51 protein-coding genes and 1 riboswitch (1 of these 52 running past the window's edge) are annotated in these 57,671 nt (G+C 40.4%); of the genes, 17 read left to right on the top strand and 34 right to left on the bottom strand.

Annotation, left to right across the window (positions count from 1 at the left end; all coding sequences use genetic code 11):
* The 9 genes from KQI94_RS03415 to KQI94_RS03375 all read right to left on the bottom strand — a co-directional run.
* Positions 1 to 216, bottom strand: the beginning of a protein-coding gene (locus KQI94_RS03415) for a helix-turn-helix domain-containing protein (protein WP_002368476.1). It extends 1,266 nt beyond the left edge of the window; 216 of the gene's 1,482 nt are visible here — the first part of the coding sequence; it begins with the start codon at positions 214 to 216; its stop codon lies off the left edge, out of view.
* Complete coding sequence (locus KQI94_RS03410; protein ID WP_002354843.1) at positions 191 to 676, bottom strand: hypothetical protein; 486 nt, start codon at positions 674 to 676, stop codon at positions 191 to 193. Before KQI94_RS03410 ends, KQI94_RS03415 begins: the two co-directional genes overlap by 26 nt.
* 101 nt (positions 677 to 777) lie before the next feature.
* Complete coding sequence (locus KQI94_RS03405; protein WP_002358992.1) at positions 778 to 1,860, bottom strand: DUF916 and DUF3324 domain-containing protein; 1,083 nt, start codon at positions 1,858 to 1,860, stop codon at positions 778 to 780.
* A gap of 105 nt (positions 1,861 to 1,965) precedes the next feature.
* Positions 1,966 to 2,724 carry a WxL domain-containing protein gene (locus KQI94_RS03400; protein ID WP_002383195.1) on the bottom strand — a complete coding sequence of 253 codons (759 nt, stop codon included), beginning with the start codon at positions 2,722 to 2,724 and terminating at the stop codon, positions 1,966 to 1,968.
* Positions 2,725 to 3,525, bottom strand: coding sequence for a WxL domain-containing protein (locus KQI94_RS03395; protein WP_002385162.1), 801 nt, complete (start codon positions 3,523 to 3,525; stop codon positions 2,725 to 2,727). It lies immediately after the preceding gene.
* A 4-nt stretch (positions 3,526 to 3,529) separates the two neighbouring features.
* Positions 3,530 to 4,264: a WxL domain-containing protein gene (locus KQI94_RS03390; RefSeq protein WP_002365407.1), complete on the bottom strand. Its 735-nt coding sequence runs from the start codon at positions 4,262 to 4,264 to the stop codon at positions 3,530 to 3,532.
* A complete protein-coding gene (locus KQI94_RS03385) occupies positions 4,221 to 4,610 on the bottom strand; it encodes an LPXTG cell wall anchor domain-containing protein (RefSeq protein ID WP_002368478.1) in 390 nt (129 codons plus the stop codon). Before KQI94_RS03385 ends, KQI94_RS03390 begins: the two co-directional genes overlap by 44 nt.
* A gap of 19 nt (positions 4,611 to 4,629) precedes the next feature.
* Complete coding sequence (locus KQI94_RS03380; protein WP_002390681.1) at positions 4,630 to 9,486, bottom strand: hypothetical protein; 4,857 nt, start codon at positions 9,484 to 9,486, stop codon at positions 4,630 to 4,632.
* 366 nt (positions 9,487 to 9,852) lie between these two features.
* Positions 9,853 to 10,866, bottom strand: a complete 1,014-nt coding sequence (locus KQI94_RS03375; protein ID WP_002368482.1) for an alpha/beta hydrolase — start codon at positions 10,864 to 10,866, stop codon at positions 9,853 to 9,855.
* A gap of 165 nt (positions 10,867 to 11,031) precedes the next feature.
* On the opposite strand from KQI94_RS03375, the gene KQI94_RS03370 reads away from it, so the two are divergent.
* Complete coding sequence (locus KQI94_RS03370) at positions 11,032 to 11,577, top strand: isochorismatase family cysteine hydrolase (RefSeq protein ID WP_002368483.1); 546 nt, start codon at positions 11,032 to 11,034, stop codon at positions 11,575 to 11,577.
* A 196-nt stretch (positions 11,578 to 11,773) separates the two neighbouring features.
* On the opposite strand, the gene lrgB is transcribed toward KQI94_RS03370, so the two are convergent.
* The 8 genes from lrgB to KQI94_RS03330 form a co-directional block, all read right to left on the bottom strand.
* Positions 11,774 to 12,457: an antiholin-like protein LrgB gene (gene lrgB / locus KQI94_RS03365; protein ID WP_002365411.1), complete on the bottom strand. Its 684-nt coding sequence runs from the start codon at positions 12,455 to 12,457 to the stop codon at positions 11,774 to 11,776.
* Positions 12,454 to 12,873 carry an antiholin-like murein hydrolase modulator LrgA gene (lrgA, locus tag KQI94_RS03360; RefSeq protein WP_002354829.1) on the bottom strand — a complete coding sequence of 140 codons (420 nt, stop codon included), beginning with the start codon at positions 12,871 to 12,873 and terminating at the stop codon, positions 12,454 to 12,456. The genes lrgB and lrgA overlap by 4 nt, the downstream gene beginning before the upstream one ends.
* A gap of 151 nt (positions 12,874 to 13,024) precedes the next feature.
* Complete coding sequence (locus KQI94_RS03355; protein ID WP_002354828.1) at positions 13,025 to 13,753, bottom strand: LytTR family transcriptional regulator DNA-binding domain-containing protein; 729 nt, start codon at positions 13,751 to 13,753, stop codon at positions 13,025 to 13,027.
* Entirely contained in the window at positions 13,734 to 15,503 is a 1,770-nt protein-coding gene (locus KQI94_RS03350) for a sensor histidine kinase (RefSeq protein WP_002358984.1), read from the bottom strand. Before KQI94_RS03350 ends, KQI94_RS03355 begins: the two co-directional genes overlap by 20 nt.
* 90 nt (positions 15,504 to 15,593) lie before the next feature.
* Complete coding sequence (locus KQI94_RS03345; RefSeq protein WP_002354826.1) at positions 15,594 to 16,412, bottom strand: MetQ/NlpA family ABC transporter substrate-binding protein; 819 nt, start codon at positions 16,410 to 16,412, stop codon at positions 15,594 to 15,596.
* 12 nt (positions 16,413 to 16,424) lie between these two features.
* Positions 16,425 to 17,096: an ABC transporter permease subunit gene (locus tag KQI94_RS03340; protein ID WP_002368484.1), complete on the bottom strand. Its 672-nt coding sequence runs from the start codon at positions 17,094 to 17,096 to the stop codon at positions 16,425 to 16,427.
* On the bottom strand, positions 17,093 to 17,815 hold the full coding sequence (locus tag KQI94_RS03335) for a methionine ABC transporter ATP-binding protein (RefSeq protein WP_024041660.1): 723 nt from the start codon (positions 17,813 to 17,815) through the stop codon (positions 17,093 to 17,095). The genes KQI94_RS03340 and KQI94_RS03335 overlap by 4 nt, the downstream gene beginning before the upstream one ends.
* Before the next feature lie 361 nt (positions 17,816 to 18,176).
* Positions 18,177 to 18,575 (bottom strand): OsmC family protein, encoded by a 399-nt coding sequence (locus KQI94_RS03330; RefSeq protein ID WP_002386234.1) that lies wholly within the window; start codon positions 18,573 to 18,575, stop codon positions 18,177 to 18,179.
* Between the two features lie 200 nt (positions 18,576 to 18,775).
* Here KQI94_RS03330 and rpsN point away from each other — a divergent pair, with 200 nt between their 5' ends.
* From rpsN to KQI94_RS03305, 5 genes are all read left to right on the top strand, one after another.
* A complete protein-coding gene (rpsN, locus tag KQI94_RS03325) occupies positions 18,776 to 19,045 on the top strand; it encodes a 30S ribosomal protein S14 (protein WP_002354822.1) in 270 nt (89 codons plus the stop codon).
* A gap of 110 nt (positions 19,046 to 19,155) precedes the next feature.
* Complete coding sequence (rpmG, locus tag KQI94_RS03320) at positions 19,156 to 19,305, top strand: 50S ribosomal protein L33 (protein WP_002354818.1); 150 nt, start codon at positions 19,156 to 19,158, stop codon at positions 19,303 to 19,305.
* A 15-nt stretch (positions 19,306 to 19,320) separates the two neighbouring features.
* Positions 19,321 to 20,295 (top strand): GTP-binding protein, encoded by a 975-nt coding sequence (locus KQI94_RS03315; protein WP_002368487.1) that lies wholly within the window; start codon positions 19,321 to 19,323, stop codon positions 20,293 to 20,295.
* A gap of 33 nt (positions 20,296 to 20,328) precedes the next feature.
* The gene (locus KQI94_RS03310; RefSeq protein ID WP_002383181.1) at positions 20,329 to 20,451 is read left to right on the top strand and encodes a putative metal homeostasis protein; all 123 of its coding nucleotides are present in this window, start codon (positions 20,329 to 20,331) and stop codon (positions 20,449 to 20,451) included.
* A gap of 20 nt (positions 20,452 to 20,471) precedes the next feature.
* Positions 20,472 to 22,007: a zinc ABC transporter substrate-binding protein AdcA gene (locus KQI94_RS03305; protein ID WP_002390683.1), complete on the top strand. Its 1,536-nt coding sequence runs from the start codon at positions 20,472 to 20,474 to the stop codon at positions 22,005 to 22,007.
* Between the two features lie 57 nt (positions 22,008 to 22,064).
* Here KQI94_RS03305 and KQI94_RS03300 read toward each other — a convergent pair whose 3' ends face one another.
* From KQI94_RS03300 to KQI94_RS03290, 3 genes are all read right to left on the bottom strand, one after another.
* A complete protein-coding gene (locus KQI94_RS03300; RefSeq protein WP_002413934.1) occupies positions 22,065 to 23,039 on the bottom strand; it encodes a tRNA-dihydrouridine synthase in 975 nt (324 codons plus the stop codon).
* 188 nt (positions 23,040 to 23,227) lie between these two features.
* Positions 23,228 to 23,998 (bottom strand): ABC transporter permease, encoded by a 771-nt coding sequence (locus KQI94_RS03295; RefSeq protein ID WP_002354811.1) that lies wholly within the window; start codon positions 23,996 to 23,998, stop codon positions 23,228 to 23,230.
* A complete protein-coding gene (locus tag KQI94_RS03290) occupies positions 23,991 to 24,926 on the bottom strand; it encodes an ABC transporter ATP-binding protein (protein ID WP_002368489.1) in 936 nt (311 codons plus the stop codon). The genes KQI94_RS03295 and KQI94_RS03290 overlap by 8 nt, the downstream gene beginning before the upstream one ends.
* 257 nt (positions 24,927 to 25,183) lie before the next feature.
* Between KQI94_RS03290 and KQI94_RS03285 the strand changes: the two genes are divergently transcribed.
* The 5 genes from KQI94_RS03285 to KQI94_RS03265 all read left to right on the top strand — a co-directional run bounded on the left by KQI94_RS03285 (position 25,184) and on the right by KQI94_RS03265 (position 30,430).
* On the top strand, positions 25,184 to 25,603 hold the full coding sequence (locus tag KQI94_RS03285) for a PTS mannose transporter subunit IIA (RefSeq protein ID WP_216454318.1): 420 nt from the start codon (positions 25,184 to 25,186) through the stop codon (positions 25,601 to 25,603).
* 12 nt (positions 25,604 to 25,615) lie between these two features.
* Positions 25,616 to 26,107, top strand: a complete 492-nt coding sequence (locus KQI94_RS03280; RefSeq protein WP_002354800.1) for a PTS sugar transporter subunit IIB — start codon at positions 25,616 to 25,618, stop codon at positions 26,105 to 26,107.
* A 16-nt stretch (positions 26,108 to 26,123) separates the two neighbouring features.
* Positions 26,124 to 26,939 (top strand): PTS mannose/fructose/sorbose/N-acetylgalactosamine transporter subunit IIC, encoded by an 816-nt coding sequence (locus KQI94_RS03275; RefSeq protein ID WP_002365419.1) that lies wholly within the window; start codon positions 26,124 to 26,126, stop codon positions 26,937 to 26,939.
* A complete protein-coding gene (locus KQI94_RS03270) occupies positions 26,936 to 27,763 on the top strand; it encodes a PTS system mannose/fructose/sorbose family transporter subunit IID (RefSeq protein WP_002354796.1) in 828 nt (275 codons plus the stop codon). Before KQI94_RS03275 ends, KQI94_RS03270 begins: the two co-directional genes overlap by 4 nt.
* Before the next feature lie 147 nt (positions 27,764 to 27,910).
* Positions 27,911 to 30,430 (top strand): sigma 54-interacting transcriptional regulator, encoded by a 2,520-nt coding sequence (locus KQI94_RS03265; protein WP_002368491.1) that lies wholly within the window; start codon positions 27,911 to 27,913, stop codon positions 30,428 to 30,430.
* 112 nt (positions 30,431 to 30,542) lie between these two features.
* Here the strand turns inward: KQI94_RS03265 and KQI94_RS03260 are convergent, their stop codons facing one another.
* A complete protein-coding gene (locus KQI94_RS03260; protein ID WP_002368492.1) occupies positions 30,543 to 32,009 on the bottom strand; it encodes a family 1 glycosylhydrolase in 1,467 nt (488 codons plus the stop codon).
* A gap of 1 nt (position 32,010) precedes the next feature.
* Positions 32,011 to 33,414, bottom strand: a complete 1,404-nt coding sequence (locus tag KQI94_RS03255; RefSeq protein WP_002390685.1) for a PTS transporter subunit EIIC — start codon at positions 33,412 to 33,414, stop codon at positions 32,011 to 32,013.
* A 130-nt stretch (positions 33,415 to 33,544) separates the two neighbouring features.
* Between KQI94_RS03255 and KQI94_RS03250 the strand changes: the two genes are divergently transcribed.
* The gene (locus KQI94_RS03250; protein WP_002396794.1) at positions 33,545 to 34,543 is read left to right on the top strand and encodes an AraC family transcriptional regulator; all 999 of its coding nucleotides are present in this window, start codon (positions 33,545 to 33,547) and stop codon (positions 34,541 to 34,543) included.
* A gap of 75 nt (positions 34,544 to 34,618) precedes the next feature.
* Here KQI94_RS03250 and KQI94_RS03245 read toward each other — a convergent pair whose 3' ends face one another.
* The 6 genes from KQI94_RS03245 to KQI94_RS03220 form a co-directional block, all read right to left on the bottom strand.
* Positions 34,619 to 35,179 carry a hypothetical protein gene (locus KQI94_RS03245; protein ID WP_024041659.1) on the bottom strand — a complete coding sequence of 187 codons (561 nt, stop codon included), beginning with the start codon at positions 35,177 to 35,179 and terminating at the stop codon, positions 34,619 to 34,621.
* A 183-nt stretch (positions 35,180 to 35,362) separates the two neighbouring features.
* Entirely contained in the window at positions 35,363 to 35,755 is a 393-nt protein-coding gene (rpsI, locus tag KQI94_RS03240; RefSeq protein ID WP_002354786.1) for a 30S ribosomal protein S9, read from the bottom strand.
* A 13-nt stretch (positions 35,756 to 35,768) separates the two neighbouring features.
* A complete protein-coding gene (gene rplM, locus KQI94_RS03235) occupies positions 35,769 to 36,197 on the bottom strand; it encodes a 50S ribosomal protein L13 (RefSeq protein ID WP_048670019.1) in 429 nt (142 codons plus the stop codon).
* 236 nt (positions 36,198 to 36,433) lie between these two features.
* The gene (locus tag KQI94_RS03230) at positions 36,434 to 36,901 is read right to left on the bottom strand and encodes a Dps family protein (protein WP_002354782.1); all 468 of its coding nucleotides are present in this window, start codon (positions 36,899 to 36,901) and stop codon (positions 36,434 to 36,436) included.
* A gap of 128 nt (positions 36,902 to 37,029) precedes the next feature.
* A complete protein-coding gene (locus tag KQI94_RS03225; RefSeq protein WP_002368497.1) occupies positions 37,030 to 37,749 on the bottom strand; it encodes a DUF5105 domain-containing protein in 720 nt (239 codons plus the stop codon).
* Between the two features lie 83 nt (positions 37,750 to 37,832).
* On the bottom strand, positions 37,833 to 39,353 hold the full coding sequence (locus KQI94_RS03220) for a gluconokinase (RefSeq protein ID WP_002368499.1): 1,521 nt from the start codon (positions 39,351 to 39,353) through the stop codon (positions 37,833 to 37,835).
* 108 nt (positions 39,354 to 39,461) lie between these two features.
* Between KQI94_RS03220 and KQI94_RS03215 the strand changes: the two genes are divergently transcribed.
* A complete protein-coding gene (locus tag KQI94_RS03215; RefSeq protein WP_002368500.1) occupies positions 39,462 to 40,154 on the top strand; it encodes an A24 family peptidase in 693 nt (230 codons plus the stop codon).
* 48 nt (positions 40,155 to 40,202) lie between these two features.
* Here KQI94_RS03215 and rpoC read toward each other — a convergent pair whose 3' ends face one another.
* From rpoC to KQI94_RS03200, 3 genes are all read right to left on the bottom strand, one after another.
* The gene (rpoC, locus tag KQI94_RS03210; RefSeq protein ID WP_002354777.1) at positions 40,203 to 43,856 is read right to left on the bottom strand and encodes a DNA-directed RNA polymerase subunit beta'; all 3,654 of its coding nucleotides are present in this window, start codon (positions 43,854 to 43,856) and stop codon (positions 40,203 to 40,205) included.
* Between the two features lie 166 nt (positions 43,857 to 44,022).
* A complete protein-coding gene (gene rpoB, locus KQI94_RS03205) occupies positions 44,023 to 47,637 on the bottom strand; it encodes a DNA-directed RNA polymerase subunit beta (RefSeq protein ID WP_024041657.1) in 3,615 nt (1,204 codons plus the stop codon).
* Between the two features lie 416 nt (positions 47,638 to 48,053).
* Positions 48,054 to 48,269: a zinc ribbon domain-containing protein gene (locus KQI94_RS03200; RefSeq protein WP_002354768.1), complete on the bottom strand. Its 216-nt coding sequence runs from the start codon at positions 48,267 to 48,269 to the stop codon at positions 48,054 to 48,056.
* 138 nt (positions 48,270 to 48,407) lie between these two features.
* Between KQI94_RS03200 and KQI94_RS03195 the strand changes: the two genes are divergently transcribed.
* Positions 48,408 to 49,400, top strand: coding sequence for a biotin--[acetyl-CoA-carboxylase] ligase (locus KQI94_RS03195; protein ID WP_002368503.1), 993 nt, complete (start codon positions 48,408 to 48,410; stop codon positions 49,398 to 49,400).
* 263 nt (positions 49,401 to 49,663) lie between these two features.
* Here KQI94_RS03195 and KQI94_RS03190 read toward each other — a convergent pair whose 3' ends face one another.
* Positions 49,664 to 50,302, bottom strand: coding sequence for a lytic polysaccharide monooxygenase (locus KQI94_RS03190; protein WP_024041656.1), 639 nt, complete (start codon positions 50,300 to 50,302; stop codon positions 49,664 to 49,666).
* A 426-nt stretch (positions 50,303 to 50,728) separates the two neighbouring features.
* A riboswitch (M-box (ykoK) riboswitch) is annotated at positions 50,729 to 50,895 on the top strand.
* Between the two features lie 91 nt (positions 50,896 to 50,986).
* On the opposite strand from KQI94_RS03190, the gene KQI94_RS03185 reads away from it, so the two are divergent.
* From KQI94_RS03185 to pepG1 (KQI94_RS03175), 3 genes are all read left to right on the top strand, one after another.
* Positions 50,987 to 52,603 (top strand): phosphatase PAP2/LCP family protein, encoded by a 1,617-nt coding sequence (locus tag KQI94_RS03185; RefSeq protein WP_002368505.1) that lies wholly within the window; start codon positions 50,987 to 50,989, stop codon positions 52,601 to 52,603.
* Between the two features lie 268 nt (positions 52,604 to 52,871).
* Complete coding sequence (pepG1, locus tag KQI94_RS16490; protein WP_277813275.1) at positions 52,872 to 53,015, top strand: type I toxin-antitoxin system toxin PepG1; 144 nt, start codon at positions 52,872 to 52,874, stop codon at positions 53,013 to 53,015.
* 429 nt (positions 53,016 to 53,444) lie between these two features.
* On the top strand, positions 53,445 to 53,588 hold the full coding sequence (gene pepG1 / locus KQI94_RS03175) for a type I toxin-antitoxin system toxin PepG1 (protein WP_002392696.1): 144 nt from the start codon (positions 53,445 to 53,447) through the stop codon (positions 53,586 to 53,588).
* Between the two features lie 189 nt (positions 53,589 to 53,777).
* On the opposite strand, the gene KQI94_RS03170 is transcribed toward pepG1 (KQI94_RS03175), so the two are convergent.
* Together KQI94_RS03170 and KQI94_RS03165 are read right to left on the bottom strand one after the other, a co-directional pair.
* Complete coding sequence (locus KQI94_RS03170) at positions 53,778 to 56,837, bottom strand: WxL domain-containing protein (protein ID WP_002368508.1); 3,060 nt, start codon at positions 56,835 to 56,837, stop codon at positions 53,778 to 53,780.
* Between the two features lie 211 nt (positions 56,838 to 57,048).
* Positions 57,049 to 57,671: WxL domain-containing protein (locus KQI94_RS03165; RefSeq protein WP_216454317.1), on the bottom strand; the 623-nt coding region annotated here is incomplete at its 5' end.

The following is a 57,671-nucleotide window of genomic DNA, read 5'->3' as shown; positions in this document are numbered from 1 at the left end:
AATACCATCGCTCACAATTTGAAAATCCTCTGATAAACCAAATTCAATAAAATCGGCATTTAATTCAGCGACCGTTTTGTTCACAATAAATTCAGATAATTCTAACTCCTGCATTACGGTTTCTTTTGACTCTGTTAACATCGGTGCATTTTCCAGTAACTGAAATAAGGCGATTTTTCTTTTATCCACTTTATTTAAAAACATCATCAATATCATAGACTTCTCTCACATCCATTTTTTTCCCATACAATCCATTTCCTGAAAGAAAGTACCCAACCGCTGCTAAATAGCTTTCAGATTCTTCATCGCCGCCTGCACCAAGTCCGTTAGGAAAGACAAAATCTTTATTCACTTGTAAGGGATGAGCCGTTGTTTCTTTTGTTTGTTTCTTTTTTTCTTTTGACATTGCCGGTTTCTCCACAGGTTTGTCTTTTTTCTTGGGTGAAGGCTTTTTTTCTTCAGAAGGAACCGTAGTTTTTTGATCTTCCGGAGGGGTTGGCGCAGGTTGTTCCGGTTCTGACTTTTCCTGAGGGGTGATTGATTCTGGTTTTGGTTGAATTTCTTCCGTTGGTTCTAAGGGATTATAAATAGGTGTCGCCAATGTTTGAATTGGTTCTATTTCGACAGCCGTAAAAATTAGCAAAGAACTAAATAAAAAAAGATACTTTTTTCTCATGGCTTCTCACTCTCTCTACCTCTACTTTATGGGAAGCAATTCCTTGTAAAAGTACCTTTACTTTTACAAGGAAAACCCTTTTTGTCAATAGATAGCCCTTTTTATTGCTCAGATTGTTGTTCTTCCTCTTTTTTCTTTTTACGATACAAGAAGAAAATCAATAAGAGCAGCGCTAGAATGATTAATGCAATCAGTAGATACAACCACCAATTGGTTCCTTTAATGGTTACGTCTTTTTCATTTAATTCTTTAGCAACGTCCCCAGAAATAGTAAATTCTTTTGTAAATTCCCATTTGTACAGGTACCGTTCTTCACCATTGGCACCTTTGACTTGATAGGTGCCCTTTTCATCTTTTACACCATAGGCCGTTGATTTCAAGACATATTTCCCTGGCGTTAATCGTTCCCCTTTTAAAGAAATTGGGTAACTAAAGTTAGAGTTTGGCGCCACTTGCATATCCTCAGTATCGGATTGGTAAAGCGTTTCGCCTCCTTTTGAAACAGTGTTGATTAAATGTAATTGGTTTAAATAGGCCGCTTGTGGGTTTTGTAAAGAAACATTGATGACGTTTCGCGCGTTGACTTGGCCTGGTTTAACCCCCAGTAATTTTAAATCTGGTTGAACCTTTGTCTCATTTTGTTGAAGAATAATGGCCACAACATAGGAGTATTCATTATTAATAGCTAACCCTTTTGATTGGTCCGCAGAAGTCGTGGTTTCTTTCTTTTTCTCTTTGAGTGTTATACCGCCAGCCATCACGCCATCAAAAGAATCTTTAGGCATCGTGATGGTTAAAGGTAAGGTCTTTTGGGAATGCTTCGGCAAGATGATTTCTTTCGGTGCCTCCACATAATCTTTTAAATTAAAGCGTAAAGTTTTGTCAGGTTTGATTCCGTTTTGGCCATATTCTACTACGCCATTTAAATTTGTTGTCGCTGAGTTCACCGTATTTTCAATGGTAATGTCTTCATCTGTATCATTGCGTAACTGAATTTCTACGGTTTGTTTGGCACCAGGCGCCATTTTTAAGTCAAAGTAGGTTTTTGATTTGTCCACTTGATTTTCGGGAATTGTTGGTGTGACCGCAAAATTAAATTCAGAAGCGTGCGCCTCCACGCCAATCCAGCCAAATAACATACAAGCGATTACCGTTGCATATACTTTCCATCTGTTCATATTCATTCTCCTATGTCTTTCATTCTTTGTTGTATTATAAGCACCAAAAGACCGAAAGATAAGCCAAAAATTTTTGACTTATATCCCGATCTTGCGTGTATGCTGTCGTTCTTAGTTTCCTGTGTTAGCAGGTGTATCTGTCAAAGTCCAAGTAAAAGTTGTCGTGTATTTTTTCGCATATTTTGTGGTTGAACCAGGTACTTCTAATGAAATACTTGTTTTAGCGGCATCTACACTATCGCCCCAGCTCATTAAGTACGTACCCGCACCTTCTTTATCGCCAGCAGCCATGACCACTGATTCAGCCCCAGTTGGGTTTAATTCAATCGTAGCTGGCGCTGTCGTTGGTTTTGCAGATTGTGAAGCTGAAACCACGCGTCCGTTGCTTAAAGTTACTTTGGCCGCTGTTAGTTCTTGGTTGGCTTCAGTTTTGAATTGACCATTTTGTTTTACTTTTAACGTCCAACCTGTTTCAGTCCCACGATTATCTGAGACTTGAACAAAGTTCGGGCCTTCTTGGTCGGCACCAGCATTATCTTTGTATTTTTGTGTTTCTGCATAGTAGGTCATATTTTTTGAGGTAATCGTTTGTTCCCCAAAAGATAAGCTAGATGCATAGTCAATGGATAACGGACCTGCTGTCCCTGGCTTAGGCCCTGTCGGATCAGTTGGATCAACTGGCGTAATTGGTTTATCCGGATCTGGATTCGTCGGATCAACTGGATTCGTTGGGTTCGTATTTGGTGCAAATTGAATCGCTCCGTTTGTTTGGTATTCACCACCGTCGACTGCTAATGCACTCATTGGTACAAGTGCCAGTGCGCCTAAAGTTGTGGTTGCCATCAATGTCATTACTTTTGTCTTTTTCATTTATTTCCCTCCATTATTTACTGGTACATCTGAAAGTAGCCAAGTCAATGTTGTTTTATATTGTACTGCATCCTTAGGGGTTTTCCCGGGAACAGTTAGTGAGATTGCCCGTGTGATCGTGGCATTTACTTGCTGTCCTTGTTGATTTTTTTCGGTCACTTTTTCTGCTTGCCCCCACAGCGTGATCCACGTTCCGGCGCCGGTCTTTTCTGGGGCTTGCATGACAACAGTTTCTGCGCCCGCAGCATCTAATTGAATGTTTGCGGTAGCAGTTGGCGGCAATACGTCCGTCGCATTTGAGCGAACACTGGGCTCAGTAAAGGCGACGGTGGCGCCTGTTAATTCTTTGTGTAATGTTTCTGCATTACGAAATTGACCATTTTGTTTCACTTTTAAAACCCAGCCAGCATTGGTTCCCCGTAAATCACTTACTTGTACATAATTAGCAGTTGCCAATTCACTTGCTGAACCATCTGGATTTTTATAGGTTTGCGCTCTGGCAAAATACGTTTGATCCTTATTCGATATCTCATTACTCCCAAAATCCAAACTTGAGGCATAATCGATGGAAAGTGGCCCAGGGGTACCTGGATTAGGTCCATCAGGATTCGTTGGATCGACTGGTCGAACTGGTTTTTCTGGATCGGGATTTTCTGGATTTACTGGATCCGTCCCATCTGTGCTTGGGGTAAAAACAATCGACTGTTCGCTATCAAAAACGACCGTCGCCGCTTCAGCAGGGACAGTGGCGCCAAGCAACATTGTTCCGAATAACAAGGAGTAGACGACTGTTTTTTTCATTTACTTAGCCTCCAACATTCGTTGGTACAGATTTCAATGTCCATGTTAAGGTCGTACGATATTCTTTTGCTAATTTAATCGCTTTACCTGGGACATTTAATTTCACGGCAGTAGCACCTTCTGTCGCATCTTTCCCAAAACGATAGACCCAAGTCCCCATTCCTTTGCCATCTTCTGCTTTGACTAATTCTACTTCTGTTCCAGGAACAAAGGTATGTGCTGCTGTTGGTGTTGGCGCGTATGCGGCATCAACAATCGATGTCACACCTGCATTGGCAATCGATAAAGCGGCCCCCACTAATTCTTCATTTTGGGCTGTTTTGAATTGCCCATTTTGTACAGCGCTTAACGTCCAGCCTTCTTGTGTCCCACGTTTATCCGTTACCTGAACATAGTTGGGACCTGTTGTTCCATCTTTAAATGTTTGAATTTGTGCGTAATAATCTTTCGTATCGGAAGTGATTTTTTGGGCGCCAAATTGAAAGCTTGAAGCATAGTCAATTGATAAGGGGCCTGCAGTCCCTGGTTTTGGTCCAGTTGGGTCAGTTGGATCTTCTGGTTCAACTTTTTCATCTGGATTGGTTGGATTAACTGGCTTCGTTGGATCTGTATCTGGTTCAAATGTAATGGCGCCATTACTTGTATAGTTCACGTTAATGTCTTCCGCAAATGCTTGTTGTGTCGCTAGGACACCGCTAAATCCTACAATCCCTACTACTGCTAATACTGTTTTTTTCATCTTCTCTTCTCCTTTTAATAAATAATATGCCTATAGTGATAAGGCTGATTCCCAAATAAATAAATGGTGCTTGATTGATGGTACCTGTCGCTGGTAATCTTCCTTGTCGCGACCCATATACGCCAGAAGAAAGGACGGATGAAGCGCCTCCGTCAGCTGGCTTGGTGGGTTCGGTCGTTGTGGAAGAATTACTAGTCGCTGTTGTCGACTCTTCTGTGGGATATTCATACGTTCCATAAAAGGAGACAACACCACTATTTTCATAAGCTGCTTCCCCAAACGCAGTGTCTGAATGACAGAAGCTGAAAAGACCTAAAAAACAACTAAGCAAAAGGTATTTTTTCATCTCACTTCTCTCCTCCTTGTTATGGTGCCATGACTAATGACCATGACAATGTCCCTTTGAATTCGCCAACTTTTTGTTTCTCGACTGGCACAGATAGTTTAAGTCCCCGTTGGTTTGCCGCACCCCAACCTTGGTTAATTGTATAACTACCTGAACCGGAGCCTTCATTTTCTGTAACAACCGTATCTCCTTTATTGAGTAAAAATTCTCCTTTGTCTGTAACCAATGACAAATCTTCCAATTGATTTGTGCCGTTCGTTAAGGGATTCGTTACCTGAACATTCAGTTTCCAAGGCGTACTTTCTGTCCCGCGTGTGTCTTGAACGACTAAATCATCTGAAAGAGTTGGCCAGTAAACTTCTGGCTTGGCAGAAATTTTTTGTTTGCCAAAATCAATTGTTTTAGGTACTTTTTCTAACGTTAATTCACCTGAAATAGACACATTGACTTTTTTATTTAACGTTTCACCAGCTTCTGTAAATTGATAATTGGCTGGCACCGTTTTGGCTAATTCTTCTGGTTTCGCTTGCTGAATGGCTTGGAAGGTTGCGGCATCAAGACTTGGTGTTTGATTGGCCCGACCATCTGCGAAAATCACCGTTGCTTGTGTCCATTGTGCCAACTCGTCTGAATTCGTTAAGCCATTTGCTTCTTTTAATTTCAAATGCGCACTTGTCGCATACAAAGCAAACGAACGATCTTTGGCAAGGACACTTTCATTTTTCACAACAACTAAATGAACCGTTTTGTTTTGCAAATTATCTCCTGACGTCCCTGCTTCTAATTGAATATCATGTGTCCGCGATACAGTTTTTTCTGCTAACGGTGCTTGAATTTGTGGTAAATCCGTCTCTTTTAATGAGGTCTTGAAAAACGGCCGACCTTTTGCACCGAGCATTTCTATTACTTTATCGACAGTCGTTAGTTGCGCTGCCTCATCTTCTGTGACAATCACCGATTGCCCCGAAAGTTCCACTTTATTTGAAAATTGAACTTTCACCTGATAACTGTAGTTCATATTCGTCGCTTTCCATGAAAGCGGGGTGGTATCTTTTTGCTCTGGAATTTGCTCTATCGCGCTCCCAACTTCACTAGACTTAACCGTTCCTTGGTGCAACCAAGAACCTGTTACTTCGTCAGGAAGGAAGCTTAGGGTTGGTGTTAAAGCACTTGAGGTCGGAATCATCAAACGTCCTTTTTGAACTTTTTGTCCAGCTACTTCGGTGCCCCACGCTTGTAAGGTTAACGGCGCATTGCCAGCTTTGACCTCTTTTACATCATGAGAAATAGTACCTGCACCTGCCACAATTCCAGGCGTTTCCACTTCGTAATCGATGATGGAGCCAGGAATTGCTATTCCATAGCCATTGGCGCCCTTGGTCACATCGTTATCGCCAATAAATGTTTTTCCAGTCGCTTTTTCAATCCCATGAAACGTTGTTGGCGTAAGTTTTGTAGCATTATTGACCGTTGGATTAATCGTCAAGACCTGATAGGCTTTGACATTTCCAAACCAAGTCCCTGTGCTATCCACCAAAGCAGTTGTATCTGTCGTTGGTTTAATCCATAAAAGTTCATCTTTTGTTGGATCGACAGCTTCAAAATCCGCAATGTTTACTTTACCTGTACCAGGAATTGTTTCTAATGTTGCATGATCCTGAACCGTTAGTTTGCTAGCTGAGATTAAATTGGCTGTGTTGGTGATCCCAATTCCAGCGTTTTTAGATAGATGAATTGATCCGAATTCATTGTAAGTCGTACTGTGGTTCGCGGCAGTAGCAGAAACGCCATTTTTGATGTTCCCACCATTAGCCATTAATTTAATGCCATTGGTGACATTTAATTCCGTAAAGTTGACAACGCCTAAGCCTGTCGCATTTAGTGGTTCTGTTTGATAGTTATTGGTGCCGTCAACGTTCTCGCCAATGTTAATGACAACTTTCTGAGCATTTTTAGAAACAATGGTATTGGTGAAACTATCTGTTGCATTTCCACCAGATAATCCATTGATTGTTTTGGCACCTTGTAAATTTATCTCGACATCACGTAACAGCCCTGTCGTAGGGGCATTACCATAATTTGTTGCATATAAGTTACCAATACTTGAACCTGTTGCTTGAATATTCATAATAATTTTGCCACTTTTTGTATATGAGGACGTCCGCGCGCCATCTCCGTATATCGCTGCACCATTCAAAACATCTGAACCTGGTTTTGTATAGATATTTAGCGTGATTGTATTAGAAGCATCTGTTCCTAAATTAGTTGTTCCGTTATAAGGAACACCTCCTGAAATAAACGTTCCCGAAGGCAATTTAAACTCGCGATTGTAGTTTCTTAAATCAATGGTCAAATTTGCGTTTCCTAACAAAGAGCCAACATTTGTTATTCCGCCAGAAAAACCATTCGTTCCTTCACGAGGAGTACCAGAAAAGTCGCCACCGTAAACAATGTTATTAGAATTTCCAGTAACAGTATGATCACTTGAAGCACCATAAGATGCTCCCATTGAGGCATTAATGACACCATCATAAACGGTTACTCCAACATTCCCGACAATTTTTTTATCATTCCAGCCACCACCAGATAAGAACCAGTCAACTTGACCATTCCTCACAGTTGCTTGGGCATTTCCATAAACTCGACCGCCTTCATAACCACTTCCTTCTAAGGTATCGACAATACCTCCATTCAATGTATTAGAGGTGTTCCCTTCAACAACGCCAGAAAATAAACCACCGTATGTTCGTCGAGCTACAGCATTATTAATTACTGTATTTGACTCACCGCGAATGTAGATAGTCCAAGCATCTCGGCCAATGACAAGACCACCGCCAGCAATATCAAAATCTTTCGCATTCGCTAAATTATTTCTACTAGAAGAATAATTCGTGTCAGTTGGACGACTTCCTTTATAAACCAAGCCATCGCCGCCAGCTGTGCCATCGCCTGTTTGTGTTCCAACTTCTATAGTTGCCTTACCTTCTACGTAACCACCTACACCAGCTGCGGTTGTTCGCCACAGATCCGCATTACCAAATGAACCTTTAACAAGATGTGAGTGAATATTTCCTAAAATTTTATAAGTTGCACTATCAAAAGCTAATTTTGCTCGTTGCTCTGATGTATAAGCATCATAGGTGCCTTCATTGGAAGCTCCTAGTGCTGCTTTTGATAATCGATCAGCTTCCGTTCCACTACCACCATCAAAATTACCTATACCGCCTTGAGCATCTGTTGTTCCACCAATAACCGTATTTTCAATATTTCCTGTTATTGTGCCGTTATAACGATTGGCTCCAATAATACTTGGTCCATAGGTTGTATAATTACTTGCATCGAGGGTTGTGGAAATTGCATTTGTTCCACGATTTGTTCCAATATTCCCACGACCTGAACCACCAACATACGGCCCTCTTGAACTCCAACCGCCATATCCAGATAATGAATTTTTAATAGTACCATTAATGTTTCCATAAAGTGCGCCACCATAGTAAGTGGACATCCTAAAAGAACTATTTGCTTCTACTGCAATGTCTAACTCATTGGAAACACTCCCGGTCACAGAAATTGGGTTTGCTGCTGTACCAATTCCTGCACCATAATAATTAGAAAGAGCACCATTGATTCGTTTAACAGAAACGGTTACATTCCCATCGACTGTACCTAGATTTGCACCGCCTGATAGCGTATTGATTCCGGAGACCGTGTTATTAATGAGCAACGTTGGGTTTCCTTTTAAAGTTCCACCATTATTATTTCCGCCATAAAAATACCACGTACCTGAACCAGTACTATTTACTGTAATCACAGGATTTCCTGTAACATCGCCTGAATCCGTTCCGCCAAACACAGAGAAACCATTCCCGATAGAACCACCATTCAATGACAAACTATGACCGTTTAAATACATTTGTGATCCTGTATAAGAAATATTTCTTAAAGTAATATCTGTACCGAAGTGAACAATTCCTAGTGCCAATGTTTTGGAACCTGTAGGTAAAGTTGTATCCATACTAATCGGATCCGCACTGTTTCCAGTAATCACTAAATGATTGACCTTGCCTTGCAAGGCGTAAAAGGTCATATTACTTGCCGTAACGGTGTCAGGAATCACTTTAGCGGTGGTTGCCGTACCCGTTGTAATATTAGTTCCTATATAAAGAGTGAAATCGCCATTGTTCCCCTGTTGATACAAATCAAACAAGGCTTCTTTCAAACCAGCCTCTGTCGATGCATATTCTTTGTACGCTGCTCCATCTCCTGCTGGACTTGGCACAACAATCACTTTTGTTTTATCCGCAGGAGCAATTGTGTCCGCAATGGACTGATCAACTGAAACAGCTCTGGCCATGCGTGTCCGTTTCTGTTTAAAGACAGCTGTAAGTTGTGTATCTTCTGAAAACTCTAATTGAAGAAGTTCTTCATTTGTATATGTTTTTCCTTGGTAAGACCAGCCAACGAAAGTCGTATTTTCCTCACTATTCGCCCATTTTGGTAATTCTTCTGTCCGAAGTGGCTGATTTTTTTCTTTTACCACTTGATAACTTTTTGCATCATTTAGAAACAAAGCTTGATCCGTTGTTTCAAAGGTCAAGGTGATTTGCTTCTGCTCTTCGCTTGGTTTTGTTTCTGTGGAAGAGGTGGTTACTTTTTCTGTGATAGCACTAGATTCCGTCATTGATGACTGTTCTATAGAATGTGCGCTGCTTTCTTTTGTTGCTTCACTTGTACTGGTTTCTGCTGTTTTTGGCTGTGTCTGCGTACGTTCTGTTTGTTGCTCCCCTTCAATCGCCCACGCTGAAACAGATAAAAATGGTTGTACAAGTAAACAAGTTGCCAATAAAACAGCGATTTTCTTTTTCATTAACTTCATCACTCCTCCCTCGAAGTAAACTTTCCACAACCAACCTATGGCTCAAGTATACGAAGTTTTCTTCTGATTTTTTTAAAGATATTTTCTTAATTTCAAAAAAAAAATTTATTTTTTAATTTTCTTTTTGTTAACTAAACGAATTTTTTGCTGTTTTTGTAAGATAAAAATGTTAATTTGTTCACAAAAATAACAAAAACGTTGTTTTTAACATTAAAATTAACAAACGAGTTCGTAGTATAGCACGGATTTTTTCTCATGTAAACATCATTAAATAAACATTTTTGTTTAATTTATACATATTTCTCAGCTAAAAAAATGACAAAAACAAATAAACAGAGGCCTTAGAAATATTTCTAAGGCCTCTGTTTATTTATACGTATTCACAAACTGGACTGTTTCTTGGTAACATTGTTTAGCTTCTTTTGTTTGATAGTCGAATTGATATTCGTGGGTGATCGTTGCTTTCTTATCTTTGAAAAAGAGAGCTGTAACTGGAACATTTAAAGTTTTTAACCGCTGAACCAAGGCTAGTCCTTGCTCTTGGAATGAAAAGCTATTGCCATCTGTTAGATACGTCGGGGGAAATTCTTTGGTGACTTTATCCACTAAACTCACTTCTTGCAGTTCTGCACTCGTCTGCCAGTCTTTAGTGCCGAGCAAGGACCAAGCCACTGTTTTAACGAAAAATTTCATAAAACGATTATCACTTTGTTGGTTGGCCATTTGTTTCAAATCCACCGGACCACAATACGAGAGCGTGCCTTTTAAATGGCTAGCCGGCAACGCTGCAGTCATCCCTAGTTCTTTGGCATAGTTGGCATTGGTTTGAACTGTTGCATATTGTAGAGCAATCTGTGCACCCGCACTGTCCCCGCCAATAAAAAGCTTAGATAAATCTAACATGGGATACGCTTGTTTCTTTTCTAATAAAAATTGAACAAGTTCATTGACCTGCTGGAGCTGGCTTGGATAAGGTGCATCTGGTGCTAATTCATAATTCATTGAAATAAAGGCAACTGAGGAATCAGCCACTAAACGTGTCGCAAACTCTTTCATCCCAGACTTATCTCCTCCCACATAGCCACCACCATGGACCCATAAAACGACTGGTACCGCTTGTTTTGACGTTTGGGGATAATACAAATCAAAGGTATTCTTTTTTCTTGAAGAAGGGTATGTTTGATTTTCTTGCAATTGGACATTGGGCAATGCTTTATCATAGGAAGCTGAATCTTTTATTTCAACTTCGCCTGCGAATAACTGGTTGATGACCCAAGCGCCTGGCTTAGGGGATAATTGAAAGGCGAGAAACACACCTAAGCAAATAACCACAAGGATTCCTAACAACCAAAGGATAAAACGTACGATTTTTCTTTTCACTCTATTCACCTGCTTTAATTTGTAGCAAAATTATAGCATGTTTTTTAGCCAAAGCGTTTATTTTGAAACAGCTTTTTTAGAATTTGATGTACTTTTATCATTTGAAATGCCCTCTTAAAAGCTGTAAAATGAACAAAATGACTTTAACCTTTAGGAGGTTGCCAAATGAAAGCTCTGATTTCCATTGATTATACGAATGATTTTGTCGCCACAGACGGAAAACTAACCACTGGTGCCGCTGGACAAGCTATTGAAACGGCCCTTGTTCAACAAACAAAGCACTATTTTTACAATGGCGATTTTGTGGTTTTTGCCATTGATGGGCATGACCCCCTAGATCACTATCATCCTGAAAATAAACTTTTCCCGCCCCACAATGTCTTAGGAACTGACGGGCGTAATCTGTTTGGCTCGCTAGCTGATTTTTATCAAGCTCACAAAAATGAGGCGACCGTTTATTGGATGGACAAACGGCACTATTCTGCTTTTAGTGGTACAGAATTGGACATTCGATTACGAGAACGAGGAATTACAGAGCTTTGTTTAACTGGTGTTTGTACAGATATTTGCGTGTTGCATACGGCTGTCGATGCCTATAATTTAGGCTATCAATTAATGATTCCTGAACGCGCCGTTGCTAGTTTTGATGAACAAGGACACGAATGGGCGTTACGCCACTTTAAACAAACTTTAGGAGCAACCATTCTATAAAAAGACTGGTCAATCCTTCCACGCGCCCTATCTATACTCAAAAAATCGTGTAAACAACACAAAAGAGCCTGGGACAAAAATCACTTTGGATTTTTGTCCCAGGCTTAAAAATTGATAAACGGCGGGAACAGAATAAGCAGAGACTGCTAGCTGATAGAAATTAGCTACTCATAAAAGAGTGGGGAAGCCCACTTTTTTATAGACCAATGACCGTTGCAAAGAAAGGAACTACTAAAACAGTAACTACACCAACCACTACGACAGAAATACTAGCCATAGCAGCCTCTGTTTCGCCCATTTCTATGCCAACTGCCACACCTAGGGCATGTCCGGCCGCACCTAAAGCTAAACCTTTGGCGATTGGATTGTTAATTTTAAACCATTTCAATGCAATTCGGCCCAAGGCATAGGTTAGTACACCATTGAAGATTACAGTAAACGCCGTAATGGAAGCAATGCCGCCAACAGTTTGAGAAATAGGTACGGCAATCGCTGTTGTAGCTGCTTGTGGTAAGATTGAGGCCACTAAATGATTATCCATGCCAATCACTTTTCCTGCAAAATAAACAGCCACTAGCGAACCAAAAGAACCAATTGTTAACGCCGTTAAAATTTCTAACCAATATTTTTTCAACACGTCTCTCTTTTTATATAAAGGAATCGCAAACGCTACTGTCGCAGGCTCTAGAAAGAAGCTGATATATTTGCCACCTTCATTGTATTGCTCGTAACTAATTCCTGTTACTTTTAAAACGACAACGCCTAAAATCATCGCAACGAATAATGGCGTAAATAAGAAGAAACCTTTACTTTTTTTAAACAACCAAGTACCTATGCCAAATACAGCTAATGAAATAATAATGCCAACATACGGATTCATGCGCGAACCTCTCCTTTCGCTTTCTTCGTTGCTGCGGGTTCTTTTTCTTTTCGAGCATCTTTCATATGCAATAAAAAGGCGCCCGTCCAACCAGTCGTTGCTAGTAACGCTAGTGTCGCTACTAAAATAACAAAAACAATTTGAACGCCAAATTGTTGCATAATCCCTAAAGAATTAACTAAGGAAATCCCTGAAGGAACAAATAAAAATGTAATAACTGTTGATAAGCTATTTCCTAGCCCTTCCACTTGCTCCAATTTAACAACTTTTGTACATAAACCAATGAACAATAACACCATGCCAATTACTGAAGCAGGCATTGGTATTGGGGAAATGAACGCCAAGCCGTTGGCGATTAACATAATAATGGCAAAAACTGCTGCTTGTTGTAAAAATGAATATACTTTCTTTTCCATGCTTCTTCGCTCCCTTTTGTCTGTTTTCTATGGGTTAAGTATATAAAGAAAACGTTTTTTTAAGGGCTTTTTTTCATGAAATGCCAGAATTTCTTCACCAAATGCAAAAATCACCACTTGAAATGCATTCGACATTTCAAGTGGTGATTTTTTAACTTAAGCCAAGTTTTTCTTTAAATTCTTTGACGTATGAACGGCTAACAGGTACTTTTGAGCCGTTGGTTAAAATCACTTGCAACGTGTTATTAAACCACGGCTGAATTTCTTGAATTTTTGTTCGATTCAAGATGAAACTTCGATGCGTTTTAATAAAGAGCGTGGCAGGTAATTTTTGTTCGATACTGTTGAGGGTCCCTGTCATCTTGTAGACCTGTTGATCCACAAAAATGCTCAGTTGCCGTTCTTCGACAGAAACGAGGTAAATATCTTCTGGCGCCACAAGATAAATGCGGTCTTCCCCTTGAATAGGTATTGCTTCAGATTTTGGTCCTTTTTCGGCAGTGTTTTCTGGGACAGCTTGAGCCATTTCTTTCGATGCTTTTTCAATGACTTGTGTTATTTTTTCTTCTTCAAAAGGTTTCAAAATATAATCTTTTGCATTCACTTGAAAGGCCTTTAACGCATATTGATCATAGGCGGTTGCAAAGACCAAGTAGGGCGCTTTTTTAAGATGGGTTAATTTTTCCGCTAAATCAAACCCGCTTTCATCGGTCAAATGAATATCTAAAAATAACAAATCTGGCTTTTGATCCATCATCTCTTCCATTGCCTCCGCCACAGAATCCGCTTCTGCAACGCTCGTCACTTGCGGATGTTGGGAAACAAGATAGCTCAATTCTTCTCGTGCTAAGGGCTCATCATCAACGATTAATACGTGCATCTAATTCCTCCTGTTCCATCGGGATTTCTAAATGAACATGGCTCCCGCCTGTTTCTAAATTTTCAATTAAAAAACAACCTTCTGATCCATAAAGGTTCGCCATTCTGCGGGACAAGTTTTCCAGTGCCGTGCCGGTGCCTTTTTCCGAAGTCACTGTTGTCTTTCCTAATAGCAAGCGGCGTTCTTCAGGAATCCCTTGCCCATTGTCATACACATCCACATGTAATTTGTGTTGTTTTGCTTTGACCACTACCCGGACTTGATTGTTCTCTTTACGGCTGCCAAATGCATGCTTGATGGTATTTTCCACTAACACCTGAATCGCATACGGCGGTACTTTTTCTGAAGCAACCGCTTCTTCTACGTCAAATGTTACTTGATAACGATTCGGAAACCGTGCTTGTTCTAATGACAAATAGGCTTTTACTTGTTCTAGTTCTTGTGAAACTGGGATCGTAGTTTGCACGGCTCCCTGCAAGTTGCCTCGAAAGTATTTACTTAATTGGAGCAATAGTTTCCGCGCTTTTTCACTGTCTTTCCGCATTAATGCGGAAATAGTATTGATGGCATTAAAGAAGAAATGCGGGTTCACTTGCGCTTGCAAGGATTTAATTTCAGCTTCTTTAAGTAATTTTGATTGTACTTCCGCTTCCCCTAATTCAATTTGTGAAGAAAAAATTGTCCCAAGACCTTCTGCTAACTGTTCCTCGACATGCGTTAACTGCGCTGGATCCGTAAAATACATTTTTAAGGTGCCAACAATTTGCTGATGGGAAAATAATGGAATCACAATCGCCGCTTGCAACGGACAATTAGGGTCCGAACAACCGACTTCTTCTTTGGCATGCGCGATGGTCATTCGGCCCGTCCGTAACACTTCCCGAGAAAGCTCTGTAATGACTTCTAGCTCTGGAATATGATGATCGCTTCCTGCACCAACATGAGCTAAAATTTGATGACTGTTTGTCATGCTAATCGCACTGACTTTTGTATAATGCTTAATAATCTCCGCAACTTTTTTGCTGGAATTTTTATTGAGTCCTTCTCGAAAATAAGGCAGTGTTTCCGCTGCTAATTCCAAAACATCGTGCGTCTGAACCGCTTTGGCCTGCTCTTCTTGTTTCAATGTCGTCGTTAGAATCGACATAAAAATAAACGTTCCTACGCTATTTAACAAAATCATCGGCAGCGCAATAAAACGAACCAACGTGGCTCCATCCGATAGATCACCGCTGAAAAAGAAAATAAAAATCATCTGAATCATTTCCATGCACGCTCCGACAATGGCAGAAAAGCCGGCAGACGGAAAAACGGTTTGCTTTGCCATGCGGCTCCCTAAAAAACCGGCAATTAAGCCAACAATTAAAGAAGCAGGCACATAAAAGAAACTATGCCCCCCGCCTTGAATAACCCGATGAAAGCCAGCAATTAAACCAACCGTACTGCCGACAATCGGACCACCCACTAATCCAGAAACGCCAATTACTAACGTACGCGTATTCGCAATGGAAGCATTGCTGCTTAAATAGGTTAGTAAATTATTGGGAACAATCTGATTCTTAGCGATTTCGATACCTGTAAAATTAGAAATAATAGCAAATAAACCAAAAATCAAAATCAACTGAACTTTTGAAGACATTTTTTCACGACTTAATAAAACACGCTTAAAATAAGGCACATTCACTAAAAGAAAGGCCAGTAAAATAATTAAGCCCACCCGTTCCATCATTAAAATAAATAATTCGACCACACCGGCACCTCCTTCCTATTAACTATACTATAAATCAAGGAAAAGAAAAAAATGAAGCTTCTCAAAAAGAGGCTTCATTTTTTCTATTCATTAAAACGCAGGAATATTGGCGCCTTTAGAATTTTTCTTGATGTATTCAGCAACTTCTTTTGTTGTCATCGCTTCTTTTAAAACCTTGATTTTTTCACTATCTTTTTCGCCTTTACGTGTCACAACTTGCAATGCGTAATGTTTACTTGCTTCTTCATCTTCTAACAAAATCGCATCTTTCGTTGTTAAACCAGCAGGTTCTAAGTAGGCTGGGTAGCAGAACACCATAGCGATGTCTTTTTCATCATAGGCTTTAGCTAAATTCAGTAAATCAATGCTTTCAAAAGTGATGTTTTTAGGATTTTCCACGACATCTGCCACCGTGCCGTTAAAGCCGACACCTTCTTTTAATTTAATCACGCCGTTTGCATTTAAAATTGCTAAAGCACGACCTTCATTGGTTGGATCGCTAGGAATCCCCACTTTGGCATTTTCAGGTAAATCTTTCGCATCTTGATATTCTTTTGAATAGAAACCACCAGCAAAATAATAAATCGGTTGCACAGCCACTAAATCAGCTTTTTTCTCTTTGTTAAACATTTCCATGAAGGGTTGATGTTGCGCAAAATTAGCATCCGCTTCGTCATGTTGCACGGCATCGTTGTAGGCAACATTGTCGCTCACTTCCATAATGTTAATTTTGTACCCTTTTTTCTCAGCTTCTTTCTTAGCAATCTCCAAGATATCTTTTGAAGATTCCAATTGCACGGCAACGGTAATCTCCTTGTCTTCTTTCTGGTCTGCTTGTTTATTTCCCCCACAGGCAGCTAAAATAACTGTTGCAATAACAGCGAATGTTGCTAAATAAAACTTCTTCATTCTTTTGTCCTCCTACTTTCTTTTGTCTAGTTTTTGGGCAATGAAGTTCCCAAGCATTTGTAAAATGAAGACCAGTGCAATCATAATCACAATGGCAACATACATAATACCGTATTCATACCGTTGATACCCGACACGAACTGCAAAATCGCCAATCCCGCCGCCACCAACAACACCCATCACCGTGGAATATGAAACCATACTCACTGTCGTGGTTGTGTAAGCAAGGACTAATCCGCTACGCGCTTCCACCAATAAAAAGTGCCAAATGTATTGGACTTTCGAGGTACCTAACGAATTAGCTAAAAAATAAATTTCTTCTGGAACATCCAACAGCACTTGTTCAACCAAGCGAGCAAAAATCGCGATCGCAACAATACTCAATGGCACAGATGAAGGAATTGGGCCAAACGCCTTTCCTAAAACAGAACGAGTGACTGGAATCAACGCAATCACAAATAATAAATAAGGAAACGAACGAATAACAGTTACAATGAAATTTAAAACCCAGTATAGCCAAGGTTGATGCCCTTTGACTTTCGGATTAGCCAAAAATAGTCCTAAGCCTAAAGGCAAGCCAACAAGCAAACAGATAGCCATCGAAATCGACATCATAATCCCTGTTTCTTTTAAACCGACCAGCATAGATGGCCAATATTCGGCAAAGGTTTCTGAAAAAGTCATGGGCGCAAACTCCTTTCCACTTTTTCTAAATAGGAAAGCGGTTCTTCCTCATATTGCTGAGGATTATTCAGAAATTCGCCAATTAGCTGACCTTTTTCCATCACTAAGATACGATTACATAAGCGCTTCACGGTTTCTAATTCGTGACTGACAAAGAAAATAGTCGGCCGGAATTCCTGATGCGTCTTATGTAATAGTCGAACGACACTTTCTGTATTTTCTTCATCTAATGAACTCGTTGCCTCGTCACATAATAACCATTTTGGATTACGGCTCAACGCTCGAGCAATAGAGACACGCTGTTTTTCCCCACCAGAAAGCTGAGCAGGATACGCTTCTGCCTTATGGGCCATATCAACAAACGTTAATAAACGCTCAATTTTTTCAGGCTGTTTCTCTTTTAAAAGTTTCAAAGGCAACGCAACATTATCATAAATTTTCAAATTTTCTAACAAATTGTAATGCTGAAACACCATCCCCATTTGTTGTTGCTGCTGGCGAACTTCTTTTTTAGAGAAGGTTTGAACATTTCTGCCATCAATAAGAATCTCCCCTTCACTCGGTTGTTCCATTAAATTCAACAAACGTAACAACGTGGACTTGCCAGAGCCACTTTTCCCAACAATCCCAACGATTTCTCCTGGTTGGACAGAAAAGTGAATATTTTTTAACGCGTGTGTCTCTTGATAGACTTTCGACACATTCACTAACTCAATCATGATTACCTCCTAAAGGCCGACAAACAAACTATAACAACTAAAAAAACTGTATAACAATTAAAGTAATTCTGTGAAACGATTTAAAAAAACTATTACGAATTAAAAAATAACACACGTTTCAAAAAACAGCGTTATATCAGAGATGTAACTATTTACATCATCTACTAAAACAGAAAAAAAAGCAACCTTTTTATTTGTGAAAAAAGCACTATCTGTTTTTTGTCTGTATTATTTTGTACAAATGAATTAAAAATTTCCTGTTTCTACAGCTATTTCCCCACGGTCCTCTAAAAAAAGACATTCTCAGAAACGAGGCATCCAAAAAGGGAAAAGCGCTCGTAACGATAATGTCTCTAATGGTTTACTTTTTAAATACAACTGTTTCTTCGACAGTAATTCTTTCAGCCAATGATTGAATCACTGGACAGTTTGGGGAGACAAGCTTCAAACACCGTGTCGCCCGTTCTTGAAAGGCTTCTGGAACAGTCACATAAAAGAGAATCGTCACCTGTTTTAATGGTTGTGCGCGTCTCTCTACTTCTCTTGAATACGTGACTTCTATTTTTTCAAACTCAAAGGGAATGTGCGAATTTTCCAAAACGGATTGATACACGTATCCCCCACAAGCGCCAATTGCCGAAACGAGCATTTGAACTGGCGAATATCCCTCTTCTTTTGCTAACACCCAGCGCGCTGTTTTCGTTTGTAATTCAAATTTTTCCACACCACGAATAATCGTCAAACGTTCTACCATTGCCATCTTCACTCCTTTTTACTCTTTCTTAAAAGATACTACAAAACAGCGCTAAAACAAACATTTCTAACTTCTCAACTTAGCAAGTCCTAAAAAAAACGAAATTCTCACTTGACAAACAACGCAACACCTGATAATATACTTCCGTTCAAATCGTAACCATTACGATTTATATTTTATAAATCCAAAAAGAAAGGAAGTGCCTTATGGCTAAAAAATCAAAAATTGCTAAAGCAAAAAAACAACAAGCAATGATTGCAAAATATGCGCCTATTCGCCAAGCCTTAAAAGAAGCTGGCGATTATGAAGGTCTTAGCAAATTGCCCAAAGATGCTCATCCAAGTCGCTTAAAACTCCGCGATCAAACAGATGGGCGCCCACGTGGCTACATGCGTAAATTTGGCATGTCTCGGATTCGTTTCCGTGAATTGGCTCACCAAGGCTTGATTCCTGGCGTCAAAAAAGCAAGCTGGTAACTCATTATTTCGATAAAGACAACTAGCGAGGACAGTCGCATTTGGGCTGACCTCGCAGCCCCCTTTATCTTTTATACGCAATTAAAAAAATCAAATTGGAGGACGGCACTATGCGCCAAACCATTACGTTAGCTTGCGCTGAAACTGGCGAGCGCCTTTACTTAACAAGTAAAAACAAACGAAATACACCAGAAAAATTACAGCTGAAAAAATATTCACCAAAACTACGGCGCCGCGCACTTTTCACTGAAGTCAAATAACAGGAGGAAAACTTGATGGGCATTCCAATCACCATTGTTTCTGGCTTTTTAGGCGCAGGAAAAACAACCTTAATTAACCATGCGCTTGCGCAGTCACCGTTTCCTAAAGAAGAAATTATTATTATTGAAAATGAATTTGGTCAAACAGGCGTTGACCACGCATTACTTTTACAAACCACGGAACGAATTATTCAATTAAATAACGGTTGCATGTGTTGCAGCTTACGAGGAGATCTTCTTGCCTCTTTATCAGCAATCTTAGAAGTGTACCAAGAAGAACAACAAACCGTTGCCCAAGTCATTTTAGAAACAACGGGCATTGCTGATCCGCAACCAATCATTCAAACAATTTTAACGACCCCGCACATCAAAAATCATTTCTATATAGACAGTCTCTTAACGGTCGTTGATGGGCATCATTGGCAACAGCAACTTCAAGAAGCCGAAGCCATCAAACAACTGGCCTTAGCAGATCGCCTCTTTTTTTCTGTCAAGGAACCAGCAGACAGCACTCAGCTACCAACGTTCCAAGAAACCCTTCGTACCATTAATCCTTTTGCTGATATTTTATCCTTTCAAGCCAACGAGCCTCTTTTGGCTAGTGACTTTTTTCAATTAAATAAGTTTACGGCAACACTTACAGAACACGAAATGACTCATTCCCCGCATGAGCACGCCCACGAGCATCATCACCATACCTTTCACTCCCTTACGTTAACGGCGTCCTCAGCCCTCAACGAACCTCTTTTCACTCGTTGGCTTGATTGGTTAATGTATACACATCAGGAAAAGTTATACCGTTTCAAAGGGATTCTCGCCTTACAGGAGCATGACTTGGCCATTGCCATGCAAGGCGTCAACCAGCAAGTGGCCTTTCAAATGACGAATCAACCCCCTCAAGAAACGACAATTGTTCTGATTGGCAAAGAATTAGAGACAAAAAAAATTCAAGAAACCTTTCAAACCCTCAACAAAATAGCTACTCCGTAAATTATTTTTTACGAAATGGAGGTCCTATATATAATGGAAAAAACTGACTTATCTAGCGCTTATCGTCGACTGAAAAGTCCCAACATCAAAACACGAAAACGCGCACTTAAAATCATTAAAGAACATAAGCGCAATAAACAAAAGAAAATTGCGTAATTCACTAAAGGAGCACACCTATGAAAAAATTTACTCTTCCCCTGTTAGCCGCCTTATCGCTAATCCTTTTCGGCGCTTGCGGCAAAACAAACACCTCTGATAAAACCGCTGACGGTAAAGAAAAACTATCCATTGTCACGACTTTTTATCCTATGTACGATTTCACTAAAAATATTGTAGGCGATGAAGGAGACGTCAAATTGTTAATCCCTGCTGGTTCTGAACCACACGATTATGAACCATCCGCCAAAGATATGGCTACCATCCATGATGCGGATGTTTTCGTTTACCACAATGAAAATATGGAATCTTGGGTACCAAAAGCTGCTAAAGGCTGGAAAAAAGGAGCCCCAAACGTCATTAAAGGTACCGAAAACATGGTCTTACTTCCTGGCAGTGACGAAGACGGACACGACCATGACCACGAACATGGCGAAGAAGGCCACCACCATGAATTAGATCCGCATACTTGGGTTTCGCCCCATCGTGCCATCCAAGAAGTCACAAACATCAAAGAACAATTAGTCAAACTTTACCCTAAAAAAGCCAAAACATTTGAAACAAACGCAGAAAAATACTTAACAAAATTAACAGCATTAGACAAAGAGTTCCAAACAGCTTTGAAAGACGCTAAGCAAAAAAGTTTTGTTACCCAACATGCTGCATTTGGTTATCTTGCCTTAGATTACGGCTTAAAACAAGTGCCAATAGCTGGTTTAACACCTGAACAAGAGCCAACTGCAGGGCGTTTGGCAGAGTTGAAAAAATATGTCACAGACAATCAAATTCGCTATATTTATTTTGAAAAAAATGCCAACGATAAAATTGCTAAAACGTTAGCTGACGAAGCAAATGTTCAATTGGAGGTCCTAAACCCGCTAGAAAGTTTGACACAAAAACAAATGGACAATGGCGAAGATTATCTTTCTGTAATGAAAGAAAACTTAACTGCTTTGAAAAAAACAACAGATACAGCCGGGAAAGAGGCTCAGCCAGAAACCTCTGAAAAAACAGAAAAAACCGTGGCTAACGGATATTTCAAAGACAGTGAGGTGGCTGAGAGAACACTGACAGATTACGCTGGAAATTGGCAATCCGTCTATCCTTTATTAAAAGATGGCACATTAGACCAAGTCTTCGATTACAAAGCGAAACTGAAAAAAGATAAAACACCAGCCGAATACAAAACCTACTATGATGCCGGCTATCAAACCGATGTCGACCACATCAACATCACTGATTCCACCATTGAATTTCTGGTCAATGGCAAACCACAAAAATTCACCTATAAAGCAGCCGGTTATAAAATTTTAAACTATGCAAAAGGCAACCGTGGCGTCCGTTTCCTTTTTGAAACAGACGATGCCAATGCTGGGCGGTTTAAATACGTCCAATTTAGCGACCACAACATTGCACCAACGAAAGCCACTCATTTCCACATCTTCTTCGGCGGCGATAGCCAAGAAAGTCTGTTCAATGAAATGGACAACTGGCCAACGTATTATCCAAGCGACTTAAGCAAACAAGAAATTGCCCAAGAAATGATTGCGCATTAAGCATTCAAAAGAGAGGAGATAGCATTAGCTAAAATGCTACCTCCTCTCTTTTTTTATTTAGTCAAGCACACCATGTTCTGCTTCAAACGTCGCTAACAACTGGCGCACTTCATCCGTTGATTTTGTATTCATTAATTGTGCTCTTAAATCACTGGCACCTGGAAAGCCTTTGACATAAATTTTAAAGAAGCGATGCAGCCCAACGATGGAACGAGGCACCAATTCCGCATATTTGTCTTGCAAATCCAATTGTAAACGTAGCAAGCCCAGCAATTCTTGTGGCGTATGCGTTTTGGGTTCTTTTTCAAAGGCATAAGGATTTTTAAAAATCCCCCGGCCAATCATGATGCCATCTACACCATATTGTTCTGCTAATTCTAGGCCCTTTTGACGATCGGGAATATCCCCATTAATCGTAATTGTCGTTTGCGGTGCGACACGGTCCCGAATAGCCATAATTTGCGGAATGACCTCCCAATGAGCATCCACTTTACTCATCTCTTTTCGTGTTCGCAAATGAATGGATAGATTCGCAATGTCTTGCTCTAATAAATGCGTGATCCATGCCTCCATTTCCGCCATTTCAGTAAACCCAATGCGTGTTTTGACACTAACAGGTAAGCCACCTGCTTTGGCGGCGTCAATCAATTCAGCCGCGACTTCTGGGCGCAAAATTAGCCCGCTGCCTTTTCCACGCTCAGCCACGTTGGGCACAGGACAGCCCATATTTATATCTAATCCTTGAAAGCCCATCTCCGCTACGCCGATACTCATTTCACGGAAAAATTCCGGTTTATCCCCCCAAATATGTGCCACCATCGGCTGTTCATCTTCTGTAAAAACGAGGCGCCCGCGCACACTGTCTTTCCCTTCAGGATGACAATAACTATCTGAATTAGTAAATTCTGTAAAAAACACATCTGGCGCCCCAGCTTCTTTCACGACATGACGAAAGACCACATCAGTGACGTCTTCCATCGGTGCTAAAACAAAAAAGGGCTTTGGCAATGTTGCCCAAAAATTCTTGCTCATCTTCATATACTCCGTTTCTGATTTTTTCTTTATTTTCAACGACAACTTGTCGACATATTCTGGTGCGAAACATTGCTATTATACAGGGAAATGCACGAAGAATCAAAAAAGGCATACTTAGAAACAAGAAAACTGTCTGAATCTGCTCGCTAGAATGAGTGATTCAGACAGTTTAATCTTTTTACGGCTTAACTACGTAAACCACGCCCTGTTTCTACAAGGTACCAACAAATGCCATATAAAACGACAATAAATAAGATTAAAATGGTCATAGAAATACCAATTGGCACATCTTGAACCCCTAGGAAACCGTAGCGGAACCCAGAAATCATGTAAACAATCGGATTAACTTTTGAGACAGCTTGCCAAAATGGCGGCAACATGGAAATGGCATAGAAAACCCCACCCAAATAGGTTAAAGGCTGTAACACAAAAGTCGGCACAATCGATACATCATCATAGGATTGCGCAAAAATACCATTTAACAAACCAGCTAAAGAAAAGAGAATCGCTGTCATCAATAAAGTCATGATGACCATCAGCCAAGAAACAACGTGCAATGGCACAAAAAATAGAGAAATGATGGTGACTAACGCGCCGACCAAAATACTACGACCAACGCCACCAATCACAAATCCCCAAATAATCACATGAGTTGGAACTGGCGCCACGAGAATTTCTTCGATATTTTTCTGGAATTTTTGTGAGAAAAAGGAAGATGAAACATTGGCGTACGAGCTTGTAATGGCTGACATCATAATTAAACCTGGCACGATAAATTCCATATAAGAAAAACCGCCCATGTCGCCAATTCGCCCGCCAATCATTTTCCCAAAAATCACAAAATATAAGGACGTCGTAATCACTGGCGGTACCAGTGTTTGGACCCAAATCCGTAAATAACGGTTGGTTTCCTTCACAGCTAAACTTTTTAAAGCAGTAAAATACAGACTAAACATGTTGATCCTCCCTATGGTACGTATCCTCGGTAATCTTCAAGAAGAGCTCTTCCAAACGGTTGGACTTATTCCGCATTGACAATACTTTGATTCCTTGTTGACTTAGCTGTTCAAACAAGTGATTGACTCCTTGGTTTCGTTCTACTTCCACCGCTAACGTTAACTCGTCCTCAAACACACTTTGATAGCCTTCAATAACTGGCGCCTGCGTATAAGGTGCTAAATCAAAAATAAACGTTTCGAATTGTAATTTTGCTAACAAGTGCTTCATGCTGGTGTTTTCAATCAATTCACCAGACTGAATAATCCCAATGTTGCGACACAACATCTCAGCTTCTTCTAAGTAATGGGTCGTCAAAATAATCGTGGTTCCCTGCGCATTTAACTCTTGTAAAAAGGCCCACATTTCACGGCGCAATTCAATATCGACACCTGCAGTTGGTTCATCTAAAATCAATAACTTCGGCTCATGCATCAGCGCGCGAGCAATCATTAACCGACGTTTCATTCCGCCAGAAAGCATTCGCGCCCGCTCGTTCCGTTTTTCCCATAAGTTGGATTGTTTTAAATATTTTTCACTCCGTTTCATGGCTTCTTTACGAGACACCCCATAATAGCCCGCTTGATTGACCACAATCTGTTGGACCGTTTCAAACGGATTGAAGTTAAACTCCTGCGGCACTAACCCAATCTGTTGCTTCGCCCGCACCATCTCCGTATCTAAATCATACCCAAAAATTTTGACTTTCCCCGAAGTCTTATTAACTAACGAGGTCACAATCCCAATCGTCGTTGATTTTCCTGCGCCATTCGGTCCCAAAAGAGCATAAAAATCGCCTTCTTCGACTGTTAAATCAATCCCTCGCAACGCTTCAACACCTGAAGCGTACACTTTGCGTAAATCTTGTATCACAAGAGCATCAGTCATTCGTAACTCTCCTTAATGTATAAATATTCATGAGTATTATTGTAACACTTCTCGATAAAAACGGGGGTTATTTTGATTAAATTTCACAGTCTTGCTTAGTTATTTTTCAACAACAAACTAGCCAACGATTAACGTGTTTATTTTGATTTAAAACTGTTTAAACAGTTTCAAGAACGTTAAACTCCTTTCAAATCAAGGATTTAGAGTTCTCTTTTTTTGGCACAGAACTTGCTTTATATAAAAGTGAGGTGAAAAGAATGAAAAGAAAATTTTTAATTGCTAGTCACGGAAACTTAGCGAAAGGCTTCCAAAGTTCCTTGGATATTCTCGCAGACAAAGGAAAAGAGCTGGCGGTCATCAATGCCTATGTGACTCCTGAGGACTACACGCCAATTATTCAAACGTTTCTTCAGTCCCTTGGCGCAGAAGAACAAGCTATTATTTTAACAGATTTATATGGTGGTAGTGTCAATCAAAAAATTGTTCAAGAAGTCATGACGACAAAACCAGACAATGTTTTTATCATTTCCAATGCCAACTTAGCCATTGTCTTATCTCTGATTTTCTTAAAAGAAGGCGAAAAGCTAACCAAAGAAGATATTCAAGCAGCAATTGCTGAAGCACAAATTCAATTCGTTGAATTAAACCCATCAAATGAAGAAGAAAACTTTTTTTAGGAGGAAATTAAAATGATTACACAAGTACGAGTAGACGACAGATTAATTCACGGCCAAGTAGCCGTAGTTTGGACCAAAGAATTGAATGCCCCCTTATTAGTTGTAGCGAATGATGAAGCAGCCAAAAACGAAGTAATGCAAATGACGTTAAAAATGGCTGTCCCTAATGGCATGAAACTATTAATTCGCTCAGTTGATGATGCGATTGATGTCTTTAATGATCCTCGGGGCAAAGACAAACGAATTTTTGTAATTGTGAACAGTGTAGCGGATGCTACTAAAATTGCGAAAAACGTGACAGATATTGAAAGTGTGAATGTTGCCAACGCTGGCCGCTTTGATAAATCAGATCCAGCCACCAAAACAATGGTTTTCCCGAGTGTCCAATTAAACCCTGAAGAGTTAGAAGCTGCCAAAGAATTAGCCAGTTTGACTCACGTGGAAAGCTATAACCAAGTACTGCCAACCAACTCAAAATTAAGTCTAAAACAAGCCGTCAATTAAAAGGAGGAAATGAACAATGCTTATGCATGCAACAATGGCAGCCTTAGCTGTATTTATCTGTTTTGCTGGGAATTATTTAACTGGTCAAAGTATGATGGAACGTCCCTTAGTCGTTGGATTAGTCACAGGAATTTTAATGGGCGACATGAAAACAGGGGTCTTAATGGGGGCCTCTTTGGAAGCAATTTTCTTAGGAAATGTTAATATCGGTGGTGTTATCGCAGCGGAACCTGTAACTGCGACTACTTTAGCCACAACGTTTGCAATTATTTCAAATGTCGAACAAAAAGCCGCCATGACGTTAGCCGTACCAATTGGGATGTTAGCCGCTTTCGTGGTGATGTTTTTAAAAAATGTCTTTATGAATATCTTTGCTCCTTCTCTTGACAAAGCAGCACGTGAAGGCAACCAAAAAATGGTTGTGACACTGCATTACGGAACGTGGATTATTTATTATTTAATCATCGCTTCGATTTCATTTATCGGAATTTTAGCAGGAAGCGGGCCAGTAAATCTGTTTGTTGAAAGCATTCCACAAAATTTGATGAACGGCTTAAGCGCAGCTGGCGGACTTTTACCTGCAGTTGGGTTTGCTATGTTAATGAAACTATTATGGGATAATAAATTAGCTGTCTTTTACATTTTAGGCTTTGTTTTAACCGCGTACCTACAATTACCAGCCGTTGCGGTAGCGGTCATCGGGACAGTAATTTGTGTCGTGAGTGCCCAACGGGATGTAGAATTTCGCGACATTCTAAAAAGAAAACCTGCGGCGTCTTCTGCGGTTGAAGGCAGCGCGAAAGAAATCGAAGAGGAGGACTTTTTCGCATGAAGTTAAAAGAGAATTTATCTAAAGAAGAGAAAAAAATGATGCGCTCTGTTTTCTGGCGTTCTTGGACGATGAACGCTAGCCGGACAGGAGCTACACAATACCACGCAGTGGGTGTCATGTACACTTTACTCCCAGTTATCAATCGTTTTTATAAAACCAAGGAAGAACGGGCCGAGGCATTGGTGCGTCACACCACTTGGTTCAATGCAACCATGCATATCAATAACTTCATCATGGGGCTCGTTGCTTCGATGGAAAAACAAAACAGTGAAGACGAAAACTTTGATGCTAGCTCTATTACAGCAGTTAAAGCCTCACTAATGGGGCCACTTTCAGGCATCGGTGATTCCTTCTTCTGGGGCATCTTACGTGTTATTGCTGCTGGTATTGGGATTTCATTAGCCAGCACTGGTTCGCCATTAGGGGCGATTGTCTTCTTACTTTTATACAACGTTCCTGCGTTCTTAATTCACTATTATGCGTTGTATAGCGGCTATTCAATCGGTGAAAGTTTTATCCAAAAAATGTACGAATCAGGCGGAATGAAGATACTCACAAAAGTATCAAGTATGCTAGGCTTAATGATGATGGGCAGTATGACTGCTTCAAATGTAAAATTCAAAACGATTCTTGAAGTTTCCGTTAAAGGAAGCAAAGACGTAGTTAAAATCCAAGACTATTTGGATCAACTATTCGTCGGTATCGTACCATTAGCCGTGACATTACTTGCTTTCTGGCTATTACGCAAAAAAGTCAATGTTAACGTGGTGATGTTTGGTATCATGTTCTTAGGCATCTTGCTAGGATTACTAGGCATCTGTTAAAATTGAAACAATAAACATTTAATTATTAAACACTTAGAGCCTGAGACAAAAATCCAAAGTGATTTTTATCTCAGGCTTAAAAGCTGATAAACGGCGGGAACAGAAGCAACCCCTTTCCCGACCTCTCTTTTGGAAGGACGATGAATCATGCGCTTGGAGACCTACCAACACTTAGTTGATATTTTAGAAACCAGCAACACCCCGATGAGCACACAAGAAATTGCCACAAAAATTCAATTAAGCCGCTCGGTAACCAGCTTATACTTAAATAAATTATTGGAAAAAGGTGAAGTCCAACAAACGGGAAAAAAACCCGTTTATTGGCAATTAACCCGTGCAACAACCCCCACGACCGATGTGTTTCGACAATACATCGGTAGCCAAGGCAGCGCCAAAAAAGCCATTGAACAATGCAAAGCCGCTATGTTGTATCCCCCATTGGGTATGCCTTTATTAATCCATGGAGCCAGTGGCGTCGGCAAAAGCTTTTTGGCAAAACTGATTTATGAGTATCTAAAAAACGAACAAATCATTGGCCTGGAAAAATTCTATACCTTTAACTGTGCCGATTATGCCAATAATCCCGAATTGCTATCATCCATTCTCTTCGGCCATACCAAAGGCGCATTCACTGGGGCTGAATCAGAAAAACAAGGACTCTTGGCCCAAGCTAATAATTCCGTACTCTTTTTAGATGAAGTACATCGATTATCCAACGAAAACCAAGAAAAACTCTTTCAGTTTATGGATACCGGGACCTTCCGCCCTATTGGTGAAGAAGGAAAAATGGTCCATTCCAAGGTCCGGCTACTATTTGCGACCACCGAAAACCCGAAAAAAGTCTTATTACCAACCTTTTATCGCCGAATTTCCGTAATCGTCTCACTTCCGAACTTCAAAGAGCGCCCCATTCGAGAACGGATTGCGATTTTGAAAAACTTATTCCACCGAGAAGCAAAACGAATGACCAAAGACATCAACGTGGACGAAGAAATCTTTACGGCATTATTAGAAAATGACGAACCTGGTAACGTGGGGAGCTTATCCAACAAAGTGCAGCTCCTTTGCGCGTCGCAATTACGAAAAACTTTGCCCAATCAACCCGTCGTCATTGGCGATGCGACTCAACCAATGATTGCGATTCCTTTAGACAAAGAAGTGTTAGAAGAAGACACACTTTCTTCCGATATTTTCGCAACATTTGAAGCCTTATTTACAAAAGAAAAAACACTGGCCCACTTAAAAACTGAACTGACACAATTCATTAAATATTGTTTAGACGATGAAATAACCTTAGAAAATGATTATTTTTTACAAAACCTAGTCACGGAAGTCCAAACCAAAAACAAACTAATTATTAACCAACCTGAGCAAACTGAAAAACCGATGAAAGATGTTGCCAAATTGCTGAAAATTTTACCGCCAACATTTAACGAAACAATGCTCCTTCCAGTCCAAGCACAGTTAAAAGAACACTATCCGCGAACAGTTTCCCTCGTGAAAAACTTAGTCAGTCCGCTGCCAGAAGAATACCGTTTCTTGACAGAGGTACTCTTATCTGTATTACTTAGCGGAGAAATTTCTGAAACGATTCCTTACCAAGCGCTCCTCGTGGCGCATGGTGAATCGACTGCCACAAGTATTCAAGCCGTTGCCAACAAATTATGTGGTACCTATATTTTCGATGCGATTAACATGCCCTTAACCTCCTCCGTCCGAGATATCGTCGCCGAAGTTAAAGACTGGCTTTCTCAGCGGGACACATCACAAGGCGTCATTATGCTCGTCGATATGGGTTCCCTGACACAACTTTATAAAAGTTTGAAACCGCAAATTCTTGGAGAACTTTTGGTGATCAATAACCTGACCACTGCCTATGCGTTGGAAATTGGCCATCAATTAATGAACGAACAACTTTTCTATGGTATTGCTAAAACCGCTGAAAAAAAATTTAAAACCGATGTACAATACTTTGAAGGCTTTTCAGTGGAAAAAAATATCATTGTCTCTAGTATTTCAGGTCTGGATATTGCCAAGCAAATCAAACAAATCTGTCAAAAATACCTGTATACTGATATTAAAGTCATTACTCTAAAATACAAAGATTTGGTAAACACGTTGGACATTGCCAACGCCGAAGAAAATTATTTAAAAGAAACCTCGCTCATTTTGACGACGTCCTACTTAGACAATCATACGAATGTTGCTAGCGTGAACCTCTTAGACATGTTAGACGAAGATGCAGGAACCCAGTTGATGGAACCTTTCCAAAACTTGATGCATCCCAATAACATCGATAGCATGATTAACGAATTTGTTCACTTCTTCTCGAAAGAAGGCTTGTCAGAAAAACTAGAATTTCTAAATCCTGACGTCATTATTAAACAAGTCGAAAACGTTACAAAAAACATTGAAAAACGCTTCGATCTCACACTCAGCGGCAAAATGAAATTTAACTTAATGATGCACAACGCGCTCATGGTAGAGCGAACCATGCTCGGCGTTGAAGACTATGAAGTCCCTGCTAACCTAGAGGAACTAACCATTAACCAAAAACCATTTTTCCAAAACGCTAAAAACATTTTCTATACTCTAGAACAGTTTTATCGAATAGAAATTTCCAACTGGGAACTCTATGTGATTTATGAAATTTTGTCTTCTCGGTGAGGAGGGGATGGGAAAGAGCTTGGACCGTAAGTTATTTCGACTTATGGCCCAAGCTCTTTTTACTAAAGGATCTCAATAGATGCCCTTTTTATTTTTCTTCACTAACAGCAAATCACCGATTCAAACTTTCTCCATTTGTAGAAATAACCTCTTTATACCAATAAAATGAATCTTTTTTACTTCTTGCAAGCGTTCCATTCCCTGCATCATCACTATCCACGTAAATAACACCATACCGTTTAGACATTTCAATGGTTCCACATGAAATGATATCGATGATTCCCCACATAGTATAGCCTAAAAGCTCTACACCATCAGCAATTGCTTCACTCATTTGTTGTAAATGCTTTTCTAAATAGTCAATCCGATAAGGGTCATGAATTGCGCCATCCTCTTCTACTTGATCATAAGCACCTAACCCATTTTCAGCAATAAACAGCGGTAATTGATAGCGATCATACATCTCGTTTAGAGAAATTCTCAAACCAATTGGATCAATTTGCCATCCCCAGTCACTTGTTTCTAAGTAAGGATTTTTCATCCCGCTTAGTAAGTTTCCGCTGGTAATTTCATAATCAGGACTGACACTAGTTATCATTGACATATAGTACGAAAATGATAGGAAGTTTACTTTATTCTCTGCTAATAATTCTAAATCTCCAGGAGCGACTTCTATCGTAATTCCTAACTCATCAAACATTCGCTTTGTATAGCTAGGATATTTTCCTCTTGCTAAAACATCCGTATAAAAATAATTCTTATAGTTCTCATCCAAAATGCTTTGCATTACATCTTCTGGCTTACAGGTCGCAGGATATGTTGTAAATCGTGCAATCATTCCACCAATCATTGGTTCGCCTAGTATTTCTTTTGCAGCTTTAATTGCTCTTGCATTTGCCACGAACTGATTATGTCCTGCTTGAAAAATACTTTGGTTATAGTTTTCTTCTTGATCTTCAATAACGGCACATCCATTGTATGGATTAAATCTATTACAGTTAATTTCATTAAAAGGTAGCCAATAGTCCACTAAATCACCTAAACGCTCAAACAATGTACGTGCATAGACTTCAAAAAAATCAATAGTCTTTCTACTTTTCCAACCACCATATTTGGTCACTAAATTAACTGGAATCCCATAGTGAAGCATTGTAGCAAAGACTTTCATTCCTCTTTTTTGGCATTCAGTAAATAGATCAACATAAAATTGTATTCCTGCTTCATTAGGACTCTCGTCATCTCCATTTGGATAAATACGCGACCAATCAATGGATGTTCGGAAAATATTCATCCCCATTTCTTCAAACAACGCTAAATCCTCTTTATATCTATGATAAAAATCAATCCCTCTTCTAAAGGGATAATTGCGATCGCCTTCTGCAACCAGCGCTTGCTCGAAACGCTCACTGGTCATATTAATATCTCTGTTTCGATTCCGTTCTTCACGATTCCAGTTAGGGTCAAAGTAACGCATTGATTGTGTATCCACACCTTTGCCATCTTCTAAATAACCACCATCTGCTTGACCACTCGAAATAGCCCCGCCCCATAAAAAATCCTTTGAAAATGTGTAAGTCATTTTACTTTTCCTCCAATTCATTACGTAAATACTGGTCCTTATAAACTAGACCACTCGTTATAATAAAAGCTAAAATAAAACTAGCCACTGCACAGACAATTGCAAAAATAAAATTCCATTGATTCGTTGGATCAATAAAAATAGGCAATGTCGTAATTCCTGTTGGCGCAAAAGTCATTCGCTTAACATTCAGGAAGCCCGCAAGTAAACCACTCATTGCACCAGCAATAATCACTGCTAAAAACGGTTTTTTATATTTTAAATTCACGCCATACAAAGCTGGTTCGGTAATTCCTAACAGTGCAGTAAATCCTGAAGAAAAAGCCAACCCTCGTACTTTCTGACTCTTTGCAAAGCGACCTACAGCAATTGCTGCGCCTGCTTGAGCAAAATTAGAAACTAAAAACCCAATTCCTAACATATCAAATCCATTGGAACTGATAGATTGTAAAACGAGAGGAATTGTTACCGCATAATGCATGCCAGTCATAATGAAGACTGGCGATAACGCACCAAAAATAAATGGTAGCACCCAAACAGCATAATTTTGAACTAAATTTAAGACAATTCCTAATCCTTGTCCAACCCAACTTCCTAATGGACCAATAATTCCCAAAGCTAAAGGAATCATAATAAAAAATGTCACTAATGGCCGCAAGAAAAACTTTACTGACTCAGGACAAAAACGTTCGACATAACGATCCACATAGGAAGCTACCCATATAATTAAGATAATTGGAATCACAGTTGAACTATAATTAGCTAACGTAATTGGTAAAAAGCCAAACATCTTTAATGGTTTACCTTCACTTACCAATGAAACGAAGGTCGGATGTAGCAGCAGCATGCCAATAATTGTTCCTAAATAAGGATTCAAACGAAACTTTATTGAGGCAGAATAAGCAACTAAAACAGGCATAAAATAAAAAGCAGTATCGCCAGCAAATGTCAAAATTTGATAAGTACCACCTGCAGGATCAATTAAATGGAACAAATCTAAAAGCACCAGTACTGTTTTTATCATTGCTGCAGCGGTGATTGCAGGTAACAGCGGTGTAAAAATACCTGTAATTGTATCTAATACTTGTGGAATAATCCCTTTTTTTGATGGTTTACTTGGCTCGGCCATTTCTTGATGACTCAGATCACTTTCAGACTCAGTTGACAGCAACTGAGTAAAGTGTGCATAAACAGTTCCGACACTTTGACCAATAATTATTTGATATTGTCCTCCGGTAACAATACTGCCCATTACGCCGTCTAAATCATTTATAGACTCTTGCTGTATTTTCTCTTCATCATTTAACGTTAAACGCAAGCGAGTTGCACAATGAGTAACACTTTTCACATTTTTGGCTCCGCCTATGTTTGACAAAATGCTTTGACATAATTTTTGAACATCCATCAATAACCCTCCTATTCAACTTGTATTTCAATACTTGTACAAATATCAATCACTAGTTATACTTGAATTATACAATTATAAAAAACGCTTTCAATAATCGTTTTCCAGAACATTGATAACAAAAGGTAAGGTGATAAAATTGTTAAATCAACTCCCATCAGACTTATTTCTGTTAACCCACAGCGAACACCATTATTTAGAGGATCCCAATTATCATAGCCCTATTTATGAACAACTAGACAAAATTCTGTTACATGATCAAGAAGTCTATCAGTTTCAATTACCAAATTTAAAACAAAACCTTATTGAAATTAGAAGAGATTCGCGATTCACAGATGTACCATTACATGTACATACTAATTTAAATCTTAATTATGTCTATTCTGGAAGCTGTCATTATCAAGTAAACGGAACCGAGGTATTACTAAAAGAAGGAGATTTATGCATTGTTGATCGGCATGTTCTTCGCTCAAAAGGCAGACTAAGTGAAAAAGATATAGTCTTTAATATTAGTCTAAGCAATGACTTTTTTTCACGAGCATTTATTATGGGCTTAGGTGAAACAAGCATTTTAAGTACTTTTTTATTTTCAGCAATTACTGAAAATAACCACCATGACGGCTATATGATTTTTCAGAATAACCATAAAAATACAATTGCTTTTCTCAATCAACTAATTTGTGAATATTTCCAAAATGATACTTTTAGTAAACATGCGATAGAAGCACTCTTTTCATTAATTTTTATTCAGCTTATCCGTGATTATCAGAAGAATTCCACAAAGAAAGTTGCCCCTATTAGCAATAAAACCAGCCATATGTTAGAAATTATCGATTATATAGAAAAAAATGCTCGCACCTGTACATTAAAGGAAACCGCATTATTATTTAATTACCATCCAAAATATTTATCTCAGTTAATCAAGCAGACTTTCAATAAAACCTTTAAAGAAATTCAAACAGAACAAAGGATGAAAAATGCGATACAATTATTGCGTTATTCAGAATTATCAATCGCTGAAATCTCTCAAAATGTTGGTATTTCAAACGTAAGCCAATTTTATAAAAATTTTTCAGCTCTCTATACACTCTCTCCTAATGAATATAGAAAAACATTGACGAAACACTGAAATACTCACTTACTCCATTAATGGTATAAAAAAAACACTTTCTATCAACAGAAAGTGTTTCAATAAATATTTCGTTTAGGCAGCGCCATTTCCTGTAGTGTAAACGAACAGGACAGTGAACAGGATGGACACGCCAACCATTATTAATTTTTTCGTTTTGTCGGGGTCCTCTTGAAGTAGCCATTTAATCAACAGACTGCCTCTAATCCGTTGACTTGCCTTCTCTTTTTCAGTCGCTGACTTTGTATAACGCCAACCACAAAAGTGCCAACGCAGTAAATTGGCGTACCAAGCTCGATAGTTTTTAGATAGAAAACCACCACAGATGAACAACGCTCCTAATAAAATATCCAAATACAACCAAACAATAAATGTTAACGGAATATCGATTAATGAATAATTCTTCACTTCAATCACTTGATCTTTCAAACCAAATTGATGAATAATCCGTTCTTGGTATTCAGAATCCGTCTCCGCTTCTTCTTTTCCCCCAACAACTTTTATGGCTGACTCGACGCCCATACCTTTTATAAAAGCTTGTTTGGAATGACAATACTTACATTCCACCACTTGATCAGCGGTATCGTACCATTTAAACGCATTCGCCCCACAACTTTGACAAACCACACTACTCATTTTTTGCATCCGATATTTGTTATTTTTTATGGTTATGTTTCATTACTTAATGATACCATTTTTTGGAGAGGATTGGGTTGGGTTAGAGAGATTGATAAAAAAGACACTTTCTCATTGCGAGAAAGTGTCTTGAAACATTGTAATTGATTGGTAAGCGAACATGTTCGCAACGACTCCAAATAATTAACGTTTTGAGAACTGTGAAGCTTTACGAGCTTTTTTAAGACCTGGTTTTTTACGTTCAACCATACGTGCGTCACGAGTAAGTAACCCAGCGCGTTTTAAAGCAGAACGGAAGTCAGGATCTACTTGTAACAATGCACGAGCGATTCCGTGACGGATAGCTCCTGATTGTCCAGCATAGCCACCACCGTTTACGTTTACGATTACATCGTAAGCGCCTTTTGTTTCAGTTACGCCAAATGGTTGGTTGATAACTTCACGCAAGTCAGCATGTGGAATATATTCTTCTACGTCTTTTTTGTTTACAGTAATTTTACCAGTACCTGGTACTAAGCGTACGCGAGCAACTGCATTTTTACGACGGCCTGTGCCGCTATATTGTACTTGTGCCAATGAATTTCCCTCCTTAAATTAAGTTCGTGATATCTAATACTTCTGGTTGTTGTGCAGCATGTGGATGCTCAGCTCCACCGTATACGTTCAATTTAGTAAATTGTTTACGTCCTAAAGTGTTTTTAGGTAGCATACCTTTTACAGAAGTTTCGATAAGACGGCGAGAGTTTTTGTCGCGTAATTCACCAGCAGTCACTGATTTTAATCCTCCAGGATACATTGAGTGACGGTAGTAAATTTTGTCTGTAGCTTTTTTACCTGTTAATTTTACTTTATCAGCGTTAATTACGATTACGAAATCTCCAGTATCCACATGTGGTGTGAATGTTGGTTTATTTTTACCACGTAGTACAGAAGCAACAACTGCTGATAGACGTCCTAAAGGAACATCTGTTGCATCTACTACGTACCATTTACGTTCTACTTCGCCAGCTTTGGCCATATATGTTGTACGCACGTTTCTTTCCTCCAATTTTGTTTTCGATGTTTGACATACACTTGAGTTTCCGGGGCTCATTGTGGGGCAAACAATACCATTTAATATTTTACCTTCAATCACTGATAAAGTCAATGTTTTTCTGCGCTTTCAGAAAATAGATTTTCACTTATTTTTTTGTGCCTTTTAAACAGAAAAAAACCGCCAACGTCAACGTCAGCGGCTTTGGGAGTTGTTTTAAATTATGCGTCAATACCAGGCGCTTTGCCAAGTTTGGCTTGTAACATCCAAATATTTTTTTCGATGTCTGTTTTGTTTGCGATGAAAATGTCTTGTGTGCAGTCGTCGCCTTCTTCACCAGAAACTTCGATTCCTTTTGCGTAAAGGTCTGCTAAGTAACGGTAGCCTGCTACTAATTTTTCCATACGCTCTGGAATGGTGCGGTCCCAGTTACCAATTTCATCTTCAATTTTTGTATTTTCTGCGAATTCACGCAATGTTGAGAATGGAGAGCCGTCCAATGTGATTAAACGTTCTGAAACAACATCTAATTGCTCATTGATTTGATCCATGTATTCATCCATTTGTGGGTGAAGTGTTAAAAATTCAGGTCCACGCATATACCAATGTGTTTGATGAATTACCACGGAAAATTGGCTTAAATCTGCAACGAGTTGGTTCAAAATTTCTTTTGTTTTTTCAAATTTCATTCTTTGTCATCCTCCTAAATATTATTTCTACACTCTTAGTGTAATATGAATTGTGAAAAAAGTACACTGAAAACCTTTCTTTTTTTAAAATTATTATCAAATTATAATAATTACAATTAAGAATCTAATTAATTTCCTGCAATCGCTGTTCTTTCATCCGCAGTGACGACTTTTTGTTCCGCTTGAGTGAGGATCGTGTCGAGCGCCTCTGTCAACTGGTCAGTATCTTCTTTTCCTGTGACGAAAGCTAAAAAAAACTGATTCAGTCTCAGTTGCTCCACTGCCGGCAAGTACCATTGTCCTTCTACTTGCTTAACCGTTAATGGCAGTTCAACTGGCTCATGGCTGACATTGATTTGTTGGATTTCTTTTTTTAAAACGGCTAACGTGTGCTGCATGTCTAGCGCTTGTGTTGCCTGTTGCGTTTGCTGAAGAAGAGCAGTGGTTGTATCTTCAATCGCCGTCACAAAATCTAAGCCCTTAATCTGAAAAGTGATTGTCGCTTGCCCATTCAATTCTTTCGTGGCTACTAGGTGATATGACGCTTTTTTCTTCACTTGAGCCAGTAATTCTGCGCTAAGCTTCTGGGCTTCAGTCTCGGTGACTTCAGCGTTCATTTCTTTTAAGCTATTGAAAAATTGCTTCTGGAACTGTTGACGGCTCGTCTGCAAATGCTCCGCTAAGACTTTCGGTTCACGAAAAGTTTGAGAGAATGTCTCTGGCTTTTCTTGATAAATAAAGTAATCTACCAACTGTTGCGCTGCTTTTTCGCCGGAACGAGACGGTGCACTGCAGCTTGCTAACGCCCCAATGAATAACAGAAATAGTGATAGTAGCTGCTTCTTCATTCCTCATCCTCATTTCCTCAAGTCTTCGTCTCTCTTCTAGTTAAGCAACTTCTCAGCCATTTGTCAAAGCTATTTACTATCAATTATTTGCGGAATTCTGCTAATTTTTGATAACTTTGTGCTAAAACTTGTTGGGTTTCTTGAAAAACAGGATACAGTTCTTGATAAACTAGCAATTGATCCGCTCGTGGCGTGACCGTTTCATGAATCAGCACCTGTTGCGCCGCTGCTTGTAAATTTGGTAACTGCCCTAAGCCTTGCCAACCTAGCAAAACAGCGCCTAATGCCGAAGCTTCGGTGCTATCAGTGAACGATAACGTTTCTCCCAGCACATCAGCCATAATTTGACGGAACACAGGGGAATCAGCAAAGCCGCCTGTCGCCCGAATCTCCTGAACGGGTCCACCGAGTTGTTTCAAATCTTCTAAAATGGTTTTTAAATTGAAACAGATGCCTTCCACCACCGCTCGAGCTAAATGTCCAGCATGGTGATTTTTGCGCAAGCCAATAAAACTTGCGCTCGCCTCTGCATTCCACAGCGGTGCTCGTTCACCAAGCAAATAAGGATGAAACAGTAAGCCATTTGCCCCAGCTGGCACGGTTGCAATTTTGGCCATAATTGGGTCATAGAGATTGGTCCCGTTTTGGATAGCTTGCTGACGTTCTTCTGCAAAAATCGTTTGGCTCGCCCAATCTAACGCAACTGCACCATTACTACTTGCGCCACCAATCACCCAGTGCTGTTCATCTAGAGCAAAACAAAACGTTTCACCTTGCGGATGCAAAAAAGGTTCTTCGACAATATACCGAAGTGCGCCGCTCGTACCAACGGTCAAAGTCGCTACACCCATTCCTAGCGCTCCCAAACCTAAATTAGACAATGGACCATCCGCGCCACCAAGAACTAAAACCGTTTCCTCCTCAACACCAAGCATCTCTTGCCAAGAAGGCGCTAACGCTGGAAAAATGAACGTTGACGGGGCAACTTTTGGCAACTGTTCCTCCTCAATAGATAAATACGCTAAAATCGACGATTCCCATTGCCGCGTGTGAATATTAAATAAACCCATCCCCGAAGCACTACTATAATCTGTCCAGTATTCGCCAAAGAAACGGTAAAAAATGTAGTCCTTAATCCCAATAAACTTGGCCGCGCTCTGCGCAACGGCTGGCTGATTTTCCTGCAGCCAGCGAATCTTGTACAAAGGCGCCATTGGATGAACTGGCATGCCTGTCAATTGATAAAACAATTGGGCCGCTGGCGTTTCTTTTAACGCTTCCGCATAATCAGATGCTCGTGTGTCAGCCCAAGTAATCACTTGGGTCAATGGACGTCCTTGCGCATCCATGGCAATTAAGCCATGCATCGCTGAAGCAAAAGAAATGAGCCCAATTGGTTGATTCTTCACTTGTTGTGTGACGGTTCGAATACAGTTCACCACAGCTTGGAACAGCGTCTCTGGGTCTTGCTCCGCCATTCCTTCAGTCTCTTGAATTAATGGATAACGCACATAGCTAGAAGCTACGACTGTGCCATTGGGTTGAAAAGCCACTGCTTTGGCTTGCGTGGTGCCAACGTCGACACCAATCGCTAATTTTTCCATTTGATTCCCTCATTTCTTGTTTCTTTTATTATTCCTAACAAAAAAAGATTTGTCTAGTCAAATGAAAAAGTTTAAAAAAAGCGTAGTTTATTTTTAAGGAGGTAACCTATGTTTTTCTTGAGTCTCTTTTTGATTGGTGCCTGTTTCGGTTCTTTTTTATGCTTAGTGGCGGAGCGCTTACCAGTAGGGCGTTCTCTGTGGTGGCCCCCTTCCCACTGTCAAGGTTGCCACCAGCCTCTACAACTCTATGAATTAATTCCAGTTGTTTCGATTTTGCTGCAGCGCTTTCGTTGTCGAAAGTGTCAACAGCCAGTAGCTAAGAGTTATCTTTTAGCAGAACTTGTCATGGGCAGCTTAACCGCAAGCTGTTTTTCAGCTGGCCTGACGATTGATGCTGTGATTCTCTGGTGGTGGCTGACGAGCGCTTTCACATTATCCTTGATTGATTACTGGTATTTAGTGGTTGAACCGAAGATTCTTTATCCGAGTTTTTTTGTGCTTTGCTTGCTGAAAATGGCGGGTCAGCATTCGTTTTACTTACTGACTGGTCTTTTTTGTTTTTGTTTTTTCCGAGCCGTCTTACATTATTTTCCGGAAGCCATGGGGCGAGGGGATCTTTTGTTACTGGGTTTGTGGGGCTGTTTTTTACAGGTACCTCAGTTGCTGATGCTACTATTTTTTGCCAGTAGTTATGGCCTAATCTATGGCTACAGCTGTAAATTTTTGGTGTATCCAGTTGAACAGACACTTCCTTTTGTCCCCTTTTTAAGTTTGGGCTTACTCACAATCAGTTGGTTATAGCAAATAAAAAAAGCCGTAAGGAGCATGCTCCTTGCGGCTTTTTAGGGTTTATTTATTGATGTTTTTCATCGCATCTTCAGCAGCCATTTGTGCTTCAATGTCTGAAATACTATAAACGTTTTCGCTAGCTACGCCAACTTCTTTTGGTTCCATGTTACGGTAACGAGCCATACCAGTACCAGCTGGGATGATTTTACCAATGATAACATTTTCTTTCAATCCAAGTAATGGATCTTTTTTGCCACGGATAGCAGCATCTGTTAACACGCGTGTTGTTTCTTGGAAGGATGCAGCAGATAAGAAGCTGTTTGTTTCCAATGACGCTTTGGTAATACCAAGTAAGACTGGACGACTAGTAGCAGGGACGCCACCAGCAACTAATGTGTCGTAGTTACGGTCTTTAAATTCTGCGATGTCCATTAATGTTCCTGGAAGGATTTCAGTGTCACCTGGATCCATTACGCGGATTTTACGTAACATTTGACGAACCATTACTTCGATATGTTTGTCGCCGATTTCTACCCCTTGCATACGGTAAACACGTTGTACTTCACGTAATAGGTAGTTTTCAACAGATAAAACATCACGAACTTGTAATAATTGTTTTGGATCAATTGAACCTTCTGTCAACGGTGCACCACGGTGGATGATGTCGCCTTCAGCAACTTTCATACGTGCAGTGTAAGGGACAGTATAGGTACGTGTATCTGTTTTTCCTTTGATGGTTACTTCTTTTTGACGTGTGGCAGGATCTTCAGAAATATCGATAACTTCACCGGTTACTTCTGTAATCACTGCTTGCCCTTTCGGATTACGTGCTTCAAAGATTTCTTGGATACGAGGTAAACCTTGAGTGATATCGTCACCGGCAACCCCACCGGTATGGAACGTACGCATTGTTAACTGTGTACCAGGTTCCCCGATAGATTGAGCGGCGATTGTACCAACTGCTTCTCCGACTTCAACGTCAGAACCAGTTGCCAAGTTACGTCCGTAACAGTGCTTACATACACCATGTTTTGTGTTACATGTAAAGACAGAACGGATGGTTACTTTTTCAATACCAGCGTCCACGATTTCTCTTGCAAGATCTTCAGTGATTAATTGATCCGCACCAATGATGATTGCACCAGTTTCTGGATGAACAACTGATTTACGTGTATAACGACCTAATAGACGTTCGTCTAATGGTTCGATAATTTCGTTACCTTCACGAATGGCTTCGATTTCAAGACCACGGTCAGTGCCACAGTCGTCTTCACGAATGATTACGTCTTGGGCAACGTCAACTAAACGACGTGTTAAGTAACCTGAATCGGCTGTCTTCAAGGCCGTATCGGTCATCCCTTTACGAGCCCCGTGAGTTGAGATAAACATTTCTAAGACAGAAAGTCCTTCACGGAAGTTTGAGATGATTGGTAATTCCATGATTCGTCCATTCGGAGCGGCCATCAAACCACGCATACCAGCTAACTGTGTAAAGTTGGAGATGTTACCACGGGCTCCAGAGTCAGACATCATGAAGATTGGGTTACGAGCTTCCATACTTTCGATCAGTTTTTGTTGGATTTCATCTTTGGCACCGTTCCAAACGCCGATTACACGTTCATAACGTTCGTCATCAGTAATTAAACCACGACGGAATTGTTTAGTAATTGTTTCAACTTGTTTGTGGGCAGCGTCAATGATTGCTTGTTTTTCATGAAGAACCATGATATCGGCAATCCCTACCGTCATCCCAGCATAAGTTGAGTGTTTGTAACCTAAGTCTTTCATGCGGTCAAGCATTTTAGAGGTTTCCGTAATGTGGAATCTCTTGAAGACTTCAGCAATGATATTTCCAAGATTTTTCTTCTTGAATGGTAAAACTAATTCTTGCTCTTTAATGTGTGCAGGAATGTCTGTACCAGCTTCTACGAAGTATTTATCTGGTGTTTGAACAGTTAAGTTATAGTCTGTTGGTTCGTTCAAGTAAGGGAACTCAACAGGCATGATTTCGTTAAAGATGATCTTACCAACTGTGGTGATTAAGATTCGTTCTTTTTGCCAATCAGTAAATGGTTTGTCACCTAAAAGTGTTGTTTGAACCCCAATCCGTGAGTGTAAATGTACGTAGCCATTTTGCCATGCTAAAACAGCTTCGTTCATGTCGCGGAAGATCATGCCTTCCCCTTCACGGCCTTCTTCTTCCATTGTTAGGTAGTAGTTACCTAAGACCATATCTTGAGATGGTGTAACAACTGGTTTACCATCTTTCGGGTTCAAGATATTTTGGGCAGCAAGCATTAACATACGAGCTTCTGCTTGTGCTTCTTCATTTAGAGGCACGTGAACCGCCATTTGGTCTCCATCGAAATCGGCATTGTAGGCTTCACAAACTAATGGGTGAAGACGGATCGCACGACCTTCAACAAGAACAGGTTCGAAAGCTTGGATCCCTAATCTATGCAACGTAGGTGCCCGGTTAAGTAAAACTGGGTGTTCTTGGATAACTTCTTCTAAAATATCCCAAACTTCATCTTCGCCACGTTCGATTTTACGTTTCGCATTTTTAATGTTTGTCGCAATTTCACGTTGTACTAATTCACGCATTACAAATGGTTTGAATAATTCAATCGCCATTTCTTTTGGTAAACCACATTGGTACATTTTTAAGAACGGACCAACGACGATTACGGAACGACCAGAATAGTCAACACGTTTACCTAGCAAGTTTTGACGGAAACGACCTTGTTTCCCTTTCAACATGTGAGAAAGAGATTTCAATGGACGGTTACCTGGTCCAGTAACTGGACGGCCACGACGACCATTATCGATTAAAGCATCGACCGCTTCTTGTAACATCCGTTTTTCGTTTTGAACGATGATGCTTGGCGCATTTAAGTCTAATAAACGTTTTAGACGGTTGTTACGGTTGATAACACGGCGGTATAAGTCGTTTAAGTCACTTGTTGCAAAACGACCACCTTCCAATTGAACCATCGGACGTAAATCTGGTGGAATAACTGGGATAACATCCATTACCATCCAGCTTGGTTGGTTACCAGAAGCACGGAAGGCTTCTAAGATGTCTAAACGACGGATGGCACGTGTCCGTTTTTGACCAGAAGCTGTTTTTAATTCTTCTTTTAATTGCGCAACTTCGCCATCTAAATCGACGTTATCTAATAATTGTTTCACGGCTTCGGCACCCATAGCAGCTTTGAAGGCTTGGCCATATTGTTCACGTTTTTCACGATATTCGCGTTCCGTTAACAATTGTTTTTTCTCTAATGTTGTGTCACCTGGTTCGATGACAACGTATGAAGCAAAATAAATGACTTCTTCCAATGCACGAGGGCTCATGTCTAAAACAAGACCCATCCGAGATGGAATTCCTTTAAAGTACCAGATATGTGAAACTGGTGCGGCTAATTCAATATGTCCCATACGTTCACGACGTACTTTTGAACGAGTGACTTCAACGCCACAACGGTCACAGACAATACCTTTATAACGGATACGTTTATATTTACCACAAGCACATTCCCAGTCTTTGGTTGGACCAAAAATGCGTTCACAGAATAACCCTTCACGTTCGGGTTTTAATGTACGGTAGTTAATTGTTTCGGGTTTTTTAACTTCCCCATAAGACCAGCTTCTGATCTTTTCTGGTGAAGCAAGCCCTATTTGCATACTTTCGAATTTATTTACATCGATCAAAAGGAATTCCCTCCATTTCCTTATTTAGAGAAGCTGAGTCAGCAACTTGTTAGCAAATGGCAAGCATCACTTGAAAGAAGGTCTGACGACACTTGGAACAAGTAATGACTTGCGCAGTTGCAACAAAGTCGCAGTTGAATCAACTCATCAGAGTGGTAGCGACAAATTAGTCTCTGTCTTCGGCTGTTTCAATTTCTTGAACAACGTCTTGTGCTTCTTCTTTCACGACTGATTCTGCTTCTTTTTCCAGCTGTTTCGCTGATTGTTGTTCCGCAAATTTGGTTAGTGCGTCAACGGTGATTAAATCATCATCGTCATCGTCCATATCGCGTAACTCAATCTCAGCTTCCTCAATGTCCAAGACACGCATGTCTAAACCAAGTGATTGTAATTCTTTCACTAATACTCGGAATGATTCAGGCACACCTGGTTTTGGAATTGGTTCACCTTTAACGATGGCTTCGTATGTTTTCACACGTCCGACAACGTCATCAGATTTGTAAGTTAAGATTTCTTGTAATGTGTAAGCAGCACCGTAAGCTTCCAGTGCCCAAACTTCCATTTCCCCGAAACGTTGTCCACCGAATTGAGCTTTACCACCCAACGGTTGTTGCGTAACAAGAGAGTAAGGTCCGATTGAACGAGCATGCAATTTGTCATCAACCATGTGGGCTAATTTAATCATATACATGACACCAACGGAAATACGGTTATCAAATGGTTCACCTGTACGTCCATCGTAAAGAACTGTTTTAGCATCGCTAGCCATACCAGCTTCACGAACAGTTTCCCAAACGTCTTCATCGGTTGCCCCATCGAAAACAGGTGTTGCAACGTGAATACCTAATTGGCGAGCAGCCATACCTAAGTGTAATTCAAGTACTTGTCCGATATTCATACGAGAAGGTACCCCTAATGGGTTCAACATGATATCAACAGGTGTTCCGTCAGGTAAGAATGGCATATCTTCTTCCGGCATAATACGGGAAACAACCCCTTTATTTCCGTGACGTCCCGCCATTTTATCTCCTTCGTGAATTTTACGTTTTTGAACGATATAGACACGAACTAACATGTTGACACCTGGTGATAATTCATCGCCAGCTTCACGAGTAAAGATTTTCACATCATGAACGATACCGCCGCCACCGTGAGGTACACGGAGAGACGTGTCACGAACTTCGCGGGCTTTTTCCCCGAAGATTGCGTGTAATAAACGTTCTTCTGCAGATAATTCTGTGACCCCTTTAGGTGTGACTTTACCAACTAGTAAGTCGCCATCTTGAACTTCAGCCCCAATGCGGATAATCCCCATTTCGTCTAAGTCTTTCAACGCGTCTTCCCCAACGTTTGGAATCTCACGGGTAATTTCTTCAGGTCCTAATTTTGTATCACGTGCTTCTGATTCATATTCTTCAATATGCACAGAAGTGTAGACATCATCTTTAACTAAACGACGGCTCATGATAATGGCATCCTCGTAGTTGTAACCTTCCCATGTCATGAAGGCAACTAAGACGTTTTGCCCTAAAGCCATTTCGCCTTCTTCCATAGAAGGTCCATCCGCTAAAGTATCGCCTTTTTCAACTTTTTCACCTAAGTGAACAATTGGGCGTTGGTTGTAGCTTGTTCCTGAGTTAGAACGACGGAATTTTGTAACCATATATTTGTCTAATGCGCCATTGTCGCGACGAACGCGAATTTCTTTTGCATCGACGAATTCTACGACACCGTCATGTTTACATAGTAAAGCAGCACCTGAGTCATGGGCTGATTTATATTCCATCCCTGTACCTACCCACGGAGAGCGTGGTTGAATTAACGGCACCGCTTGACGCTGCATGTTGGCACCCATCAAGGCACGGTTGGAGTCATCGTTTTCTAAGAAAGGAATACATGCTGTTGCGACTGCGACTACTTGTTTTGGTGAAACGTCCATGTAGTCAACTTTGTCTACGGCAACTTCTAAGTTTTCACTTTGTAGACGCGCCATAACAACATCATTGGCAAATGTGCCATCTTCATTTAAAAGTGAGTTCGCTTGCGCTACGATATAATGGTCTTCGATGTCTGCTGTTAAGTAATCTACTTGATCAGTAACACGGCCTGTCGTACGATCAACACGGCGATAAGGCGTTTCGATGAAACCAAATTTATTCACTTTCGCATAACTAGATAAGCTATTGATCAACCCGATATTTGGTCCCTCAGGCGTTTCAATTGGACACATACGACCATAGTGAGAGTAGTGAACGTCACGAACTTCATAACCGGCACGGTCACGAGTCAAACCACCAGGCCCTAAGGCTGATAGACGACGTTTATGGGTTAACTCACCTAATGGGTTTGTTTGGTCCATGAACTGTGATAACTGTGAAGAACCAAAGAATTCTTTGATACTTGCTACCACTGGACGGATGTTAATTAATTGTTGTGGTGTCAATGTTTCTGTGTCTTGAATAGACATTCTTTCACGAACCACACGTTCCATACGGGCTAAACCAATACGGAATTGGTTTTGTAATAATTCGCCTACTGAACGGATACGACGATTACCTAAGTGGTCGATGTCATCGACATTGCCGATATCTTCCATTAAGTTGAAGAAGTAGCTCATTGAAGCAACGATATCTGCTGGACGAACTGTTTTTACGCTGTCGTCTGGATAGCCGTTACCAATCACATTTACGATACGTTCAGGATCTTTTGGTGAAAGAACTTGAATCACTTGGATCGTCATTGGTTCAGTTACTACCGCATCTTCACTTGGATAGTAAGTTACGCTGTTTAAGCCGTTGTCAATGTATTCGCCTAATGTTTCCATGATTTGGTGTGTTAAAACCGTGCCTTTTTCGACAATGATTTCACCAGTTTCTGGATCAACTAGCGTTTCAGCTAAGGTTAAGTTTAAGAGACGTGTTTTTAAGTCTAATTTTTTGTTAACTTTGTAGCGACCAACGTTTGCCAAATCATAACGTTTTGGATCAAAGAAACGTGCAGTTAACAAGCTACGTGAGCTATCTGCTGTTTTTGGTTCGCCTGGGCGAAGACGTTCATAAATGTCTTTCAAGCCTTCTTCTGTACGAGAATCACTTGCGTTTTTGTGTAAATCTTTTTCAATTGTGTTGCGTAAGCTTTCGCTGTCGCCGAAAATTTCGAAGATGGTATCATCTGAACCGAAACCTAAAGCACGAACTAACACAGTTAAAGGAATTTTACGTGTGCGGTCAATCCGAACATAAGAAATGTCTTTCGCATCTGTTTCCATTTCTAACCATGCACCACGGTTAGGAATGACTGTTGAGCCAAAACCTTCTTTGCCATTTTTGTCCACTTTTCCATGGAAGTAAACACCTGGAGAACGAACTAATTGGGAAACGATAACACGTTCTGCCCCGTTGATGATGAAGGTACCCATTTCTGTCATTAATGGGAAATCGCCGAAGAAGACTTCTTGGGATTTAATTTCACCTGTTTCACGGTTGGTTAAACGTAATGTTACATGTAATGGCGCAGAATAGTTGGCATCATGTGCGCGGGCTTCTTCTACTGTGTACTTTGGTTCTTTTAATTCATAGTCAACAAATTCTAAGGATAAGTTTCCTTGGAAATCATCAATTGGTAAAATGTCTTCAAACATTTCACGAAGTCCCTCATCTAAAAACCATTGATAAGAGTCTGTTTGGATTTCAATTAAATTTGGTAATTCCAATACTTCACTGATACGTGCGAAACTTCTACGTTCGCGATGCTTTCCGTATTTTACTACGTGTCCAGCCAAGCTCTTCACCCCTCTAGTTATAAGTCTATCAAAACACCGATCCGAAAAATTACATTTACGTTACATATATTAAATATATGTAACAAAAAGCATTTTTTGCAGTTTTTAAGCAAAAAAAAACCAAAAATAGAACATGCTTCCGAAAAATTTTCTGGCGTTTCTACTTTTGTTTTCCTATAAAAAACCGGAACGGACAATATTTCGCTCCTGCTTCGTCACTTTCAGATAGTTTTTGCTCTATAGATTCTACTACCTTTGTCTAGAAAAGTCAAGGGTTTCTTTAAGGTTTTCTTTTTCATAAAAAGGAGTTTTTTTGTAAAGGGTTTTAATGAAAAAAGGCGTAATAAATAATTACGCATTTTCCCCTATCTTCTATTCACACAAAAAAACGAATGCAAAGATGCATTCGTTTTTGACTAACCGCCACCTAATAAAAAGTCTAGGACATTCATGCCGCCGCTTGTTTGGCTGCGGTAAAGTTCGGTGTAGCCGCATTGGGTACAGCTAATTGTAATAAATTTTTTATTTTGAACATCAAAAATTTTCGCAAAGTTCCCACCTGTTGCTTGAAATTGATCCGACACATAGTGCATGTTGCCACATTTCTCACAAACATATTGTTGCTTTTCCATTCCCCTCACTCCTTCTCAATAAAACAAGTATAGCAAACGCCTGCTTCATTTTCCTCCATCCTAAGATGGATTTTTTCACTAGTTGACCAAGCCTTTTCCTTTCCGCTACAATAAGCATAACGAATCGGAGGAAAAAATATGTCGACAAAAAGCCAAGTCCTAACTTTATTGATGAAACAAACGCCCGCATTCCTTTCCGGCGAAGAGATGGCACAACGTCTGTCCTTATCTCGCACAGCTATTTGGAAAGCGATTAATGAATTGAAAAAAGATGGCTATCAAATTACTAGCGTGCAAAATAAGGGGTATCGCCTTGAAAAATCAGATGTCCTTTCTGCAGAAGGCATTCAGTTGGCGTTATGGTCACAAACACCGCCTTTAACAATTACCGTCCTAGAAACATCTGAATCTACCATGACCGATGCTAAGCGGGCGATTTTAGACCAGACGCCCGACAATACTTTGATTGTTGCTGACATGCAAGAAATGCCGCGGGGCAGGTTCGGCCGGCCGTTTTTCGCTACGCCAGGTAAAGGGATTTACATGAGCATGGTGCTTCAACCGAACCAAAATTTTGAAGAAATCGCTCAATATACTGTGATTATGGCCGTAGCGGTCGCTCGAGCAATGGATGCTCTGGCAGGCGTTCACACAGAAATTAAATGGGTCAACGACCTTTATTTAAACGGCAAAAAAGTTTGCGGGATTTTGTCGGAAGCCATGAGCAATGTGGAAACAGGGCAGATTTCTAATGTTATCATCGGCATGGGGATTAATTTTTCAATTACAGAAACCGAATTTCCTGAGGACATTCGGCAGAAAGTGACTTCCCTTTTCCCAGAGGGTGAACCAACGGCGACGCGAAATGAATTAGTCGCCAACATTTGGAATCATTTTTATCAAATTTTAGACGAACGTTCAACGAAAGACTTTTTAGAAGAATACCGACAACGCTCCTTTGTGATTGGCAAAGATGTCGCTTTTACCCAAAACGGGCAAGACTTCCGCGGCGTTGCGACAACCATTAATGGAAATGGAGAATTGATTGTCCAGTTGCCTGATGGCACGACCAAAACGTTGTCTTCTGGGGAAATTAGTTTGGACCAGATTGGTGAATGGCATCGAGGATAAGTAGAGAAATTTAGAAAAAAGAAAGCGGGACATCAGTCGTTTTGACTGATGTCCCACTTTCTACTTCTGAAAATAATCAGCTGAACAAAAGCAGCCCCTTCGAAAATAAGCCAAAATTGACTTTCTCACACAAGTGTTCGGCGTATCTTAATCCTTCCAAATGTTGAGAATCACGAAGAACGTAGTGATTTGATGATGAACAGGACCTACTTGGTTCTTGGCGCTAAACACTTTTGTCTCAGCCGCATTATCTTGATACCTGATTATTGAACATTAACATCTATCGCTTGATAAAATGAATTAATCGTGTCATTGATATCCCAAACGGCATAAATAACATGGTATCCTTTCCTATCAGCGGGAATCTTTATTCTGTGTGTTTCTGTATCATTGACCATAAATCCTTGACCAGGAGGTAAATCTTGACCGATTGGTTGCCCTACTATGCCAATCAGTTCCATTTCGTCCATCGTTAATGGTGCATTAGGATTCCATCCAGGTTTCGTCATATAGTATCTAAAACGATTGGTCTTATGTTTTGCCGTCATCACCCATTTAAAATTATTCTCTCCTGTTGTTATATTACTTTTTACCCAACGAGTGGCTGTTTGTTCATCTAGTTTGGAATAGCTTGCTAATCCAGCTGAAGGCAACCTTCCATTTAATTGACCCGTGTCTAATAATTTAGTTGGCGCTTCAATTCCTTGGGGTGTCGTGATAATTTCTGGCTGTGAGCTGTCTTGACCAGGTCCCCATCCAAATCCGTTTGCTTCCGCATTTTTGACTCGACTGACTGGGCTATCAACATAGCCGTGTGCATAACTCTGCTGTGCATCTCCTAAAGCAAAAACACCGATCATCGTTGCGCCTACTGCAATTATGAATAACATCATTTTTTTCATGTATATCGCTCCCTTATAAGCAAAACCCTTCAAAAAACATGTAATCTTAATCAACTGAAACGTAAAATCTCCACAACATCATTTTTACTTTTTCGATAGCGACCATCAACTTTGTGCACAATTATTGTCGACATATTTATTTTAAATGAACTAGCAATTCAATAGCAACTGTCCGCCTTTTTTACTGAAAAAAACTTATAGCACTCTTATAAAAAATGTTTGTTTTTTAATTTATTATTATTGAACACCAACTATTTATAGCGGTTAACCGAGAACAGCCTTGTACACTTTTTTTAGAATGCTCAAGTACTGTTTTTTTAACTTCTTCACTTCCCCACACCTTTAAATTTATTTAAAAAACAATAAATTTTCTTAAACTTCATTGTGAGAACCGCTGCATAAATTCTATACTTCTAGCGTTAGATAAAATAACCTTGTTAGGTGAGGCTCCTATCCAAACATAGGCTATTGCGCAGAAATGTCGAAAGACACCAATGTGTAAAACAGGAATGGTCGAATTAAGGCTCTTCTAAAAATAGCTAAGAGAAATCTTTACGTTGGATAGTGCTAAAGCTCAGACGATGAGAACCGATTGGCTTGCTGTGTCCTGTTTAGTCGCAAGCGCTTATTTACGATCGATGCTGGCTTAGTCTACTCTTTCAAGGGAAAAAGAAAGGGATTCTCATGCAAACATCGAATAAAAAATTTCCACTTTATGCCCTAACAACGCTTGGTTTTACTTTCCTCACTTTGTTAGTGGCGGCTAGTCCAAATTGGTTTCAACAAATGGACGAAGCTATCTATCACATCAAATGGCAATTAAATGCCCCACTTTTAACAGCGGTCAATCTGTTAGCAAAAACAGCCACAATTGGACCAATGCTGCTATTCTTCTTATTATTGATGGTGTACCTTTTACGCAAAAAAGAAAAAATCCTAGCCTTTTGGGCTGTCAGTAACCTATTAGCTGTCGGCTTTTTAGGGAGCGTTTTTAAACATGTGGTGGGTCGGGCTCGACCAAACCTAGGCGCTTTAGCTGACCGGAGCTCTGCTAGCTTTCCCAGCGGACATTCATTATTAGCAATGGCGCTAGTCTGTACGATTTTGATCATTTTGGCCTATCTTCATATCGAAAAAACCAAAGGCATCAAAATTTTCTTACTCACTTATTTAGTTTTGATTGTGTTAGGTCGCTTAATCTTACGCGTTCATTATCCTAGTGATGTCATCGCTGGGATGCTCCTAAGTTATAGCTGGATCAACTTTTCATTTCAAATTGTTCAACGTTATTTGCCGGCACCTGAACCAGAGGAAGCAGAAGTACCGACACAACGCCGGCGCCGCCATTCTCGTAAAAGAAAAAGTTTATTCGTGGTCTTCAGTTTAACCCTTTTATTTTTAGGCACACTTTCTGTTTCGGCTTACGGCGTCAGCATGTATCGCAATTTGCAAAAAACGGCGAACACCATGTATAAACCAAGAAAATCTTCCACGAAGAGTCCCGATTTAGCCAAAGGAGAACCGGTTAGTTTCTTAATTATGGGAATTGCGAATGACTCAAAACGCAAAACCGATTACCGCTCCAACGCCTTAATGGTGGTTACAGTGAATAATCAATTACAAAAAACTACCATCACCAGCATCCCGCGCGACTACTATGTGGAAATGGCTGGCACCAATGGCGAATACAATAAAATCAATGCGGCCCACGTTTTCGGTGGTGCCGATATGCAAATCAAAACGGTTGAAAATGTCTTGCACATCCCAATCAATCATTACTTTTCAATTGATATGGATGCTATGAAGGACCTTGGCGATGCGGTGGGCGGCGTCACTGTTGACAATGCCTTTGCTTTTGACGCTGAAGGGATTCATTATCCGAAAGGCAAACAGCATTTAGGTGGCTGGGAAGCTTTACAATACGCGCGCATGCGTTACGAAGACCCTGAAGGCGACTATGGTCGTCAACGCCGCCAACGAGAAGTTTTAATCGAATTAACCAACAAGCTACTTTCTTTTAACAGCTTGCTAAAATATCAAGAAATTCTGGACGTAATCGGCGAACATGGAGAAACCGACTTGTCCTTTGACCAAATGATGGCGATGCTAAAAAAATACACCCCCGCACTAAAAACGATTGAAACCGATCAATTAAAAGGCTACGATTACACTGGCGATGGCGTGACAGGGATTGAAGGTATTTCTTATCAACTTGTGGAAGAGAGTGAACGCCAACGTGTCGAAAATGCCATCAAAGAACAAATGAACCTCTCTACGAAAGACACTGAACAATCGCAATAACGACTAAAAAGCAGCGCCCCTTAATGAAAGGGGCGCTGCTTAACTTTGCCTAGTTAGACGGTCATTTCAAAAATATTAATTTTTGTCACCGTTCTTAAACGGTTTGACAATAGAAAAAGATGTTTCCGCATCGCTTTCTTTTTTTATTATAGCACAATTACCTGAAAAAATATATTGGAAACTAATTATTTTTTTGTTTCGCATGGTATAATCTATGTGTAGAGAAGTTATGGCGGTGGCTATCCAATCTGAAAGAGAGGTGATGCGTATGCACGTATTTCCGAAATTTAGAGAAAGGAGAGGCCTTTTGTCAGCATATGAAACAATTCAGACGATCCTAGGGTTTGGTATGTTTACCATTGCTTTGATTGCGCTGATTGTGAAATTGCTTAAAAATGACAATAAAAAATAACCGTCAACTTTGACCAAGTACGGTTATTTTTTGTAACTAAAAAGGTCACCGTCTTAAACGGCTCTACATCAGAGAGGTATGTTGAAGCATATCTCTCTTTTCCTTTTCATTATAGCACATTTTCCCGAAAAGTACGAATAAATTTATCGTTAATCTTCGGAATCCTAAAGGTTGTTAAAGAAGACAAGAAAAAATAACCGTCTACTTTGACCAAGCACGGTTATTTTTAAATAATTAACATGGTCACCGTCTTAAACGGCTCTACATCAGAGAGGTATGTTGGCGCATACCTCTCTTTTCATTGCTATTATAGCACATTTCTCTAAAAAAATATATTGTAACCTGAATATTTATTAGGTATTCATGATATACTATAAGAGTAGAGAAGTTAACACGGTGGCTATCTAATCTGAAAGTGAGGTGGTGCGTATGAGCGTACTTCCAAAATTTACAGAAAGGAGAGGCCTGTTGTCAGCATATGAAACAATTCAGACAATTCTTGGGTTTGGTATGTTTACCATTGCTTTGATTGCACTGATTGTGAAATTGCTTAAAAATGACAATAAAAAATAACCGTTTACTTTGACCAGTACGGTTATTTTTAAATAATCCAAAAAGTCACCGTCTTAAACGGCTCTACACTAGAGAGGTATGTTACAGCATATCTCTCTTTTCAATGCTATTATAGCACAACGACCATCAAAAGACCATCAATAAAAATGCCCGAGCCTTAGAAAAATAAGAGGCTCGGGCATTTTTATTTTAGGGGCCAGTCACTAAATTCCACGTGACGGCGGCTTGGTATTGTTGGCCAGCCATACCTTGGTTGGCTGGCACTTCTAGTTTGATGTTAGCAAACGTGAAGTCTAGTTGGTAAACGTCACTGCCTGTGAACTGTTGGTTTGCGACCACCGCTGTTGCGGTATTGTCGGCGGTTAAAGTCACGGTGCTGGTCTTGCCAAGTGGTGTCCTGGTTTCTGTTGGTTGGTTGTAATCGGTAAAGCTTGCAGCAGCGGCCGTTCCTAGCAACAAGCGGGTCGTTGTTGGCAAGCTGTCTGTGGCTGATTTCGGTTGTGACAGCTGGGCCGTTAAACTCCAATTGGCTTGGCTAGTATTCAGGCGTAAATAAGGGTTGCGAGTGCCATTGCCGTAGTAATCTGCGGCCTTCTTCAAACCATATTGTTGCTTACTTCCTGAAATTGCTAGTTTACCAAAATCAAATGTCGGGGTACTAATAAAGCCGTCGCCGTCAGGGCTCGTAATTTCTTGATCTAAATCTTTAATACGGACCGTATCTTTGGCGGTTAAGCTGCCAAAGTTGCCCGTTACCTCAACATCAGCGGTTAAAACTTGACCAGGTTGACCGGTCACGGTGGTTCCTAATATGTTCATTTTTAATTGACCGCCAGCTGGTAAAGGCTGATCCAACGTGATGGACACTCCTGCACCGGTCGTCCATTGTTCTTTGGTGACAGGAAAGGCTTTGGTGTTTTGACCCGTTCCTTGTACAAATATCGTGTTGGGTGCGCCGATGCCAGCCGCCCAAGTTGCCGTTGGCTTGATTTTAATGGTGGTTAACGGCGCTTCGCCTGTGTTCTTCAGTAGCGCCTCCCAGTAATCCATTGTGGCGCCATTTTCGATTATGTCAACGGCACCTGTTAACGTTAGTTCCGCGGTGGGAATCGCTTCTTGGTACACAGCGGTCATGTCGTCCTCATCATTAAAAGTTGGTGTAAAACTTGGGGTCGTTGTCGTCTTTAATGTTGCTGGCTTGGTTTTGCCTTTAAACCAGCCTTGGAAGATATAGGTTTTTTCACCAGCTTGGTAGATTTTCGGTAAAGCTTTTGCGGCAGTGTAGACATAGTTTTCACTGTCCATCACTAGCTGGTTTCCTTGTGTAAAGCCAGTTGGTGGCGTGATTTTTGCGCCACTTTCGTCTACAAAATGTTCTGTGACCCGCCGATTTTCTAAGTAATAATAAATGGTGCCATCGGGGGTCGATAAATTATAGTTGCCCCCAGCAGTTCCTGAATAGATACTCATTGAGTAAAGTGTCTTCGTGGTGTCCCACGTCCAATAAGAACGGCGGGCAGTATAGCGCGTAGCACTTTTTTGGGTCAAGTTATACGCAGTGGTCCCCACTAAACTACTAACAATATTGTCGGGGTTTTCGATGCCACGGCGCACTTCATTTGGCACTGGATACTTGGTTTTATCCCCGGTATACGTAGTAGTTGGTTTAATCGAAATCGTCTGGTAATACTTAGGAATTTCAACACTCACTTCTTGTGGGCCATAAGTTACGATTGTCCCATCGTCTGGGCGTGTATAGACTTTTTGCGGGATAGCTAATTTCTTTAATTGACTTGCTGGCATATCGATTCCATCAATTGTGGGAAAAGTCGTCATTTCCCCTGTGGCTCCGTCACTTTCACCCATGGTCGCACTTAGCTTAAACTTGGCGGGATTAATCAAGTTTCCTTGCTCATCAACATAGCCGAACAAAGCTTCTCTCGCTGGCAACGTATAGGTTTTCATCACTGCTTCTTCATAGACCACATGCAAATCGTCATTGTCATCATAGGTCACCGCATAACTAGGCGTTTTGGTGGTTTCCAATGTGCTAGGTTTTGCATTCCCTTTGTACCAACCTTTAAATAAATACGTCTTCCCATCACTGCCTGTGTAACGTTCAGGCAAGGTGCCTTCTTGGGTAAAAGTAAAATCCTCCCCTGTCACAATGGTTTTCTTATCCTGCGTAAAACCTTCTGGCGCAGGAATCGCCCCGCCTGCGGGATTCTCAAATTTTTCCGTGACACGCCGCTTGGTTAAATAATAATACACAGGACCCGCTGTTCCTCGTCTTTGGTGCGAACTAGTTGGACCGCCGACATCTCCATAAAAATAGGTCAGTGCATACGTAACGCCTCCTGGTGCCGTAGCTACCATATATTTAAACGTCTTTTTAGGACCAAACGTCAGCTTATTGGGCATTTTTTCATTGGTTAACTCTAATTCCGTCTCCGCATTGGCGCCCACATAGTTCGTCACTTTGCCCCCAACGTTCGCAAAAACCGTTGGCACTGGATATTGCGTAGTGTCTCCTGTATAAAACGTACTTGGTCGAATGTCCAGGCTTTGATACTCCTTAGGAATAGTAAACGACACTTCAGAAACGCCATAAATGTTACTTGGATCCCGATTGTTGGTATCATATTTAAAAGCTGGTGACGTTGGAATAGACAGTAACTTTCCGCCATTCACAGTGGTGGGCTCAAGGGGGGTTCGTTGTAATTTCTCTTCATAAAACGAAAACGAAGAAAGGTTGACCGCCATCGTAATTCGGTCGGGATCAAACAACGTCCCGTCTTCCTCCACAAAGAAAAAGGGAATCTCGCGCCCTTCCACAGAAGAATAACCAATCGCTCGAGAAGCAATTCTTGCCGTTTCCTGCGGCGGCACTGTTTTCGCTTCACTAGCGACCGTTGCCTGTGACTCTTCGGTTGTTTGTGTCGTCTGGCTCGCTTCGTCACTAGACTGAGATGTTGCTACTCCTTGCTCCGTCGCCTCAGTAATCGTTTCCGCTAACACAGTCACACCAACCACTGAATCCATGAACAAAGAACAACTTAACCCAACAACTAGCCATCTTTTCCAATTTACTCGCTTCATCTTGCTCCTTCTTTCTATGTAAAAATTCAATCTATAGTCTCTATAAAGTCCTTTCTTAATCAGTATCCTGTTATTATCGATACTGATAACTAGCATTTTTTTATTTATTTTACCAAAGAACACACCGCTTGAAATTTCAAATTTTGACATATTGAGTGCCGTTTTTTAGTGATTCCTATCCTTTCAAGGCTGAGCGCCTCTGTTCCCTTTGAAAACAAGTGTTATTTTAGCGAAAATCAAGGATTTAAACGCTCTTTTGATGAACTCCAACTGTTTTTTCCTTAATATTTAAACCAAAAAGCTCAAAATGTTAGTGATAACCACTAACATTTTGAGCTTTTCTCATGATAACTTAACTATTTTAAGGACCTGTAACTAGGTTCCATGTAACTGCGGCCTTGTATTGTTGCCCTTTAACACCTTGATTGGCTGGCACTTCAAGTTTGACATTATTGAAGGTGAAGTCCAACTGGTAAACATTACTACCTGTGAATTGCTTGTTGGCAATAATACTCGTTGCTGTGTTGTTGGCTGTTAAGCTAATGGCACTCGTGGTACCGACCGTATTTTTCAACTCGGTTGGTTGATTGTAATTGGTAAAGCTAGAGACAGGCGCCGCCCCTAATAATAAGCGGGTCGCTGTAGGCAAGCTGTCTGTCGCTGATTTTGGTTGCGACAGTTGCGCTGTTAAGCTCCAATTTGGTTGAGTTTTCTTAATTCGGACATACGGATTGCGTGTGCCGTTGCCGTAGTAATCCGCGGCTTTTTTCAAGCTGTGTTGTTGCTTACTTCCTGCAACGCCCACTTGACCGAAATCAAAGGTTGGTACACTAATGAAGCCTTCGGTCGTTGGTGTGACTACTTCTTGATCATTTGGACGAATTCTCACGAAGTTATCCACTGCACGATCTTTAATACCACCAAATACTACAACTTCTGCTTTCAAAACAGTGTTTGGTTTCCCTGTTGCGCGAGTTGTGAAAG

Source organism: Enterococcus sp. S183_ASV_20 (genome assembly GCF_018919685.1).
GTDB classification, from domain to species: domain Bacteria; phylum Bacillota; class Bacilli; order Lactobacillales; family Enterococcaceae; genus Enterococcus; species Enterococcus faecalis.
Note: the sequence above shows the minus strand (reverse complement) of the source record. Positions and strands in the feature narration are given on the sequence as shown.

Coding starts and splice junctions, on each gene's coding strand:
- KQI94_RS03410 (WP_002354843.1), bottom strand. CDS start 676: ATGAGAAAAAAGTATCTTTTTTTATTTAGTTCTTTGCTAATTTTTACG.
- KQI94_RS03405 (WP_002358992.1), bottom strand. CDS start 1,860: ATGAATATGAACAGATGGAAAGTATATGCAACGGTAATCGCTTGTATG.
- KQI94_RS03400 (WP_002383195.1), bottom strand. CDS start 2,724: ATGAAAAAGACAAAAGTAATGACATTGATGGCAACCACAACTTTAGGC.
- KQI94_RS03395 (WP_002385162.1), bottom strand. CDS start 3,525: ATGAAAAAAACAGTCGTCTACTCCTTGTTATTCGGAACAATGTTGCTT.
- KQI94_RS03390 (WP_002365407.1), bottom strand. CDS start 4,264: ATGAAAAAAACAGTATTAGCAGTAGTAGGGATTGTAGGATTTAGCGGT.
- KQI94_RS03385 (WP_002368478.1), bottom strand. CDS start 4,610: ATGAAAAAATACCTTTTGCTTAGTTGTTTTTTAGGTCTTTTCAGCTTC.
- KQI94_RS03380 (WP_002390681.1), bottom strand. CDS start 9,486: ATGAAGTTAATGAAAAAGAAAATCGCTGTTTTATTGGCAACTTGTTTA.
- KQI94_RS03370 (WP_002368483.1), top strand. CDS start 11,032: ATGAAAGCTCTGATTTCCATTGATTATACGAATGATTTTGTCGCCACA.
- lrgB (WP_002365411.1), bottom strand. CDS start 12,457: ATGAATCCGTATGTTGGCATTATTATTTCATTAGCTGTATTTGGCATA.
- lrgA (WP_002354829.1), bottom strand. CDS start 12,873: ATGGAAAAGAAAGTATATTCATTTTTACAACAAGCAGCAGTTTTTGCC.
- KQI94_RS03355 (WP_002354828.1), bottom strand. CDS start 13,753: ATGCACGTATTAATCGTTGATGATGAGCCCTTAGCACGAGAAGAATTG.
- KQI94_RS03345 (WP_002354826.1), bottom strand. CDS start 16,412: ATGAAGAAGTTTTATTTAGCAACATTCGCTGTTATTGCAACAGTTATT.
- KQI94_RS03340 (WP_002368484.1), bottom strand. CDS start 17,096: ATGACTTTTTCAGAAACCTTTGCCGAATATTGGCCATCTATGCTGGTC.
- KQI94_RS03335 (WP_024041660.1), bottom strand. CDS start 17,815: ATGATTGAGTTAGTGAATGTGTCGAAAGTCTATCAAGAGACACACGCG.
- KQI94_RS03330 (WP_002386234.1), bottom strand. CDS start 18,575: ATGGCAATGGTAGAACGTTTGACGATTATTCGTGGTGTGGAAAAATTT.
- rpsN (WP_002354822.1), top strand. CDS start 18,776: ATGGCTAAAAAATCAAAAATTGCTAAAGCAAAAAAACAACAAGCAATG.
- rpmG (WP_002354818.1), top strand. CDS start 19,156: ATGCGCCAAACCATTACGTTAGCTTGCGCTGAAACTGGCGAGCGCCTT.
- KQI94_RS03315 (WP_002368487.1), top strand. CDS start 19,321: ATGGGCATTCCAATCACCATTGTTTCTGGCTTTTTAGGCGCAGGAAAA.
- KQI94_RS03310 (WP_002383181.1), top strand. CDS start 20,329: ATGGAAAAAACTGACTTATCTAGCGCTTATCGTCGACTGAAAAGTCCC.
- KQI94_RS03305 (WP_002390683.1), top strand. CDS start 20,472: ATGAAAAAATTTACTCTTCCCCTGTTAGCCGCCTTATCGCTAATCCTT.
- KQI94_RS03300 (WP_002413934.1), bottom strand. CDS start 23,039: ATGAGCAAGAATTTTTGGGCAACATTGCCAAAGCCCTTTTTTGTTTTA.
- KQI94_RS03295 (WP_002354811.1), bottom strand. CDS start 23,998: ATGTTTAGTCTGTATTTTACTGCTTTAAAAAGTTTAGCTGTGAAGGAA.
- KQI94_RS03290 (WP_002368489.1), bottom strand. CDS start 24,926: ATGACTGATGCTCTTGTGATACAAGATTTACGCAAAGTGTACGCTTCA.
- KQI94_RS03285 (WP_216454318.1), top strand. CDS start 25,184: ATGAAAAGAAAATTTTTAATTGCTAGTCACGGAAACTTAGCGAAAGGC.
- KQI94_RS03280 (WP_002354800.1), top strand. CDS start 25,616: ATGATTACACAAGTACGAGTAGACGACAGATTAATTCACGGCCAAGTA.
- KQI94_RS03275 (WP_002365419.1), top strand. CDS start 26,124: ATGCTTATGCATGCAACAATGGCAGCCTTAGCTGTATTTATCTGTTTT.
- KQI94_RS03270 (WP_002354796.1), top strand. CDS start 26,936: ATGAAGTTAAAAGAGAATTTATCTAAAGAAGAGAAAAAAATGATGCGC.
- KQI94_RS03265 (WP_002368491.1), top strand. CDS start 27,911: ATGCGCTTGGAGACCTACCAACACTTAGTTGATATTTTAGAAACCAGC.
- KQI94_RS03260 (WP_002368492.1), bottom strand. CDS start 32,009: ATGACTTACACATTTTCAAAGGATTTTTTATGGGGCGGGGCTATTTCG.
- KQI94_RS03255 (WP_002390685.1), bottom strand. CDS start 33,414: ATGGATGTTCAAAAATTATGTCAAAGCATTTTGTCAAACATAGGCGGA.
- KQI94_RS03245 (WP_024041659.1), bottom strand. CDS start 35,179: ATGAGTAGTGTGGTTTGTCAAAGTTGTGGGGCGAATGCGTTTAAATGG.
- rplM (WP_048670019.1), bottom strand. CDS start 36,197: ATGGCCAAAGCTGGCGAAGTAGAACGTAAATGGTACGTAGTAGATGCA.
- KQI94_RS03230 (WP_002354782.1), bottom strand. CDS start 36,901: ATGAAATTTGAAAAAACAAAAGAAATTTTGAACCAACTCGTTGCAGAT.
- KQI94_RS03225 (WP_002368497.1), bottom strand. CDS start 37,749: ATGAAGAAGCAGCTACTATCACTATTTCTGTTATTCATTGGGGCGTTA.
- KQI94_RS03220 (WP_002368499.1), bottom strand. CDS start 39,353: ATGGAAAAATTAGCGATTGGTGTCGACGTTGGCACCACGCAAGCCAAA.
- KQI94_RS03215 (WP_002368500.1), top strand. CDS start 39,462: ATGTTTTTCTTGAGTCTCTTTTTGATTGGTGCCTGTTTCGGTTCTTTT.
- KQI94_RS03200 (WP_002354768.1), bottom strand. CDS start 48,269: ATGGAAAAGCAACAATATGTTTGTGAGAAATGTGGCAACATGCACTAT.
- KQI94_RS03195 (WP_002368503.1), top strand. CDS start 48,408: ATGTCGACAAAAAGCCAAGTCCTAACTTTATTGATGAAACAAACGCCC.
- KQI94_RS03190 (WP_024041656.1), bottom strand. CDS start 50,302: ATGAAAAAAATGATGTTATTCATAATTGCAGTAGGCGCAACGATGATC.
- KQI94_RS03185 (WP_002368505.1), top strand. CDS start 50,987: ATGCAAACATCGAATAAAAAATTTCCACTTTATGCCCTAACAACGCTT.
- pepG1 (WP_277813275.1), top strand. CDS start 52,872: ATGCACGTATTTCCGAAATTTAGAGAAAGGAGAGGCCTTTTGTCAGCA.
- pepG1 (WP_002392696.1), top strand. CDS start 53,445: ATGAGCGTACTTCCAAAATTTACAGAAAGGAGAGGCCTGTTGTCAGCA.
- KQI94_RS03170 (WP_002368508.1), bottom strand. CDS start 56,837: ATGTCAAAATTTGAAATTTCAAGCGGTGTGTTCTTTGGTAAAATAAAT.